Source organism: Pantoea sp. ICBG 985 (assembly GCF_002928365.1).
In the GTDB taxonomy this organism is placed as follows: Bacteria; Pseudomonadota; Gammaproteobacteria; order Enterobacterales; family Enterobacteriaceae; genus Pantoea; species Pantoea dispersa.
In genome coordinates, this window is sequence record NZ_POWM01000003.1 from 393,399 (window position 1) to 451,069 (window position 57,671).

Annotated in this window: 53 protein-coding genes (2 of these 53 cut by a window edge); 35 read left to right on the top strand and 18 right to left on the bottom strand. The window is 55.1% G+C overall.

The window, feature by feature from the left end; translation table 11 throughout:
• The 4 genes from C1Y42_RS11315 to C1Y42_RS11330 form a co-directional block, all read left to right on the top strand.
• Positions 1–248: the 3' portion of a 2,5-dihydroxypyridine 5,6-dioxygenase gene (locus C1Y42_RS11315; RefSeq protein WP_021508808.1), read on the top strand. Its footprint begins 805 nt before the window's first position; 248 of the gene's 1,053 nt are visible here — the last part of the coding sequence; the start codon falls outside the window, past its left edge; the stop codon is at positions 246–248.
• 78 nt (positions 249–326) lie between these two features.
• Positions 327–788 (top strand): MarR family winged helix-turn-helix transcriptional regulator, encoded by a 462-nt coding sequence (locus C1Y42_RS11320; protein ID WP_021508807.1) that lies wholly within the window; start codon positions 327–329, stop codon positions 786–788.
• A gap of 43 nt (positions 789–831) precedes the next feature.
• Complete coding sequence (locus C1Y42_RS11325) at positions 832–1,359, top strand: (2Fe-2S)-binding protein (RefSeq protein WP_370445697.1); 528 nt, start codon at positions 832–834, stop codon at positions 1,357–1,359.
• On the top strand, positions 1,356–4,922 hold the full coding sequence (locus tag C1Y42_RS11330; protein ID WP_104093468.1) for a molybdopterin cofactor-binding domain-containing protein: 3,567 nt from the start codon (positions 1,356–1,358) through the stop codon (positions 4,920–4,922). The genes C1Y42_RS11325 and C1Y42_RS11330 overlap by 4 nt, the downstream gene beginning before the upstream one ends.
• 21 nt (positions 4,923–4,943) lie before the next feature.
• Here C1Y42_RS11330 and C1Y42_RS11335 read toward each other — a convergent pair whose 3' ends face one another.
• A complete protein-coding gene (locus C1Y42_RS11335) occupies positions 4,944–5,528 on the bottom strand; it encodes an NTP transferase domain-containing protein (RefSeq protein ID WP_058770416.1) in 585 nt (194 codons plus the stop codon).
• Positions 5,529–5,581: 53 nt separating this feature from the next.
• A complete protein-coding gene (locus C1Y42_RS11340; protein ID WP_104093469.1) occupies positions 5,582–6,958 on the bottom strand; it encodes an aldehyde dehydrogenase family protein in 1,377 nt (458 codons plus the stop codon).
• A 480-nt stretch (positions 6,959–7,438) separates the two neighbouring features.
• Between C1Y42_RS11340 and C1Y42_RS11345 the strand changes: the two genes are divergently transcribed.
• The 3 genes from C1Y42_RS11345 to C1Y42_RS11355 all read left to right on the top strand — a co-directional run bounded on the left by C1Y42_RS11345 (position 7,439) and on the right by C1Y42_RS11355 (position 12,375).
• Positions 7,439–8,368: a RepB family plasmid replication initiator protein gene (locus C1Y42_RS11345; RefSeq protein ID WP_021508802.1), complete on the top strand. Its 930-nt coding sequence runs from the start codon at positions 7,439–7,441 to the stop codon at positions 8,366–8,368.
• Between the two features lie 1,828 nt (positions 8,369–10,196).
• Positions 10,197–11,396, top strand: coding sequence for an AAA family ATPase (locus C1Y42_RS11350; RefSeq protein WP_058776156.1), 1,200 nt, complete (start codon positions 10,197–10,199; stop codon positions 11,394–11,396).
• 7 nt (positions 11,397–11,403) lie between these two features.
• Positions 11,404–12,375, top strand: a complete 972-nt coding sequence (locus tag C1Y42_RS11355) for a ParB family protein (RefSeq protein WP_058780984.1) — start codon at positions 11,404–11,406, stop codon at positions 12,373–12,375.
• A gap of 505 nt (positions 12,376–12,880) precedes the next feature.
• Here the strand turns inward: C1Y42_RS11355 and C1Y42_RS11360 are convergent.
• The gene (locus tag C1Y42_RS11360; protein ID WP_104093470.1) at positions 12,881–14,812 is read right to left on the bottom strand and encodes a sigma-54-dependent Fis family transcriptional regulator; all 1,932 of its coding nucleotides are present in this window, start codon (positions 14,810–14,812) and stop codon (positions 12,881–12,883) included.
• 272 nt (positions 14,813–15,084) lie between these two features.
• Between C1Y42_RS11360 and ssuD the strand changes: the two genes are divergently transcribed.
• The 8 genes from ssuD to C1Y42_RS11400 all read left to right on the top strand — a co-directional run bounded on the left by ssuD (position 15,085) and on the right by C1Y42_RS11400 (position 24,559).
• Positions 15,085–16,260 (top strand): FMNH2-dependent alkanesulfonate monooxygenase, encoded by a 1,176-nt coding sequence (gene ssuD, locus C1Y42_RS11365; protein ID WP_104093471.1) that lies wholly within the window; start codon positions 15,085–15,087, stop codon positions 16,258–16,260.
• A 14-nt stretch (positions 16,261–16,274) separates the two neighbouring features.
• On the top strand, positions 16,275–17,681 hold the full coding sequence (locus tag C1Y42_RS11370) for an FAD/NAD(P)-binding protein (RefSeq protein ID WP_104093472.1): 1,407 nt from the start codon (positions 16,275–16,277) through the stop codon (positions 17,679–17,681).
• A 74-nt stretch (positions 17,682–17,755) separates the two neighbouring features.
• Positions 17,756–19,150: an LLM class flavin-dependent oxidoreductase gene (locus tag C1Y42_RS11375; protein ID WP_104093473.1), complete on the top strand. Its 1,395-nt coding sequence runs from the start codon at positions 17,756–17,758 to the stop codon at positions 19,148–19,150.
• Positions 19,147–20,166 (top strand): methionine ABC transporter ATP-binding protein, encoded by a 1,020-nt coding sequence (locus tag C1Y42_RS11380; protein ID WP_104093474.1) that lies wholly within the window; start codon positions 19,147–19,149, stop codon positions 20,164–20,166. Before C1Y42_RS11375 ends, C1Y42_RS11380 begins: the two co-directional genes overlap by 4 nt.
• Positions 20,163–20,861 (top strand): methionine ABC transporter permease, encoded by a 699-nt coding sequence (locus tag C1Y42_RS11385; protein WP_104093475.1) that lies wholly within the window; start codon positions 20,163–20,165, stop codon positions 20,859–20,861. Before C1Y42_RS11380 ends, C1Y42_RS11385 begins: the two co-directional genes overlap by 4 nt.
• The gene (locus tag C1Y42_RS11390; RefSeq protein ID WP_104093476.1) at positions 20,858–21,733 is read left to right on the top strand and encodes a MetQ/NlpA family ABC transporter substrate-binding protein; all 876 of its coding nucleotides are present in this window, start codon (positions 20,858–20,860) and stop codon (positions 21,731–21,733) included. Before C1Y42_RS11385 ends, C1Y42_RS11390 begins: the two co-directional genes overlap by 4 nt.
• 174 nt (positions 21,734–21,907) lie before the next feature.
• A complete protein-coding gene (locus tag C1Y42_RS11395) occupies positions 21,908–23,341 on the top strand; it encodes an MFS transporter (protein ID WP_104093477.1) in 1,434 nt (477 codons plus the stop codon).
• Between the two features lie 3 nt (positions 23,342–23,344).
• Entirely contained in the window at positions 23,345–24,559 is a 1,215-nt protein-coding gene (locus C1Y42_RS11400) for an acyl-CoA dehydrogenase family protein (protein WP_104093478.1), read from the top strand.
• Between the two features lie 102 nt (positions 24,560–24,661).
• Here the strand turns inward: C1Y42_RS11400 and C1Y42_RS11405 are convergent, their stop codons facing one another.
• Positions 24,662–25,171: an ATP-binding protein gene (locus C1Y42_RS11405; protein ID WP_104093479.1), complete on the bottom strand. Its 510-nt coding sequence runs from the start codon at positions 25,169–25,171 to the stop codon at positions 24,662–24,664.
• 375 nt (positions 25,172–25,546) lie between these two features.
• Between C1Y42_RS11405 and C1Y42_RS11410 the strand changes: the two genes are divergently transcribed.
• The 4 genes from C1Y42_RS11410 to C1Y42_RS11420 all read left to right on the top strand — a co-directional run bounded on the left by C1Y42_RS11410 (position 25,547) and on the right by C1Y42_RS11420 (position 28,525).
• Complete coding sequence (locus C1Y42_RS11410; protein ID WP_104093480.1) at positions 25,547–26,080, top strand: hypothetical protein; 534 nt, start codon at positions 25,547–25,549, stop codon at positions 26,078–26,080.
• Between the two features lie 82 nt (positions 26,081–26,162).
• Positions 26,163–26,450: a hypothetical protein gene (locus tag C1Y42_RS23430; protein WP_146068795.1), complete on the top strand. Its 288-nt coding sequence runs from the start codon at positions 26,163–26,165 to the stop codon at positions 26,448–26,450.
• A 200-nt stretch (positions 26,451–26,650) separates the two neighbouring features.
• Positions 26,651–27,784, top strand: coding sequence for a glutathione-independent formaldehyde dehydrogenase (locus C1Y42_RS11415; protein WP_104093481.1), 1,134 nt, complete (start codon positions 26,651–26,653; stop codon positions 27,782–27,784).
• 474 nt (positions 27,785–28,258) lie between these two features.
• Positions 28,259–28,525: a hypothetical protein gene (locus C1Y42_RS11420; protein ID WP_072208583.1), complete on the top strand. Its 267-nt coding sequence runs from the start codon at positions 28,259–28,261 to the stop codon at positions 28,523–28,525.
• Positions 28,526–28,746: 221 nt separating this feature from the next.
• On the opposite strand, the gene C1Y42_RS11425 is transcribed toward C1Y42_RS11420, so the two are convergent.
• The 5 genes from C1Y42_RS11425 to C1Y42_RS11445 all read right to left on the bottom strand — a co-directional run bounded on the left by C1Y42_RS11425 (position 28,747) and on the right by C1Y42_RS11445 (position 31,897).
• Positions 28,747–29,241: an anti-virulence regulator CigR family protein gene (locus tag C1Y42_RS11425; protein ID WP_104093634.1), complete on the bottom strand. Its 495-nt coding sequence runs from the start codon at positions 29,239–29,241 to the stop codon at positions 28,747–28,749.
• Between the two features lie 285 nt (positions 29,242–29,526).
• Positions 29,527–29,838, bottom strand: a complete 312-nt coding sequence (locus C1Y42_RS11430) for a hypothetical protein (RefSeq protein ID WP_088517478.1) — start codon at positions 29,836–29,838, stop codon at positions 29,527–29,529.
• Between the two features lie 193 nt (positions 29,839–30,031).
• Positions 30,032–30,727 carry a DJ-1/PfpI family protein gene (locus tag C1Y42_RS11435; RefSeq protein ID WP_104093482.1) on the bottom strand — a complete coding sequence of 232 codons (696 nt, stop codon included), beginning with the start codon at positions 30,725–30,727 and terminating at the stop codon, positions 30,032–30,034.
• A gap of 229 nt (positions 30,728–30,956) precedes the next feature.
• Positions 30,957–31,310, bottom strand: coding sequence for an NUDIX hydrolase (locus C1Y42_RS11440; protein ID WP_104093483.1), 354 nt, complete (start codon positions 31,308–31,310; stop codon positions 30,957–30,959).
• Positions 31,304–31,897, bottom strand: a complete 594-nt coding sequence (locus C1Y42_RS11445) for an NUDIX domain-containing protein (RefSeq protein WP_021508782.1) — start codon at positions 31,895–31,897, stop codon at positions 31,304–31,306. Before C1Y42_RS11445 ends, C1Y42_RS11440 begins: the two co-directional genes overlap by 7 nt.
• An 80-nt stretch (positions 31,898–31,977) precedes the next feature.
• On the opposite strand from C1Y42_RS11445, the gene C1Y42_RS11450 reads away from it, so the two are divergent.
• Positions 31,978–32,727, top strand: a complete 750-nt coding sequence (locus C1Y42_RS11450) for a DeoR/GlpR family DNA-binding transcription regulator (RefSeq protein WP_104093484.1) — start codon at positions 31,978–31,980, stop codon at positions 32,725–32,727.
• Between the two features lie 153 nt (positions 32,728–32,880).
• Here C1Y42_RS11450 and C1Y42_RS11455 read toward each other — a convergent pair whose 3' ends face one another.
• From C1Y42_RS11455 to C1Y42_RS11485, 6 genes are all read right to left on the bottom strand, one after another.
• Positions 32,881–33,117: a hypothetical protein gene (locus C1Y42_RS11455; RefSeq protein ID WP_072208584.1), complete on the bottom strand. Its 237-nt coding sequence runs from the start codon at positions 33,115–33,117 to the stop codon at positions 32,881–32,883.
• Positions 33,118–33,528: 411 nt separating this feature from the next.
• Positions 33,529–34,071, bottom strand: a complete 543-nt coding sequence (locus C1Y42_RS11465) for a GNAT family N-acetyltransferase (RefSeq protein WP_104093486.1) — start codon at positions 34,069–34,071, stop codon at positions 33,529–33,531.
• A gap of 194 nt (positions 34,072–34,265) precedes the next feature.
• Positions 34,266–34,886, bottom strand: a complete 621-nt coding sequence (locus tag C1Y42_RS11470; RefSeq protein WP_104093487.1) for a LysE family translocator — start codon at positions 34,884–34,886, stop codon at positions 34,266–34,268.
• 188 nt (positions 34,887–35,074) lie between these two features.
• Positions 35,075–35,512 (bottom strand): VOC family protein, encoded by a 438-nt coding sequence (locus C1Y42_RS11475; protein ID WP_104093488.1) that lies wholly within the window; start codon positions 35,510–35,512, stop codon positions 35,075–35,077.
• A 510-nt stretch (positions 35,513–36,022) separates the two neighbouring features.
• Positions 36,023–36,433: an ASCH domain-containing protein gene (locus C1Y42_RS11480; protein ID WP_164861081.1), complete on the bottom strand. Its 411-nt coding sequence runs from the start codon at positions 36,431–36,433 to the stop codon at positions 36,023–36,025.
• Positions 36,434–36,586: 153 nt separating this feature from the next.
• Positions 36,587–37,489 (bottom strand): DMT family transporter, encoded by a 903-nt coding sequence (locus C1Y42_RS11485; protein ID WP_104093489.1) that lies wholly within the window; start codon positions 37,487–37,489, stop codon positions 36,587–36,589.
• 94 nt (positions 37,490–37,583) lie between these two features.
• On the opposite strand from C1Y42_RS11485, the gene C1Y42_RS11490 reads away from it, so the two are divergent.
• From C1Y42_RS11490 to C1Y42_RS11515, 6 genes are all read left to right on the top strand, one after another.
• Positions 37,584–38,918: a PLP-dependent aminotransferase family protein gene (locus C1Y42_RS11490; protein ID WP_104093490.1), complete on the top strand. Its 1,335-nt coding sequence runs from the start codon at positions 37,584–37,586 to the stop codon at positions 38,916–38,918.
• A gap of 473 nt (positions 38,919–39,391) precedes the next feature.
• On the top strand, positions 39,392–40,378 hold the full coding sequence (locus tag C1Y42_RS11495) for an autoinducer 2 ABC transporter substrate-binding protein (protein WP_104093491.1): 987 nt from the start codon (positions 39,392–39,394) through the stop codon (positions 40,376–40,378).
• 253 nt (positions 40,379–40,631) lie between these two features.
• Positions 40,632–42,152 carry a sugar ABC transporter ATP-binding protein gene (locus tag C1Y42_RS11500; protein WP_104093492.1) on the top strand — a complete coding sequence of 507 codons (1,521 nt, stop codon included), beginning with the start codon at positions 40,632–40,634 and terminating at the stop codon, positions 42,150–42,152.
• The gene (locus C1Y42_RS11505; RefSeq protein ID WP_021508774.1) at positions 42,145–43,134 is read left to right on the top strand and encodes an ABC transporter permease; all 990 of its coding nucleotides are present in this window, start codon (positions 42,145–42,147) and stop codon (positions 43,132–43,134) included. Before C1Y42_RS11500 ends, C1Y42_RS11505 begins: the two co-directional genes overlap by 8 nt.
• Before the next feature lies 1 nt (position 43,135).
• Positions 43,136–44,089 (top strand): ABC transporter permease, encoded by a 954-nt coding sequence (locus tag C1Y42_RS11510; protein WP_058758909.1) that lies wholly within the window; start codon positions 43,136–43,138, stop codon positions 44,087–44,089.
• A 28-nt stretch (positions 44,090–44,117) separates the two neighbouring features.
• Entirely contained in the window at positions 44,118–45,758 is a 1,641-nt protein-coding gene (locus C1Y42_RS11515) for an FGGY-family carbohydrate kinase (RefSeq protein ID WP_104093493.1), read from the top strand.
• Positions 45,759–45,813: 55 nt separating this feature from the next.
• Here C1Y42_RS11515 and C1Y42_RS11520 read toward each other — a convergent pair whose 3' ends face one another.
• Positions 45,814–46,221, bottom strand: coding sequence for a Rid family hydrolase (locus C1Y42_RS11520; protein ID WP_104093494.1), 408 nt, complete (start codon positions 46,219–46,221; stop codon positions 45,814–45,816).
• Between the two features lie 251 nt (positions 46,222–46,472).
• Between C1Y42_RS11520 and C1Y42_RS11525 the strand changes: the two genes are divergently transcribed.
• The 9 genes from C1Y42_RS11525 (at position 46,473) to C1Y42_RS11565 (ending at position 55,344) form a co-directional block, all read left to right on the top strand.
• Complete coding sequence (locus C1Y42_RS11525) at positions 46,473–47,411, top strand: GlxA family transcriptional regulator (RefSeq protein ID WP_104093495.1); 939 nt, start codon at positions 46,473–46,475, stop codon at positions 47,409–47,411.
• A 151-nt stretch (positions 47,412–47,562) separates the two neighbouring features.
• Complete coding sequence (locus C1Y42_RS11530; protein WP_104093496.1) at positions 47,563–48,378, top strand: SDR family oxidoreductase; 816 nt, start codon at positions 47,563–47,565, stop codon at positions 48,376–48,378.
• 56 nt (positions 48,379–48,434) lie between these two features.
• A complete protein-coding gene (locus C1Y42_RS11535; protein ID WP_104093497.1) occupies positions 48,435–49,196 on the top strand; it encodes an SDR family oxidoreductase in 762 nt (253 codons plus the stop codon).
• 45 nt (positions 49,197–49,241) lie between these two features.
• The gene (locus C1Y42_RS11540; protein ID WP_104093498.1) at positions 49,242–50,444 is read left to right on the top strand and encodes an MFS transporter; all 1,203 of its coding nucleotides are present in this window, start codon (positions 49,242–49,244) and stop codon (positions 50,442–50,444) included.
• Between the two features lie 289 nt (positions 50,445–50,733).
• Complete coding sequence (locus C1Y42_RS11545; protein WP_104093499.1) at positions 50,734–51,732, top strand: ABC transporter substrate-binding protein; 999 nt, start codon at positions 50,734–50,736, stop codon at positions 51,730–51,732.
• Positions 51,732–52,769, top strand: a complete 1,038-nt coding sequence (locus tag C1Y42_RS11550) for an iron ABC transporter permease (protein WP_104093500.1) — start codon at positions 51,732–51,734, stop codon at positions 52,767–52,769. The genes C1Y42_RS11545 and C1Y42_RS11550 overlap by 1 nt, the downstream gene beginning before the upstream one ends.
• Entirely contained in the window at positions 52,769–53,530 is a 762-nt protein-coding gene (locus C1Y42_RS11555; RefSeq protein ID WP_059010049.1) for an ABC transporter ATP-binding protein, read from the top strand. Before C1Y42_RS11550 ends, C1Y42_RS11555 begins: the two co-directional genes overlap by 1 nt.
• Before the next feature lie 11 nt (positions 53,531–53,541).
• Positions 53,542–54,792, top strand: a complete 1,251-nt coding sequence (locus C1Y42_RS11560; RefSeq protein WP_104093501.1) for an MFS transporter — start codon at positions 53,542–53,544, stop codon at positions 54,790–54,792.
• 165 nt (positions 54,793–54,957) lie between these two features.
• Positions 54,958–55,344, top strand: coding sequence for a VOC family protein (locus C1Y42_RS11565; RefSeq protein ID WP_104093502.1), 387 nt, complete (start codon positions 54,958–54,960; stop codon positions 55,342–55,344).
• Positions 55,345–55,458: 114 nt separating this feature from the next.
• On the opposite strand, the gene C1Y42_RS11570 is transcribed toward C1Y42_RS11565, so the two are convergent.
• Both C1Y42_RS11570 and C1Y42_RS11575 read right to left on the bottom strand, forming a co-directional pair.
• Entirely contained in the window at positions 55,459–57,558 is a 2,100-nt protein-coding gene (locus tag C1Y42_RS11570) for a peptidase domain-containing ABC transporter (RefSeq protein ID WP_104093503.1), read from the bottom strand.
• Positions 57,551–57,671: the final stretch of an HlyD family secretion protein gene (locus C1Y42_RS11575; RefSeq protein ID WP_104093636.1), read on the bottom strand. It continues 1,154 nt past the right edge of the window; only the last 121 of its 1,275 coding nucleotides appear in the window; its start codon lies beyond the right edge, outside the window; the stop codon is at positions 57,551–57,553. The genes C1Y42_RS11570 and C1Y42_RS11575 overlap by 8 nt, the downstream gene beginning before the upstream one ends.

Sequence of the window (57,671 nt, forward strand, 5' to 3'; positions counted from 1 at the left end):
GGCTGCAGCCGCGCGCACAGTGGACGGCGATGGGATTACACGACAAAAACGACGGCATGTGTATGGACGCGCGCGCCTTTTACGGCAACTTCCTGTTTTCGACCGGACCGAACACCGAAGTGGGCGGTAAGCGCAAAACGCCGTGCCATATGGACATTGCTCTGCGCCGCTGCGACATCAAAGTGGACGATTTGCTGGTGGTGGCGGAAGGTGAAGTGGTGGCACCGGAGGCCTCACGCGCGCGTTAATCGTGCGCAGGGAACGGCTGTCAGCGCAGTGACAATGCATTACACTGCCTGACAGTTTCCGGGAAAAAGGATAAAGGCATGTCGCACCAGCAGGATCCGCGCGCAGACCAGCGCTATGACTATACCGAGCAGGTTGGCCATCTGTTGCGCAAGGTGTATCAACGCCATGCGGCGATTTTTCAGCAACACGTCGGTGATTCACAGATCACCGCCGTGCAATTTATTACCCTCTGTGCGCTGCGCGATCGCGGTCCGAGCGCACAGAACGATTTAGTGCGCTATACCGCCGTCGATCAGGCCACCATTCGCGGTGTGGTTGAGCGTCTTAAGGCGCGCGATCTGGTCAGTCTGGGTCCCGATCCCACCGACAAACGCAAAGTGATTGTCATGCTGACCGATGCAGGCCACCGCCTGATTGACAGCACGACTGACAACGCGATGCGCATCACCGAAATGACTTACGGGCAGCTGAATCCGGCCGAACGGGTCGCGCTGATTTATCTGCTGAAAAAAATGCTGGACGATACGAGCCAGCCCTAACCCGGGGCGCTTAGCCGCCTCGCTAAGGCGGTTAATAATGAAAATGCTGGCACATCAGACTGCCACACCGGTTTCACCTGCATCCACGTGCCATTACGCCCTTGAGGTGAACGGTGCGACTCACCCCATCAGCAGCTATCGCGATACCTCGCTGCTGCTGGTGCTGCGTAATCAACTCCAGCTTAACGGACCCAAATATGGCTGCGGCCTGGGCGAATGCGGCGCCTGCACCGTGCTGATCGATGGCGTTGCCGCGCGCGCCTGCGTGATCCCGGCGTATGGCGTGCGTCAGCGCGCTATCACCACGCTGGAAGGGCTGGGCAACCGCGAAGCACTGCACCCGGTGCAGCAGGCGTTTATCGAGGCGCAGGCCGCACAATGCGGTTACTGCCTTAACGGCATGATCATGACCACCGCCGCGCTGCTGCGCGCTCAGCCCTGCCCTGATGACCGGCAGATACGTGCGGCGCTGAGCGGTAACCTGTGCCGCTGTGGCACCCATCAGGAGATCCTGTGCGCGGTGAAGCGCGCCATCACCTTATGCCTGCAGCAGGCGGAGGCGGCATCATGAGTACGGCTAACGTCCCCACGCAGCAGCAGTTGCTGGCAGCCAGCGACATCCTGTTAATTGTCGATGAGATTCAGCCGCCGCCCGGGCTGGTACCCAAAGGCCAGACGCCGACGCTGAAAGCCAAAGAGCGGGCACTGTTTCTGGCTATTGACGGTTCCGGCAGCGTCTGGGCCTTCAATGGCCATGTCGATCTCGGCACCGGGGTGAAAACCGCGCTGACGCAAATCGTCGCCGAAGAGCTCAATCTGCGCATGGATCAGGTGCAAATGGTACTGGGCGATACGCTGCGCGTGCCCAACCAGGGTGCCACCATCGCCAGCGCCACATTGCAAATTTCTGCCGTACCACTGCGTAAAGCGGCTGCAACGGCGCGCCAGTGGCTGTTACAGCAGGCCGCCGCGCGCTGGCAGCTGCCGGTGGAGAGCATCACGCTGGACGGCGGTTTCCTGCAGCACCCCAGCGGGGTGCAATTGTCATTTGCCGAACTGGTGCAGCAGCAGCGCAGCATCGTGCCGATTGATCATCAGGTAACACTCAAGCCCGCCAGTGAATATCGCTTAGTTGGTACCAGCTCAGCGCGGGTGGATATTCCCGCCAAAGCCACCGGCGAACTGACGTGGGTGCATGACCTGCGCGTGCCCGGTATGCTGCACGGCCGGGTCATCCGTCCACCGTATGCGGGCTATGACACTGGTAGCTTTGTCGGCACCTCATTGCTCAGCATTGACGAAAGCTCGATCGCGCATCTCGAAGGCATCGTGAAAGTGGTGCAGATCGCGGATTTTGTCGGCGTGGTGGCCGAGCGCGAGGAGCAGGCTATCGCCGCGATGGACGCATTACAGGTGCGCTGGAAGCCGTGGGAACACAGCCTGCCGGACCTGCGCGATATCGAACAGGCTATTCGTGATAATCCCCGCACCTCGCGCGTGGTGCATGACAGCGGTGAAGTGGATGCCGCGCTGGCGAATGTCGCGCAGCGTTTTACCCGCAGCTATGTCTGGCCTTATCAGCTGCATGCGTCGATTGGCCCTTCCTGCGCGGTGGCCGACTATCAGCCTGATTCGCTGCAGGTGTGGAGCGGCACGCAGAACCCGCACCTGCTGCGCGCCGATCTGGCATGGCTGCTGGAGAGGCCGGAAGAGACCATTGAAGTGAACCGCATGGAAGCCGCCGGTTGCTACGGTCGCAACTGCGCCGATGACGTGGCCGCCGATGCGGCGCTGCTGTCACGCGCAGTAGGCCAGCCGGTGCGGGTACAGCTGACGCGCGCCCAGGAACACGTGTGGGAGCCGAAAGGCACTGCGCAGCTGATGGAGGTGGACGGCGGGCTGGACGCGCAGGGTAATCCGCAGGTGTATGATTTCACTACGTCTTATCCGTCCAACGGCGCACCCACCCTGGCACTGCTGCTAACCGGCCGTGTCGATCCGGTGGCGCTGGCGTATGAAATGGGCGATCGCACCTCCATTCCACCTTACGATTTTCCCCATCTGCGCGTCACCATTGAGGACATGGCGCCGATTGTACGCGCCTCGTGGATGCGCGGCGTTTCAGCCCTGCCCAACACCTTTGCCCATGAATCCTATATGGATGAGCTGGCCCACGCGGCAGGCGTCGATCCGGTGGAGTACCGGCTGCGCTACATTCAGGACGATCGCGCCGCCGAACTGATGCGCGCCACCGCTGCACGTGCAGACTGGACGCCGCGCACCGCCATTCAGCAGACCGCCAGCGAACCCGGGATTTTGCGCGGACGCGGTTTTGCCTACGCACGCTATATTCACAGCAAATTTCCCGGCTTCGGCGCCGCCTGGGCTGCCTGGGTCGCGGATGTCGCGATTGATAAGCAGAGCGGCGAGATCGCCGTTACGCGCATCACCGTGGGCCATGATGCCGGCATGATGATCAACCCGGAAGGGGTAAAGCATCAGATTCACGGCAATGTCATTCAGTCCACCAGCCGGGTGCTCAAAGAACAGGTGACGATTGAAAGCAACCTGATCGCCAGCCAGGAATGGGGCAGCTACCCGATCCTGACGTTTCCGGAAGTGCCGGATATCGACGTGATGATGGTGCCGCGCCCGCACGAACCGCCGCTCGGCGCGGGGGAATCCGCGTCGGTGCCCAGCGCCGCGGCCATCGCTAACGCGGTTTTTGATGCCACCGGTATCCGTTTTCGTGAATTGCCCATTACCGCTGACAAACTGCGTCAGGCGCTGAACGGCCCCGATCCGCAGCCGGAGCCACAGCTGGCCGCACCGGCCCAAACCGCCCGCCGCCGCCGCCGAAAATGGGCGCTGGGTGGCGTAACAGGATTGCTCGGCCTCGCCGCTGGCGTGGCGATTAACGCGCTGCCGTGGCGCGCACCGATTGCGCCCGTGACACCCCCGGCCGCCGGAAGCTGGTCGGCAGAGATGCTGGAACGCGGTCGTCAGGTGGCCGCCGCCGGTGACTGCGCGGTATGCCATACCACGGAAGGGCGCGCGACCAATGCCGGCGGCCTGAAGATGGAGACGCCGTTTGGCACGCTGTACACCACCAACATCACGCCGGATAAACAGACCGGCATCGGCAGCTGGTCATTTAACGCCTTCGATCGCGCCATGCGCGAGGGCATCAGCCGCGACGGCCATCATCTCTATCCGGCGTTTCCCTACACCAGCTTTCGCCAGCTGAGCGAAGGCGATATGCAGGCGCTGTACGCCTGGCTGATGTCGCAGCCGGCGGTACAGCAGGCACCGCCAGAGAACCAGATGCGCTTTCCCTATAACCTGCGCTTCCTGATGGCGGGCTGGAACGCGCTCTACCTCGGGCGCGGCGAATACCAGCCTGACCCCCGCAAAAGCGCCGAATGGAATCGCGGTGCCTATCTGGTGAACGGAGCCGGACACTGCGGTGCCTGCCACTCGCCGCGTAATTTGCTGGGCGCGGAAAAACGCGGGGACAATTTCCTCGCCGGTGGCTGGGTCGACGGCTGGGAAGCGCCCGCGCTTAATCAGCTGAGTAAAGCCCCGCAGCCGTGGACGGCGCAGTCGCTGTATAACTACCTGCGCAGTGGTTACGATGCGCAGCACGGCGTTGCCGCCGGACCAATGGCTCCGGTGGTAAGCCATCTCGCCACCCTGCCGGAAGCCGATGTGCGTGCCATGGCCAGCTATCTGGCAGACATTAATGGTCAGGCAGCGCGCCCTGTCGCTGTGCCGGCGGCAAAACCGGCATGGAACACTGCTGCGGGGGAACGGCTGTTTAAAGGCGCCTGTCAGGCCTGCCACAGCGCCAGCGAGGGCGGACCGCAGTTGTTTGGCGTCAGCCCATCGATGGCCAACAGCAGCAGCATAACCAGCGCGACGCCGGATAATCTGTTACAGGTGGTATTGCACGGTATCGACAAACCGGCAACCGATGCGCTCGGTTATATGCCTGGCTTTGCCGCCAGCTTGTCGGATAAGCAGGTTGCAGATATTGCCGCCTGGCTGCGCCAGCGCTACGCACCTGACCAACCGGCGTGGCAGAATCTGAGCGAAAAAGTGGCGCAGGTGCGCGCTAATCCCGGCAGCCACTGACCGATTCAGGCGCGCTGCAGGTCAGCGGCTTGCCCCGGATCGTGGCAGATCCGCGTCGCGGATCGTGCCCTGATGGGCCGGCAGAGTGATGAGAATGGCCGGGTCGAGCAGCGCGCGGGCACCGCTGTCGCCCTGCAGTTGAGCGAGCGCCGCGCCATAGTGCGCGGCAAATCCCACCGGGTGGCCCGGCTGGTTTTGCCAGCTGAGCCGTACCTGCGGCGCACCGTTGCGCAGCGCCTGCGCCACGCATTGATGATCCTCCGCCCTCACCCACGCCATATCACCGGGTACGATCAGCCAGCCATGCCAGTGGGCGGTGGCCCGCACGCCAGCGGCAATGCTTTCACCGCTGCCGGCGCTGGCAATAGTGCAGGTCGCGACGCCGCACTGCTGTGCCAGCTGTTGAATAGCGCGATCTTCCGGCCGGATAATAAGGAGAAGCGGCAAACCGCTGCGCTGCGCCTGCTGCAGCGTCAGCTTCAGCAGCGGCTGAGGCACGCCATTATCGTCAGGATACGGTGCCAGCAGTTTGTGCCCGGTACCGCCGGCCTGACGAAAGCGGCTGCCGAGACCTGCAGCAAGGATGAGAATGCCTGGCGTCTGCATACAAGGATTGCTTCCGGAAGTTGGGGCGCACAGTATGGCGCGCCCCGGCCGGGTTAGCGACGGTTTTTCCACACCGTCTGGATGTTACAGAACTCGTGGACGCCGAAGCTGGAGAGTTCGCGGCCATAACCACTCTTTTTCACGCCACCAATAGCGACGCGCGGATCTGAGGCGCCGTTGCCGTTGATAAACACCGCGCCGGTTTCCAGCTGCTCTGCCAGTTCCTGCGCCAGCGCTTCATTGCCGCTCCACACGGTGGCGCTCAGGCCAAACTCGCTGTCATTCGCCAGCTGCAGTGCATGTTGCGCATCGCGCGCGACGGTGATCGCCGCCACCGGCCCGAAGATCTCCTGACGAAAAGCGGTCATCGCGGGCGTGACGTCGGCAAGAATGGTTGGCGCATAATAGTTGCCGATGCCCTCGATCTTGTGGCCGCCCAGCACCAGACGTGCACCCTGCTGCAGGGTTTCCTGCACCTGATGATCCAGTTCATCACGCAGATCGTAGCGTGCCATCGGACCGATATAAGTCTCTTCCTGCAGCGGATCGCCCACTTTCAGTGACTGCACGGCTGCGCTGAAACGCGCCTCAAACGCTTCTGCGATGCTCTCTTCAATGATGAAGCGTTTGGCTGCCATACACACCTGCCCGCTGTTCTGGTAGCGTCCTGTGACCGCTGAGGCCACTGCCGCATCCAGATCGGCATCCGCCAGAACGATAAAAGGATCGGCGCCGCCTAACTCCAGCACGGTTTTTTTCAGTACCGCACCGGCCTGTGCGGCGATAGCCCCACCAGCACGAACGCTTCCGGTCACGGCGATGGCCGCGACGCGCTGATCTTTAATGGCGGCAGAGACACCGTCGTTATCCACGTTGATCACGTTGAATGCACCACGCGGCAAATCGGTTGCGGCAAACAGTTCCTGCATCAGCCAGGCGCAGCCCATGACGCTCGGAGCGTGTTTCAGCAGGTAGGTGTTGCCCGCCAGCAGCATGCTGACCGCGCCGCGCAGGACCTGCCAGTAAGGAAAATTCCACGGCATCACCGCCAGGATCACACCGAGTGGACGAAACGATTGCCAGGCCTGCTGGTTTTCCACCAGCGTGGGCTGATCGGCCAGCATCGCCGGTCCGTGTTCAGCATACCAGTCACACAGGCTGGCGCATTTCAGGACTTCGGCACGCGCCTGCGCAATGGGTTTACCCATTTCCAGCGTAGCGAGCGTAGCCAGTTGCTCCTGACGCTGGCGCAGCTGCTCACCCAGCTGACGCAGTACCTTCACGCGCTGTGCCATCTCTGTGTTACGCCACTGCGCAAAGGCGCTGGCGCTTTGCTGTAAAGCCGTTTCCAGCTCGGCTGCACTCTGCAGGGGATAAGTGGCAATGATTTCGCCGCTGGTGGGATTACGTGAAATAACGTGATCAGTCATAAGATGCCTTCGTCAGATAATCGGGTTGATCAGAGTGGGATCTACCTTACGCCAGCCATCAGGTGATGAAAAATGAATAGATGAGAGCAAGTTGTTCACCTGAAATGAATTGAGAGGCAGCGCAGGTCGGAAGATTTTCACTTTCCACCTTCACAGCGTGATTTAAAGACGTAAGCGAATATTCTACAGGTTACGCTTATCAGCATCAGCCGCCTCAACGGGTTATCCACTTATACAGTGATTAGATCTTAAAGAAAGATCATAAAGAGATCTAAAAGAGATCCTAAGAGATCCCCGATCGCGGCAGGCCGCACCCGACAAGGGCTGAGAAGGTGATCGCGTTCACTATAATCAGTAAAGTATCCACTATAGTCAGTACTTTATTCACTATAGACAGTAGAATGTTCACTATAAACAGTGTTAATGTTCACTGTAATCAGATACCGATCCTTTTCATCCACAGAATGAAGATCTCAGGCTATGGCAGATAAAGAGAGTGAAAACAAGGCGTTACTTGAACCTTTTCTGTCGGTGACAAAAAACAGCGGTGAAGTTATTCAGCTTCATCCCAATAAAAATAACACCGTACAACCGGTCGCGTTGATGCGCCTGGGTCTGTTTGTTCCTACCCTGAAGTCGACGGCTCGCGGCAAATCCGGCGCCATGGCTTCAACTGATGCCACCAAAGAACTCAAGAACCTGTCGCTGGTGAAAGCGGAAGGCTATGAAAAGATTACCATCACCGGCGCACGGCTGGATATGGATAATGATTTCAAAACCTGGGCCGGCATCATTCAGTCTTTCTCGCGTTATCCATCGAAGGGCGACACCGTCACGCTGCCGTTTATCGACTTCGTCAAGATGTGTGGTATTCCCTCAGCCAACTCGTCCGCGGCACTGCGTAAGCGTCTTGACGCCTCGCTGCGACGCATCGCAACCAATACCCTGTCGTTTGAGGGGAATGGTAAAGCCTATCACACGCACCTGGTGCAGTCGGCTTACTACGATCGTGAGAAAGATCTGGTGCGCATTCAGGCCGATCCTAAGCTGTTTGAGCTGTATAACTTCGACCACAAGGTGCTGCTGCAACTGCGAGCTATCTCGCGCCTCAAGCGTAAGGAGTCGGCGCAGGCGCTGTATACTTACCTGGAAAGTCTGCCCACTAATCCGGCGCCCATCTCCCTGGCGCGCTTACGCATGCGTCTTAATCTCGGCTCAAAAACCACCACGCAAAACCATGTGGTGCGGCGCGCCATGGAGCAGCTGAAAGAGATTGGTTATCTGGATTACTCCGAAGTGAAACGGGGCCGTTCGGTATTTTTCATCATCCACAGCCGCACACCCAAACTCGATGGTATCAGCAATCTGGAAAGTATCGATTCACTGGAAGACCTCGATTTCGAAGACTGACTTCACCCATTCACTGTAATCAGTCAGCTCTCTTCGCGCAGTGTCACTGAGCCTAAAAGTGACACTGCCGCTTTACCCTCATTTACTGTAATCAGCACATCCTGATCTGTTCACTGTAATCGGTAGCATTCACTGTAATCAGTGGTCGCTGCCGGTATTGCCTGTTCCGTAAAAATCGTCAAACCTTCCTTTCTATGCATAACAGCGCTTTTATTGATAGTGGGTACTTACCAGGTGGGTTGACAGACATCTTGTCTGTGCCTTCAGATACCGTCTGGCTGATTACAGTGAATGTCTGGTCTGCCGGGCGATTCTGCTGACCACAGTGAACACGTAAGCATACGACCTCACTGTTTACAGTGAACGCTTTATCCTATCTGACTGAAAATTAAACGTAATAATCGATATGCTACAATACATTCACTATATTCAGTAATTATGCTGTAAAAGTAACCAGTAAAAGTGACAGGGTTGGTCACTATCACTGATTACAGTGAATCGTGGGAGGGATTACCGATTATAGTGAACGTCATTTCATGACGAAACGGCTCTCTGCGTTACTGATTGCAGTGAACGTTCTCAACACTCCCCTACCCTCACCGCAGGCACTGGCCTGCATGGAAGGGAAAGCCAGCTACTGACTACAGTGAACGTTATCGGGCTGAGGCTAAGCGGGCATTTACTGATTACAGTGAACGTGTTTGTCAGGTCTTGCTGCCTCAAAGCGCAGCGCGCGTCAGGTCGGCTACTGATTACAGTGAATGTTTTTAGCTGAGTGCCCTCCCCTGTGCCGCACAACCTTCTCTCAACCTGGCGCGATAAAGATGATCGGGTTTACTGATTACAGTGAATGTTCAGTCAGGCAGGTCAGCAATTCAGGCTTAAACACGTTTTTCCTTCTACTGACTACAGTAAATGCGCCGCAGCGGTCAGGTTATCAATTTCTGATAACGGTCACATTACTGATTACAGTGAACATTGACGAAAAGGTATTCATAGTTTACTGACTAAAGTGAATGTCGCCGGCATCGACGTCGCAGTTTACTGATTACAGTGAATCTTGTGCCTGCATCAATCGATGCGCTGGCAGATTGCCGCCAGTAAGGCGGCCCTTAACATGGCACTGCACGGCGCAGCCCAATTTTCCTGCAGGCGATGCTCGCCAGCCCGCAATCGCACACCGAGTAATTCTCATCGTGTGCAGCTTCTCCCCTTCTCACTGGCTGGCAGCACCCTCTCACACCGTGCATTGCAGGCAGGCAGTCAGTGAGGGATAAATTTTGTGAGCTTATCTTACTACAGTGAATCCTGCTCATTTGGTGAGCGGATGATCGCAGAATCACTGACTACAGTGAACATTTACTCTTGCGCACTGGCTCACCCTGGCGCCGGTAGCGCTGTCCCTGCGCTAAAGAGTTACTGATTACAGTGAATCTTATGGCAGGGTTACTGATTGCAGTGAATGTTATGCTGAATACAGTGAACGCGATTCATTCCTTTACACCCCCCGCTGATTACAGTGAACGTGCGGGCTGCTCTGTCAGGTAACGGCGCGCCGTATTTCACCGTGATCGCCCGATTCTGCCACACATGTCGGTAACTGATTACAGTGAACAGTGGCAGAGTGCCGCCCTTACGCCGAGCACATTTTCATCAATTGATGGGTAAACAATCAACGCGCGCTACTGACTGCAGTGAACGTCTGGTTTAACCCCCTCTTGCAAAAGGTCTTTTTACAACGCGAGCCGATGATGAACAGATGAGATAGATTTGCCTCATGTGCAGGATTTCGGTATAAAGTCATAAATCCTACATGTGTGGAGCAAGTATGGCTAACGATGAGAAGCAGGTTCTGAAAGTCGCTCAACGCTCAGAAAGAATGCTGATGAGCCTGACGGAGCAGATTCAGGCGCAAAAAGAAGAGTTACACGAGAATACTTTTTACCAGGTTTATGCCAAAGCGGCGTTAGCCAAGTTGCCCAAGCTGACGCGCGCCAGTGTCGATTACGCAGTTAACGAGATGGAAGAAAACGGCTATCCGTTTGATAAGCGCGCGGCCGGCAGTTCCACCAAGTACGCGATGTCGATCCAAAATATTATCGACATCTACCATCATCGCGGCGTCCCGAAATACCGCGATCGCCATCCTGAAGCGTTTACGCTGTTTGTCGGTAACCTGAAAGGCGGCGTGTCTAAAACCGTTTCTACCGTATCGCTGGCGCACGCGCTGCGCGCGCATCCGCACCTGCTGTTCGAAGATTTACGCATCCTGGTTATCGATCTCGATCCGCAGTCTTCGGCCACCATGTTCCTGAATCATGAACGTTCGGTCGGTTTGGTTGAAGCCACCGCAGCTCAGGCGATGCTGCAAAACGTCAGCCGCGAAGAGCTGAAAAGCGAATTTATTGTGCCGTCGATTATTCCTGGCGTTGACGTACTGCCCGCCTCAATCGATGACGCTTTCATTGCTTCACGCTGGGAAGAGCTGTGTGCAGAGCATCTGCCGCAGCAAAACGTGCATGCGGTGCTGTATGAAAACGTAGTGGCTAAGCTGAAAAAAGATTACGACTTCATCTTTATTGACAGCGGCCCCCATCTTGATGCCTTCCTGAAAAACGCCATTGCCGCCTCCGATTTGCTGATGACGCCGGTGCCGCCGGCACAGGTTGATTTCCACTCCACGCTAAAGTATCTGACGCGCCTGCCCGAGCTCATCGACATTATCGAAGAGTCGGGCGCCACCTGCCGGTTGCAGGGCAATATTGGCTTTATGTCCAAGCTGTCGAATAAAGCGGACCACAAGATGTGCCACAGCCTGGCGAAAGAGATATTTGGCGGCGATATGCTGGATGCGGCGCTGCCGCGACTGGATGGCTTTGAACGCTGCGGTGAATCGTTCGACACGGTTATCTCCGCTAACCCATCTACCTATGTCGGCAGCAGCGAAGCCCTGAAAAACGCGCGTTCGGCGGCAGAAGACTTTGCCAAAGCCGTCTTTGATCGTATTGAATTTATCCGCCTGAACTGAGGTTATTATGAGCGCAAAAAGAATCACTATTGGCCGCACCTTCAGCCAGAGCCCGTTACAAAATGAACCCAGCGAGGATGGCCACTCCCAGACGTTTATCCTTTCCACCGGTAAACGCGCCCTGTTCACCCTGGAACACATCACGGCTAAAGAGATAGAAGAACGTACGTACGTGGTGATGGAAACCAACGGCCGTGACCAGTCCGGTCTCACGCCAGAGTCACTGCGCGATATCATACGTACCATTAAACTGCAGCAGTTCTTCCCGGCCATCGGCGTGAAGCGTGGCGATCGGATTGAAATCCTCGATGGTTCGCGTCGTCGGGCGGCCGCGCTGCACTGTAAAACCGGGCTGGATGTGCTGGTTACCGACGTTGCCATCTCTGCCGAAGAAGCCCGTCGTCTGGCGCAGGATATCCAGACCGCGCGTGAGCATAATCTGCGTGAAGTCGGCATGCGTTTGCTGTCACTGAAAGACAGCGGCCTGTCGCAAAAAGAGATTGCGCAGAGTGAAGGGCTGTCACAGGCAAAAGTGACCCGCGCGCTGCAGGCTGCCAGTGTGCCGCTGGAGCTGGTCACCCTGTTCCCGAACCATTCAGAGTTGACCTATCCTGACTACAAAACGCTGTTGCAGGCCTACGAAAAACTGCAGGAAACCGGTCAGACGGTAGACGCTCTGATTGAAACCATCGGTATGGATGTGGACAGCGTCTGTGCGCGTGAAGGCCTGGCGGAAGATGAAGTCAAGAATGGCATCCTGCGGCTGGTCCGTAACGGCAGCCAGACACTGGTGCAGGCGCCGGCTAAAGATAAAGTGGTGGCGACACCGCTGTGGACCTTCGCGGATAAAGACCGTTACGCCCGCAAAAAAACGCGCGGACGCATGTTTAGCTACGAGTTTAACCGTCAGTCCAGAGAGTTACAGGAAGAGCTGGATCGCGTTATCACCGAGACGCTGAATAAGTATCTCAATCAGTAATAGCGCTTCACCTCTGATGATAAGCAATCTGTAGCAGCACAATCCCGTACATCCTGTACCGTGCCGCTACAGATTGTTACCTCACCCACCTGATTTCCCCCCAAAATTTCATCCTTCGCCAGCGTGATTTCAGCGCTAAGTGCATGAAATCACATCAACCTTAGCCGGAATTTCAGGCTGAAATCGCCAGCTCAGCAATGCAATACGATGAAACCGCGCCATCGCCGGTTGAAGCTTTGATGATGGCAAGCTTTGCTGGATGCGAAAGCAACAGTGAAACGAGCAGGGAGAATCCTTAACGAGATTTGCCGGAATCAGGCGACATTCGCCATGGCGATTTCACCTCTAACTACTTGAAAACAGGGTTTTTATCAGCAGGATTTCAGGGTGAAATCGCCCGAATTTCACAGTAAATCTTCATGCTGCCGTGAGAAAAACCGGGATTTAGCCAGACGATATTCAATGTGTTATCCACAGAAAACGTGGATAACTTTTACTGTAGCCGCTATGCCATAAGCGCCGTCTGGCTGGGCGACTGCCACACTGCATCACGCACGCGCACCGGTTTATGAATCAAACCGAGCGCATAAAAGCGGTCAGCGATAGTTTGCTGTTCTTTGATGACGTGGAAAACCATGGCCCGCGTCTGGTGGCTGCGACGGGATAAGGCACGTTCCACGGCTGCGAACTCCAGCCCCAGTTCCTGCGCCAGCATAGTGGCAGCTTCATGGCGATGATTATCGATAAAGGTCCCGGTTTGCTGCAGGCTCGTTACCAGCTGCTGCACGATATCGTCATGCTGCTGCACATAATCATGGCGCGCCAGATAAAACTGGTGATTGCGCACCCGGCCTTCACCCTTCTCCAGCACGCGCAAATCGGCGTTGCTTTCTGCGGCACTCAGCAGCGGATCCCACATCATCCAGGCATCGACGGCCAGGTAATCGCTGGCTGTGAGCGGATATTTCGGCGGCGTGTACACCACTTTAATTTCATCCAGACCGATGCCGGCTTCCTCAAGCAGCTGCAACAGCAGCCAGTGAACATTCGATCCTTTATTGACCGAGATACGCTTACCCCGCAAATCTGCCAGGCTGTGGATAGTACTGTCGCGTGGCACCACAATCCCGACGCTGCCCGGTGCGGGTGGCTCCCAGGCGATATAAGTCACGGCGTTACCGCTGGCCTGAGCGAAGATAGGTGGCACTTCACCGGTGGTACCAAAATCAATCTCATTATTCTGCAGCGCATACAACAGTTGCGGACCGGCAGGAAACTCGCTCCACACCACGCTGATACCCTGCTGGTTGAAGCACTGTTCCAGCGTCTGGCGCGCTTTCAACACGCCAAGATTGCCAAATTTCTGAAAGCCGATGCGCAACTCGCGTTCAGGGCGCGCGGCCCCGCTGGCGTGCGCGAAGGCTATGACGGCAGACTTACGCCGCCCTTTTATGACGCCCATCTGTGCCAGATGCGTGCGCAGCGTGTGCCGGCTAATGCCCAGCAGCGTGGCGGCCTGCGTCTGATTGTTGTCCGCTATTTCCAGTGCATTACTGATCAGACTCTGAATCACCCGATCAAACAGCTGTTGGGGTTCGCGCGTAATCTGCTGGCGCAGGAAACTATCCAGCGTCGAATCGTCCGTTTCGCTGTATGCGCGTTCACTGTAACCTGCCAGCCGCAGTTGCGTCGGTGTCAATGTCTCATCGCGACTGAGCAGCACCGCATTGTGCAGCGTATTCTCCAGCTCACGAATATTGCCGGGCCAGCTGTAATCGCGCAGCGCTTCCAGCGCGTCAGGCGACAGGCGACGCGCCGGACGGCCAAGGCGGCGTGCGTACAGGGAGAGGAAATGCTGTGCCAGCAGCGGGATGTCCTCGCGACGCTGGCGCAGCGGTGGCAGGGGAACAACGGCGATGTTCAGGCGATAAAACAGATCTTCACGAAAACGCCGTTCGCGAATTGCCTGCGCCAGATCGACATGGGTTGCGGCGATAACGCGGACGTCTATTTTAATGGCCTTGCGTGAACCGACGCGTGTGATCTCACGCTCCTGAAGGACGCGCAGCAGTTTAACCTGCAGCGGCAGGCTCAGTTCGCCGATCTCATCCAGCAGCAGCGTGCCGCCCTGCGCCGCTTCAAACCAGCCAGGGTGCGCCTGAGTCGCGCCGGTGAAGGCACCTTTCTCATGTCCAAACAATTCAGCTTCTGCCAGGCTTTCCGTCAGGGCGCCGCAGTTGACGGCCAGAAACGGGGCATGCCGGCGTGGACTGTGGTGATGCAGATAACGGGCGACCACTTCTTTGCCGGTGCCGGTTTCGCCCACAATCAGTACCGTGGCGTCGGTGGGTGCGAATTTATCCAGCAGCGACTGGAAAGCCAGCGATGCCGGGTCGACCAGGCGAGGTGAATCTGGTTGATTGTAAGGTGTCAGCATGAGGGTGGCTCCTGTAAAGGTCTGCCATCACGCTAAACCCGGCAAGTGGCAATGAACAGCAGGAAAAAAGCATAAGCAGTTGCATATGCAGCAAATGCTGTTGGCGTTGCGTTGCAATTGCTACAGACATTACGCGCTCTGATGACCTAACTGACTGAAAATGCACAATCTCTGTTTCGTTAAAACCTGGCATGCTTTTCGCTTACGCCTATATAACCAAATAGAAAGTTAAGAATGAACGTTTTCTCATAAAGTTATATAGGATAAGCATAATGGCCGATTCTGCGCACGAGAGCATAAATGTCTTCTGGTTCCTGCCGACGCACGGCGATGGCCGTTACCTGGGTACCACAGAAGGCGGACGCCCGGTTGATTTAGCCTATTTACAGCAGGTCGCGCTGGCCGCCGACAATCTGGGCTTCTACGGCGTCCTCATTCCGACAGGGAAAAGCTGTGAGGATTCCTGGCTGGTGGCTTCCGCGCTGGCACCCATGACGCGCCGGCTGCGCTATCTGGTCGCCGTACGGCCAGGGTTGCAGCCACCCACACTGGCAGCGCGCATGGCCACCACGCTGGATCGTCTGTCGGAAGGCCGTCTACTGATTAACGTGGTCACCGGCGGCGATCCGGTAGAGAACAAAGGCGACGGCATCTTCCTCAACCACAGTGAACGTTATGAAGTGACTCGCGAGTTTCTGGATGTGTATAGCCGTCTGATGCGCGGCGAAAAAGTGGATTATCAGGGCGAGCATATTCAGGTTGAAGGCGCTGAGGTGCTGTTTCCACCGGTGCAGGAAAACGGTCCACCGCTCTACTTTGGCGGCTCATCAGAGGCAGCGATCGACGTGGCGGCGCAGCAGATTGACACCTATCTCACCTGGGGCGAGCCACCGGCGCAGGTAGCAGAAAAACTGGCGGTCGTACGTGAGCGCGCTAAGTCACGCGGCCGGAAACTCGAATACGGTATCCGCCTGCATGTGATTGTGCGTGAAACCGAAGAAGAAGCCCGAGCGGCGGCGGATAAACTGATTGCCCATCTGGATGACGACACCATCGCTCAGGCGCAGAAGATTTTTGCCCGCATGGATTCCGCCGGTCAGGCGCGCATGAGTGCGCTGCACAACGGTTCGCGCGATAATCTCTACATTGCGCCGAATCTGTGGGCAGGCGTCGGACTGGTGCGCGGCGGTGCCGGCACTGCACTGGTGGGCAGCCCGCAGCAGGTCGCTGAACGCATTCGGGAATACCAGGCGCTCGGCGTGACTAACTTCATTCTTTCGGGTTATCCGCATCTGGAAGAGGCCCATCGCGTGGCTGAATTGCTGCTGCCGTTGTTACCGCTGGCCCACGGTCAGCAGCAGCGCGTCCGTACCATTAACACTGGCCCGTTTGGTGAAACCATCGGCGGCGATAAGCGCCCATCGGCGAAACAGACGAGCGCCAGCTGATGCAGGAGAAGGCGATGGCAACAGCGCACATCATTATTGTCGGCGGGGGCTTCAGCGGCACAGCGTTGGCGATTCACCTCGCCCGCACGTCGCTCGCGCCGCTACTGATTACAGTGGTCGAACCGCGCGCCAGCCTCGGCGCCGGTGTTGCCTATTCCACGCCGGAACCGGCACACCGCATCAACGTGCCGGCTGCGCGTATGCAGCTCAGCGGAGAAGAGCAGGGCGCCTTTGAACGCTGGTATCGTCAGCAACCGGAATGTTCACTGGATTCAGCAGCACACTGCGCCGATGGCGCGGTGTATCCGCAGCGCGCGCTGTTTGGCCGCTATCTGGCGCGGCAGTTTGCTGCCGCCGCTGAGGCGCATCCGCATGTCACTCTGCGTCATGTTCAGGCGCGTGCGCTGGCGTGGGAAGGGCAACAATTGCTGTTGAGTAACGGTGAAACCCTGACTGGCGACATCCTGGCGCTGGCGATCAGCCATCCACCGCCGTCGCTGCCACGCATGCTACAGCCGTTTGCCGACCATCCGGCGCTGATTGCCAACCCGTGGCAGCTAGGCGTGCTGGATAACGTTGAGCCTGACGCATCGGTGGCGATTGTCGGCACCGGCCTGAGCATGGCTGATGTGGTGGCTTCGCTGGCGACGCGTCAGCATCAGGGGCCGCTGCTGGCGTTCTCACGGCGCGGACAACTGTCACGCGCCAATCTCAGCGGCGAATGGCCGGAGTGGACACTGGGCGCGCAATCTCAGCCCAGCGCGCGTCGCTGGCTGCGGCATATTCGTGATGAAGTCGCTCGCGCCGCCGCGCAGCAGCTGCCGTGGCAGCGTGTGCTTGATGAGGTGCGTGTGCAGGGACAAGCTATCTGGCAGTCACTTCCGCTACCTGAACAGCGACGCTTTGCGCGTCATCTGCGTTCATGGTGGGATGTGCATCGCTATCGCATTGCCCCACAGGTCGCCGCCGTTATCGCCCAGCGACAGCAGCAAGGTAGTCTGCAGGTATTGGCCGCTCGCCTCGTGGCGATTCACGCTCACCCGCAGCAGCTGGAAATCACCCTGCGTCAGCGCGATGGCACCCGGCAAAACCATGTGCTGGATAAACTGATTGTCACGACCGGACCGGGACATGAAGCGCTGACGACCAGCCAGCCGCTGCTGCAATCGCTCAGTGAGCAGGGCCTGATCCGCGCCGATGCGCTCGGCTTCGGCATTGATGTGGATCACCACTCGCGCACCCTCAACCGGCACGGCCAGCCCAACGCACGCCTGTTTGTCGTGGGCCCGGCGGCACGCGCCCGCTTTGGCGAGCTGATGGGGTTGCCGCAGGTGGCCGATCACGCGGCCGCCGTAGCGGATGAAATTCTTAAGGTATTGCCTGTCGCTCACGCTGAGCGATGTCCCCCTTCCGCCTCCTGAACACTCAACATCCTGAAAATTAACTGACGAACGCCGGGTCGCTGCACGATCACGGCCTCGCTATGGAGATTGCTATGCCATCGCAACGCGAAATACGCCTGAATGCTTTTGATATGAACTGTGTCGGTCACCAGTCGCCCGGACTCTGGGCCCATCCCCGTGACCGCTCCTGGCAGTATAAGGATCTGGAATACTGGGTTGATTTGGCGCGCCTGCTGGAGCGCGGCAAGTTTGACGGCCTGTTCATTGCCGATGTGCTCGGCATTTACGATGTGCTGAACGGCAACGGTGACGCGGCGATACGCCAGGCCACTCAGGTGCCGGTGAACGATCCGCTGGCGTTGATTACGCCGATGGCGCTGGTCACAGAGCATCTCGGTTTTGGCTTAACCGCCTCACTGTCGTTTGAGCATCCTTATCCGTTCGCGCGCCGTTTGTCGACGCTGGACCATCTGACCAAAGGCCGCATTGGCTGGAACATCGTCACCTCCTATCTGGAGAGCGGCGCGCGCAACATTGGTCATAAAGCGCAAACCGATCATGACAGCCGGTATGACTATGCCGATGAGTACCTGCAGGTGGTCTATAAACTGCTGGAAGGCAGCTGGGAGCAGGATGCGGTGCTGCGCGATCGTCAGCGTCGTATTTTCAGCGATCCCGGCAAAATCCATCCGATTAACCATCAGGGTACCTTCTTTAACGTACCGGGCATCCATCTGTGTGAACCCTCGCCGCAGCGCACGCCGGTGCTGTATCAGGCCGGTGCATCGAGCCGCGGCAAACAGTTTGCCGCTGAGCACGCAGAATGTGTATTTGTCGCCGCGCCGTCCAAAGTGCTGTTAAAGAAAACCGTGGCCGACATCCGGCGTCGTGCAGCCGAAGCCGGTCGCGATCCGCGCAGTATTTTGATCTTCAACCTGCAGACGGTGATTGTCGGTGAAACCGATCGGGCGGCGCAGGCGAAGTGGCAGGAGTATAAAAACTGGGTCAGCTACGAAGGCGCGCTGGCGCTGGTTTCTGGCTGGACCGGCATCGACTTTGGACAATATCAGCCGGACCAGGTGCTGAAATACCTGCACACCAACGCCATTCAGTCAGCTGTTGAAACTTTCTCTACTGCCGATCCCGATCGTCAATGGACGGTGAAAGCGCTGGCCGACTGGGTGGGCATCGGCGGTTTTGGCCCGCTGCTGGTGGGCAGTGCGGCAACGGTGGCGGATGAGCTGCAGAGCTGGGTAGAAGAGACCGACGTGGATGGTTTCAACCTGGCGTATGCGCTGACCCATGAAACCTTTGAGGATGTGGTCGAGCTGCTGATTCCGGAGCTGCAAAAACGCGGCGTTTACAAACAGGATTACGCCGCGGGCACGCTACGCGAAAAGCTGTTTGCCGCCGGGGCGCAGCTCAGCGCGCCGCATCCGGGTGCTGGCTATCGTGTACGCAGCGCGCAGCAGCAGGAGGTCATATGATCGAAATCGAGCGCCTGAGTAAGCACTACCGTGCGCCGGACGGTCGCGTCACCGACGTGCTGAAAAACATCACGCTGCAGGTGCCGGAAGCCAGCATCACCGCGGTGGTCGGACCGAGCGGTGCCGGAAAATCTACGCTGGCGAAATGCATCAGCCTGCTGGAGCAGCCGAGCGGCGGCAGCATCCGGGTTAACGGCAGCGATTTATCCCGGCTGGATGGCGAAGCGCTGCGCCACGCGCGTCGCGCCATCGGCACGGTATTTCAGTCTTCCGCGCTGCTGCAGCGTAAAAGTGCCTGGGAAAATATCGCGCTGCCGCTGCGCTATCTCGGTGTGGTCGAGCGCGATATCCGCGCCCGCGTCGGCGAGCTGCTCGAGAGTGTCGCGCTGAGCCACAAAGCCAGCGCCTTTCCCGCCCAGCTCTCCGGTGGGCAGCGGCAGCGCATCGGTATTGCCCGCGCGCTGGCGTTGCGTCCGTCTGTACTGCTGGCCGACGAAGCCACCTCCGGTCTCGATCCGGAAGCGACGGTCACCATCCTTGAGCTGCTGAAAAAACTGCGTGACGACTACCGGCTGGCAATCGTGCTAATCACCCATGAAATGGATGCCGTACGTCAGGCGGCGGATGCGGTTGCCGAGATTCGCGATGGAGAGATAGTGCAGTATGGCACCGTCAGTGCGTTGCTGGCACAGCCGGACAGCGCACTCGGCCAGCGGCTGCTGCCGCTAACGGCACAAGTCAGTGATGCTGGACTGGTGCTGCAGCTTAGCTACCGTACCGATGTCGCGGTGGCCAGCGACTGGATTTCGCGCATCAGCCAGCAGTTCGCTTTAAAGGTGGATCTGCTGGGTGCGCATGTCGAGCGGGTCAATGGCATCCAGGCTGGTCGGTTGCAGGTGGGAATTCATTTTCAGCAGGAGCAGGTACCGCTGGCACGGTTGCTGACGCAGCTGGAGCAGTATGGCCTGGCGGCCAGCGTTGCTGTCAGCGTGCCGCCGTTACGGGAGGCGGTATGAGCGTATCCGTGATAAGCCAGGACACACCCTGGCCTGAAATTCCGGCACTGATGCTGCCGGCGCTGGGTGAAACCGCGCTGATGGTCGGCATCGTGATGCTGTTTGTGGTGAGCCTCGGTGGCGTGGTCGGCGTGGTGCTGTTTAACACCTCGCCGCGCGGACTGTTTCCGCAGCGCGGTGTGCATCGGGTGCTGAGCTGGATCGTCAATATGGGGCGCTCGTTACCGTTTCTGGTGCTGATGGCGGCCATCATTCCGTTTACCTTCTGGCTCACCGGCACCACCATCGGCATTCCGGCGGCGGTGGTACCGATGATCGCCGCCGGGATTCCTTTCTTTGGCCGCCTGGTCGACAACGCATTACGCGAGCTGCCCGGAGAAGTTACCGCCGTAGGGCTGGTGTGCGGCGGGTCGCGCTGGCAGATCATCCGCTCCGCCCAGCTGAGTGAAGCGCTGCCGGCGATTGTCGCAGCCATCACGCTCAACCTGATCTCCATGATTGAGTACTCGGCCATCGCCGGCACCATTGGCGCTGGCGGCATTGGCTACCTGGCGGTGGTGTATGGCTATCAGCGGTTCGATAACCACATCATGATCGCCACCATCGTGGTGTTAATTGCACTGATTCAGACCATTCAATTTTTCGGCGACCGGCTGGTTGCGGCCTTGCGCCATCCTCAGGGGACATCGTTATGACAACACAAGAGTTTGAATTACGTAAAACACGCCGCTGGCCGTGGCTGCTGCTGATTATAGTGGTCATTTTGCTGGCCGCCGCTGGCTGGTTCTGGCGCAGCCAGCAGCCGCAGGCGGTAGTGTTTGGTACCACGCTGAAAGTGCATTATGAGCCGGCAATGGCCGGTGAACAGAAGCTGATCGACTATGTGGGTGAGCATATCGCGCCGGACTACGGCCTGAAGCTGGAGGCGGTCGGTGTGCAGGATCCGGTGCAGGCGGACCGTGCGGTAGCAGAAGGGCAGTATGCTGCGACGGTCTATCAGCATCAGTGGTGGCTGAAGCAGGTGGTCGATGCTAACGGCTTCCAGCTCACTTCCAGCCTGCCTCTGTTCCAGTGGGCTTTTGGTATTTACTCCGATCGCTACCACTCGGTGGCGGATTTACCGCAGGGCGCAACCATTGTGGTGCCCGACGATGGGGCGAATCAGGGCCAGGCGCTCTGGCTGCTGGCGCGTCAGGGATTGATCACCCTCGATCCAACGGTAGAACCGCGCACCGCCAAACTGAAAAACATTGTCGGTAATCCGCACGGTTTCGTGTTCAAAGAGCTGGATCTGCTGACCATGCCGCGGGCGCTTAATTCGGTCGATGCGGCAATTGGTTATGTGTCGCAGTTTGACGCCGGTAAAGTCCCGCGTGACAAAGGTATTCTGTTCCCGCCCGCGCCGCGCACCTTTGCCTCGCAGCTGGTGATCGGTACGCCTTACCTGGAGCAGGAGAACATCGTCAAACTCAGGCAGGTTTTTGCCGATCCGCGCGTACAGCAGTGGCTAAAAACCACCGATGACCCGCTGGTCAAAGGCGTGCTGGTGCCGGTTTCAGCTGAATAACTTTACTGCCGAATACGCTACCCGGACCCGCATTGCGCGTCCGGGTTTTAGTGTTGATTTATTTGTTATCTTATTGATTATATTGTAATTAATAGCAAATATTGTTGCTTTGGTTTCCTGCATAAAGCGCTTATAACCACCTCACCTGCACAACAAAAACAGACGTGAGGCGTTATGAGTACTCTTCCTTTAGAAAACACCTTGCCGGCTTCGCAACCGGTACGTTCGGTCAGTGATGTGGCAAGGCTGATCAACACCCGCAGTAGCAAAAACAACTATGCGCGCATGATTGTGTTTCTCGCGTTGGGTGGCGTGTTCCTCGACGCCTACGACCTGACCACACTGTCGTACGGCATCGATGACGTGGTGCGCGAGTTCCAGCTATCGCCGTTCACCACCGGGCTGGTCACCTCATCCATCATGGTTGGCACCATTGTCGGCAACCTGATTGGTGGCTGGCTGACGGATAAGTACGGCCGCTATTCGGTGTTCATGGCCGACATGCTGTTTTTTGTCGTATCGGCGATTGCGGCGGGCTTAGCACCCAACGTCTGGGTGCTGATTGGCGCGCGTTTCCTGATGGGCGTTGGCGTGGGCATCGATCTGCCGGTGGCGATGTCTTATCTGGCGGAATTCTCTAAATTCGCTGGCAAAGGTAACAAAGCCGCACGGCTCGCGGCCTGGTGCCCGATGTGGTATGCGGCTTCCACTGTGTGTTTCCTGCTGATTTTTGGCCTCTATTTTCTGCTGCCTGAAGATCATCTCGACTGGCTGTGGCGCGCCTCGCTGCTGTTTGGCGCGGTACCTGCGCTGTTGATCATCGCGGTGCGCAGTAAGTTCATGAATGAATCACCGTTGTGGGCCGCGAATCAGGGCGATCTGACCTCGGCGGTGCGTATCCTGCGTGATTCGTACGGTATTCATGCTCACGAAGCAGAACCGGAAACGCCACCCGCGGCGGCGGCGCCGAAGGTGAGTTTTCGCGTACTGTTCCAGAAGCCGTGGCGTGAACGCACCCTCGTTGCCGGCGTAATGAATATCTGTATTTCGTTTGAGTACACCGCCATCGCCTTCTTCCTGCCGTCGATACTGGCGCAATTTCTCGGTGCCGGTGTGTTCGAGACCATCTCAGCTTCGCTGGGGCTGAACGCGCTGTTTGCCTTTACCGGCGGGCTGCTGGGGATGCGCCTGGCGTGGAAATATCCGTCACGCCACGTGGCGATCGCTGGCTTTGCGCTGCAGTTTTTGGCGCTGGTGGCGCTGGCGTTGATTGGCCACCCGCAGGCGCTGGTGGGCATCGTGTTTGCGGTGCTGATGCTCGGACTGTGGCTGTTTGCCGAAGGATTCGGGCCGGGCGCACAGCTGATGGTCTATCCGGCGCTCTCGTATCCCACCTCGATTCGCGCGACCGGCGTCGGCTTTAGCCGTGCGCTGTCGGGCATCGGCAGTGCGCTGGCGCTGTTCATTCTGCCGATTCTGCAGGCGGCGCTCGGCACCAACATGTTCTGGGTGGTATCGCTGGCCGCCATCATTCCGATCTTTTTCCTGCTGGCGGTGCGTCACGAACCGACCCGCCACGACATCGACGACCTTTCCCCTCAGGAGTAAAACATGAGCATTCTCTCTACCGGTACTGACTATGACACGCTGGCGGCGCACTTCCGACCGCTGTTTGCCCGCATCGCGGCGGGCGCGGCGGAACGCGAGCGTACGCGTACCTTGCCTTATGAACCACTGCAGTGGCTGAAGGAGGCCGGCTTTGGCACGGTGCGTATTCCACAGCAAAAAGGTGGCTGGGGCGCCTCGCTGCCGCAGCTGTTTCAGCTGTTGATTGAACTGGCGGAAGCGGATTCCAACCTGCCGCAGGCGCTGCGCGCGCACTTTGCTTTTGTCGAGGACCGGCTCAACCAGCCGGACAATGCGGAGCGCGACGCGTGGTTTCGCCGCTTTGTTGATGGCGAGCTGGTGGGCAGCGGCTGGACGGAGATTGGCAACGTCAGGCTGGGCGACGTGATCACCCGCGTTACGCCTGCCGCCAATGGCTGGACGCTGAATGGCGAGAAGTTTTACAGTACCGGTGCGCTGTTCGCCGACTGGATAGATGTTTACGCGCGCCGCGATGACAATCAGGGTGACGTGATCGCGCTGGTCAATACGCATCAGCCGGGCGTCACGCGTGAAGATGACTGGGACGGATTTGGCCAGCGCCTGACTGGCAGCGGCACGACGCGCTTCGAGCACGCGCATGTGGAGACGCAGCACGTATATGATTTTGCCACGCGCTTCCGTTATCAGACCGCGTATTACCAGCACGTGTTGCTGGCAACGCTGGCGGGCATTGCGCGCGCGGTGGCGCGGGACGGCGCGGCAGCCGTTGCCGCACGCAACCGCGTTTACAGTCACGGCAACGGAGCGGCCTCGCGGCAGGATGCGCAGGTGCTGCAGGTGGTGGGCGAGATCACCAGTCTGGCATTTGCCGTCGAAGCCACGGTGATTCGCGCTACTCATTCACTGCAATCAGCGTATGAAGCGCACTTGAGTGCCGATGAAGCGGCCATCGCCGCCCTCAATAACCTGGCGGAAGCCGAGGCCGGACAGGCGCAGGTGATCGCCAGCGAGCTGGTGCCGCGTGCTGCCACCGAACTGTTTAATGCGCTTGGCGCGTCGGACACGCGCGTCAGCAAAGCGCTGGATCGTCACTGGCGCAATGCGCGCACCGTCTCGTCGCATAACCCGGTGATCTACAAAGCGCGCGACATCGGTGACTGGAAAGTCAACGGCACGCCGCCAACCGGCATCTGGCAAATCGGCAGGGGAGAGGGGTAACCAGCCTTGATGAACAAACGGCGCCGTTATCGGGCGCCGTTTAATGGCGCAGAATCCGGCTGCGTCATGGAATTAGCACCTCATAAGCCGCAACCCGGCGGCTTAAGAGCGGTATTCAATAATATTGAAACCTTCATCAGCCGCTGGTGCTGAGAAATAACGGCTTATGATTTCAAACTGATCATCTGAAGCGGCAAAATCGTGGGTGCCTGCTGCGTTACGGGCACGTAATCGGCTCTTACACACCTCATCAGGGACGTTAAGGAAATGCATCTGGTTAGCAGCCCCTGATGCTTTGATGATACTCATCATCCATTCACGACTGGCGGGTGTATTAGCCGGAAAATCCAGGACTACCGACATCCCCGCGTTAAGTAATGACACCAGATGCGGTTTCATGGCATTTCTGAGCTTAGAGGAATACTGCACGTAATCCGCGACCGAGTGCATTTCATCGGCATAGAGCGCTGCAAGCCAGCGATCCTCACTGATAATGAGAGTATGTGGTGCAGCGCCTAATTTTGCGGATAACGTAGATTTACCCGACGCAATTTTTCCACATAACAGGTGAAGCGTGGGTTTATCAGGTGATGCGACATCGGTGGTGTTCATGGCAGACCTCACTGGTTGATTACCGGTAAGGCCCGCCTTACCGGCGGGAAAATGGCAAACGTTATCCCACCTGAACGTGCAAGGTGATAATAATGATTGCGGAAGACAGAGCTGAGCAAGTTTTCATCGTTTTAAACTAACAGGTTAAGTCTCAATAATCACCTGATGCTTTGCTTTAGCTGTGATGGCAGTGTGTTGTTGATAGCAGAGTGCGCAGGGGGGAGGGCCGTTTGGTGCCGGGAGCGGACATTGTTCAGATGTCAGGCAGGTATATCAGGGACAGATTATCCCCGGATGGCTGGCTTAATATCTGTTAAAGATTTCACACCCACAGGCCGATAAAAACAGGAGCGACAGAAACGTAAGGAGATGCGCATGTATGGAAAACTGGTTATTACAGGAATAATAGTAACGTTGTTAAGTGGATGTTCGGCTGGGTTTAGGCCTTCTCTGGAAGACTATAAAGGTTCAGATGCAGCCAGGGTTCGTGCTGCATCTGAGGGCAATACAGCCCTGCAATTTTACGAAAAACAGCCGAGTGGCTGTTATAAAAAAGTTTTAGAGCGCCGGATTACAGCTGGTCTGGCTATTCTCGGTATTCCTGTGTCAGGAAATAAAAAAATCGGAATGCCAGAATCAAGTAACAATAAGGGGGCTTTCATAAATGAATTTACGATCAAGCCGGGGCAACTGATAAGTATAATTCATTACTGGACTCAGCCGGGCTACTACCAAAATACAGAACGATCTGTCTCCACCAGATTCATTCCTCAGCCAAATCATGATTACGATATCGTCGTCACTGGCTCAGAATTTGGCGGGGATAGCGTATCGGTGAGAGATCTGGATCCAGGCGCTAAGATAGTTGGCTGGGAAGGCAATTACTGCCCCTCCGGTATATTTGATTAATTGCATGACGCTGGTCACCGTGTGTACGCTTAAGCCCACCCTGGAGTGGGCTTTTTTTATGTGGTAATAAAAGCGCCTGCTTATGCTGGAAGTGCGTCGGGGTTCAGGAAAAATCAATGACGATAAGCGCACGGCAAATACTGCATTCAGGATGAAATGCAAAAATAATGATGAAAGCCGCGGCACTCAGCAAGGTGCGCTTTTCCTTCAGGATAAACGCCAGTCCGGACAGCGCCGCACCTGGTCGCTGGATAAAAAGCAGGGAATAGCAGGGCGGATGTTGAGGGCAATAGCGGTTACGGGATTCAGCACAAGGCTAAGTCAGCGTAGCGGTGTGGTGCGCCAGGGGCCTGGAAGAAGGGGGAGATAAAGGGCGTTTAGCGAAACGGTGCTTACAATTCATAGAGTTACATAATATTAATGCTCCCGGGCGACTTCATGCGCTGTTCTACACTTACACATTCAATCAAGCCGTTTGATTGAAAAAGCAGCATCACTGAGAGGGAGGCGACCGCAAAGCGTCACGCAGCCGCAGCCTTCATAACTGATCATGCACGTGAGGAGAACATCATGAAAGCAGTTGTCTATAACGGACCTTTTGACGTTTCAGTCAAAGAGGTTCCGGATCCCAAAATCGTTCGCCCTACCGATGTGCTTGTCCGTATTACCACCACCAATATCTGCGGTTCGGATCTGCATATGTACGAAGGACGAACCAGCTTCGAACAGGGTCGCATCTTTGGCCATGAAAATCTGGGGCAGGTCATTGAAATCGGCAGCGCGGTTGAGCGGGTCAAAGTTGGCGATTATGTCTGCCTGCCCTTTAATGTCGGCTGCGGATTCTGTGAAAATTGCGAGAAAGGGTTAACCGGCTACTGCCTGACGGCAAATCCGGGTACGGCCGGTGCCGCCTATGGCTTTGCTGAAATGGGCGAATGGGATGGCGGACAGGCGGAGTTACTGCGTGTTCCCTATGCTGACTTTAACTGTCTGGTGCTGCCGCCGGATGCGGTAGAAAAAGAGGAGGACTACGTTTTACTTTCCGACATCTTCCCCACCGGCTGGCATGCCACTGAACTGGCAGGATTGCGCCCCGGAGAGAGTGTGGCAATTTACGGCGCAGGCCCGGTCGGCTTGATGGCGGCTCACTCGGCCATGATCAAAGGCGCATCGCAGGTGTTTGTGGTTGATACCCATCCGGACAGACTGGCGCTGGCCGAACAACTGGGTGCAGTAGCGATCAATGGGGTGGGCGATGAGGCAGTAAACAAAATTCTCGAGTTAACCGACGGGCGCGGCACGGATTGCGGTTGCGAGTGTGTGGGATATCAATGCTGCAATAAACATGGCCACGAGGATAACTCAGCCACGCTTAACAGCCTTGTCGCGTCAACTAAGGCCACGGGCGGCATCGGTGCGGTCGGCGTTTTTGTTCCGCAGGATCCCGGAGGCGCGACCGACCTGGCCAAAGAGGGTAAAGTGCCATTCGATTTTGGGAATTTCTGGTTTAAAGGTCAGTCAATCAAGACCGGTCAGTGTAATGTCAAAGCGTACAACCGCCAGCTCGCAAGGCTTATCCATCAGGGCAGAGCCAATCCGGCGCAGATCATCTCGCATCGTCTCGCTCTGGCAGATGCTGCCGAAGGCTATAAGCATTTTGATGATCGTGACAATGGCTGGACGAAAGTTATTCTGAAACCCTGAAAGCCAGGTAACTCAGAAGAGCTAAGACACATTCAGGCGGTGGGAAGAGGGAGAACGAAAACTGCCTGTCTGTGGCTGGCTATCTCTTGCATGACCACATTAATGACATATCAGCGTAAATCCGGCAGAGATTTGCCCACTGCTCATCCAGTTTGATGCACATGCGCAGCATCTCTTTCGCAAGGCACGAAGCCGCACAAAGATCACCTGACACAACAGGGCGATATCAAGCTTCGAGGCATTTTGGCCATCGTCTGACAACATTCCTCCTCAGCTAAAGTTATTTATCAGGCATGAAAGAGATAACGGATTATTCAACTTTGTAATAACCAAATTTTTTTAATTATCATTTTTATAATTCGCAAATATCCGCGATGAGCGAGAAGGGAACACAACATTTAAGTAATAATCGTGCGAGGGAGCCAAACGCCTGGTATTATAGCCATATAAATGATCATGACGGAGAAAAGGCTAATGAAAATTACACTTAAAAAAGAAAATGGAACATCCGAAACACAGGATGTTGCGTCTTTGATTATCACATTAAGTAATGGTGAAACTGTTGAAATTAGTGACGAAAGCCAGCAGCGTCCGTCACATCTTTCGGAAGGAATTACGGTGTGGGGAGGAAGCATGCCGAAAGAAGGCGCCTCCATTGACGACCTCAGGGCTTCAACGCGATCATTAGGTATTTATCCCCTGGCCGCTAATTTGATTCACCTTTTCCCACTCAGTAAATAGCCGCTAAATACAGCAGTATGTGAGTTTCGTCTGGGGGCATTTGAGTCGGATAATCGTAAACATCGGCTTTTGCCATAGAACGAATTGACGAACAGACCGATGTCCGCTTTGAGCGAAAAGCGGACATCATCCGTTTGGTTTGCAAGCAATTCGGGAAACAGGTTGTTTGCGTATACATGACTTTGCCGGCGATCTCTTTTAGCCGGGCTTGCAGTCTGTGGTTAGTTGAACACACCGTTAATCACGGCGGTCACAACTGCTGTGCTCAACGCAATAAGCACTAAATCATCTCCAACCGCGCGCCACTCGTAGCCGGGGTAGTAAGGCAGCGCATTTATCATGGATGCTGGCAAATTTTTCTTAGCAATACCCGGTGGCAATGCTTTCCCACGCGCCACTTTCTTAGCGATTCCCGGTGGCAGAGATTGATAGCCTACCAAACCATAGTTGACGGCGAGCGCTCGTGCCTGAGAGAAGCTGATATCAGATTGAACATGATCGGGGTGCCGGGCGTTCTTGCGATGTCCATGTTCGTTTTTCGACGATGCGTAACCCTGCTCTTTATTTCCGTGCGCGCCATTATTACCGTGATTGCCATTGCCATTGCCATTGCCATTGCCATTGCCATTGCCAGGGTTTGCATAAGCCGGTGCAACAAAAACGGCGAAACCAATCAACAGAGCAAAGGTTGTTTTGAGCGTGCGTTGCGTGAGCATGACAAATGTCCTTAATAGTATGTATTGCCTTATTGAAATATAGAACGAGGCGGCAATCTTAACCATCACCTCATTCCTGAAATATCAGTAATGTAATAAGCCGGACATGTCTGGGACTCACTCTGAACGCGGGCATTCCACTGCTCAGCCTCTGAACCCAGGGGTGCGCCTGCCGGTTCGTGACTATTGAGAGAAATGTCCGCTCGTCGCGCAAAGCGGACATTGACGCTTCGAATCAACTTAGAGACGAATCAGGACAACCGTTAAGTCGCCCTGAAAAGGGGGCTAAAGCGGTAAAACGGTTTCCACGGTGTGCTGAAAAACGTATGGATCTGAAAGTAACTCAAATTGTTCGTCATCCGGATACGTCACTGCCACGTGATAGTTTTCTCCCGCGAAAGTCTTTACTGACTGCAGATCCTTCCAGTAAGTTGCCAGAAAGAAATGCTCCCAGTCACCCTGTGTTTCTCTGCGCACATAAGCGCCTATATTCCCGGCAATGCTTCGTGAATGTTCCACACCTGTCTTCTCAAGGTGTTTCGCAAAATCTTCAGCGTGTTTAAGCGGAACACAACCGTGCCAGGTTCTTACAATCATTCGCCTTTCCTCTTAATGTGGCAAGGAGGTAACCCTATCATCGCAATCCACTTAACGGTGTAATTTCTGAAGGACGAGTTGTTTAATACAAAATAAATTTATGACGACCGAAGCCTATTTACTCTTACCTGTATGTCCGTTTTTCGCTCATCGAGGCATTCGTCGGTGGGGAAGTCCGCTCCGTGCCGGCCCGTTATTTCTGTAGTCTGGCTGCGGCTTTCAGCGTCGCCTGCCGCCGCTTTTCAATAAATGGCGCAACCTGTTGCTGAGCTTTTTTCAGCTGTTCTTCAGATGCGGAGCGGGGCGAGCCACAGTCAAAGGGCGGGGCAGGGTCATATTCCATATGCAGCTGAATGTTTTGCGCGATATCCGGTCCGAACATCTCTGATACGACGCTGAGGGCAAAATCGATACCTGAAGTCACACCGGCGCCCGTTATACGGTTGCGGTCGCGTACAACACGCTCATTTACTGGCTCTGCGCCCAATAGCGCCAGCTGATCCAGCGAAGCCCAGTGCGTCGTCGCTTTATATCCCTCAAGAAGCCCGGCCGCGCCCAGCACAAGCGATCCGGTGCATACTGACGTTACCAGCTTCGCCTGTTTACTTTTAGCCCGGATAAACGACAGGACTTCTTCATCCTCCATCAGGTTTATCTGCCCCGGCCCGCCGGGAATACATATTATATCCAGCGCGGGACACGCGTCGAACGTGGTGGTTGGCTGAATCGCCATCCCCCGGTCTGACACCACAAGGTCCAGATTTTTCCAGATGAGATGCACTTTCGTGTCTGGTGCCCGCGCAAAGACTTCAAACGGACCGGTCAGGTCAAGCTGCGTAAGCGCAGGGAACAGCAGCAGACCGATGGATGTAGATGCAGAATCACGCATAAATAATGCCTTCATTGTGTGCCAGCAGCCGACATCGCTGCGGTAAGTTATGAATCACTGCAACAGACGATGCAGAGAAACCGCCATCAGCAATAGTGGCATATTTCCCCAGCATCAATGAGTTTGTTTTATTCGCGAAAAATACTCGTGTTTGAATGACGGCGACAAGCCAAATGTCCATAAGCCTGAATGGCCGCGCTGGCATCGTCGCCATCCAGTGAAAGCATAATCACCCGATCGGAATCTCATCTATGTCAGTATAAATTTTTAACCCGCGTTCTCTGCCAATCCGTATATCGTTATCGGCGCCGTGCGACGCGCCCGGCATACGTAAGATCGCGTCGCAATGTTGAATAAGCCGATGTGCAACCGGATAAAGATAAGCCTCACTGATTTCATCACCGATTGCCTTTGAACCTGCGGCGGCGGCAAGAGGTAATGCCAGCCATTCTCCAATCACCGGCGTATGCCCTCTGTGATAAACCTGCAGAGCGGCTTCATCTAATTTTTGTATATTGGCGTGAATTAAGGCCGGGTCTCCTTCGGTGCCGCTGCGCACAGGGCCGGCAATCAGGATCAGCATGGTATTGGCTCCTCAAAATGGACATTCATGGCAACGTATTGCAGTAACATGATGGTTTTCGCATCCATAATCTCCCCGCTGCGAATTGCGCTCAGGGCCTGAGTCAAAGGCCATTCCAGTACTTCAATATCCTCGCCCTCATCGGCAAGGCCACCGCCTTTGCTCTGGCGATCGTCATCAGCATATTCGGCGATAAAGAAATAGAGTTTCTCGGTAACCGAACCCGGACTCATAAAGGCTTCCATGACTTTTTCAATATGCTGCACCCGGTAACCGGTTTCTTCTTCTGCCTCCGCGACAATGCGGGTTTCCGGCGAAGCGTTATCGAGCAGCCCGGCAGCCGCTTCAATCAAAAAACCTTGGTGACCATTAATGAAAACCGGCAAGCGAAACTGGCGGGTCAGCACCACGCTGCGCTTTTGGCGATTATAGAGAAGCACGACGGCACCATTACCGCGGTCATACGCTTCACGTTGCTGCTTCTGCCACGAGCCGTCACGGCGCTGCAATTCAAAGGTGTATTTTTTCAGGGTGTACCAGTTGTCGGACAACAGCTGCTCACGGATATTGCGTATTTTCTGCTGCATAGCTTGCCTCCTGAAGATGACAAAACAGACGCTATCATGCATAATCGTGCAAATTCAAGAAAAAACGTGAGCGGGTAATTATGCTATCAAGCCAGCGAAAACAACAGATTCTGAAGATTCTGGCGGCTGAAAATCAGGTGATGTCAGGTGAGCTCAGTCAGCGTTTCGGCATATCCGAGGACTCAATACGCCGCGATTTGCGCGAGCTGGCCGCTGAAGGACTGTTACAGCGCGTGCACGGCGGCGCGCTGCCGGTGTCAGCCGCGCTGGCATCCTTCGAAAAACGCAAAAACGTGCAAATGAGTTCCAAGCAGTGTGTGGCGCAAAAGGCGGTGAAGCTGATTCAACCCGGTCAGGTAGTGATTATTGACGGCGGAACCACCACCGCAGAACTGGTGCAGTTGCTGCCAGCAGACCTGGCTTTCACGGCGATCACCCACAGCCCCGGTATTGCGGTTGCGCTGGTGGATTTTCCGCGGGTAGAAGTGATAACCCTGGGCGGGCTGCTCTATCGCCACTCGGTGGTCGCGGTGGGATCGGCTGTCCATGAGGCGGCTGCGCGTATTAATGCTGATCTGTTTTTCATGGGCGTTACCGGCGTGCATAAAACCGCCGGCCTCACGACCGGCAACTATGAAGAGGCCGGCATAAAGCGCGCGCTGGCGGGGAGAGCCGCCGAGACCGTTGTCATGGTGTCAAAAGAGAAACTCAATTCCGCCTCCGCCTTCGCGATTGGGGATCTGGATCTGGCCAGTGCGCTGATTGTCGATGGCGAACCTGATAAAGAGCTGCGCATGGCTTTAAAGCAGAAGCATGTCTCGCTGTTGTAGTGTTCTACGCTGCCTTTTTGACGCATCTGCGAAACAGATCGGTTCGTGATTGTGCATGACCTGCATGGCAAAGCTGTGAATGTCCGTGACCTGCCCCAAAAGATTGATACACCGCGTTGTCAGTAATATCCGCAGATCGCTCAAAGCTGAAACTCACCAGAGCCAACGCCGTTTTGGCTCTTGCCAGGCCCCCTGCCAAAGGTCAAAACGCTTGAGTTGTTCAAGTTTGTGTAGAACGACATCTTCACCTACGGATGAGAGAGTTCGCTCTGGAATTGAAATGCCGAAAAGGCCTTCAGCAATAGCGAATATTTCACAACCTGATGTCAGTGAGCCCAAAGATTTTTCTATCTTCTTAAGATCAGCTTTTACAATTAACTGAAGTCCCATCAGAATTTAAACTCCACAATTGCTACCTGCTCGAATGCTTCTTTAATCTGGGCCAGGACCAGGTCGGAGATCGATTGTCCTCTGATATCATAGACGACCCGACAAGTTTGAATGTGCGATGGAAGTTGCGATAGTCCATAGGATATTCTGGCAATATTATACGCAATACTGAGTTTTATTGATTCCGGAGATGCCAGGCTGTGGCTGGCTACAAGTATAAACTCTCCATGAACTTCATTAATAAAATCCGGGACGAACATTACACCTCCCTTTTATTACCTTCACCGATTTCTATCAATTGAATGTCTTTACGTCAGAATTTATCATAACAGTTATCCTTCTCAAAAATCGATGTACGTTCTTAGCTCATAGTGGACTTAACATTATGTAGTCAAAAGATGTAACCATGCATCAAGGCTGTCGTTTTAACCTTTTCCATTGCTCGAGAGTCAGAGTGAACATCAGGTTAGCCGGTGGGTCCTCAGGATTGTCTATCCTTTGGTTAAACAACAGACCTGCTTTTTCAAGAACGCGGCGAGAGGCGATATGATTTTCGCGTGTAACTCCGACAATTTCAGGAAGTTTTAGCTCGTCGAATGCATATATTAAAGCGCGACAGGCAAGCTCGGTTGCATAACCTTTCCCCCATGATTCTGGTTCAAACCGGTAGCCCAAATTATTCGTTTGTCGGCCATTGAACTGACTGACAAATACACCTCCAAAGCCAATGATCCTTTCTGGATCCGCCTTTTCAGAAACAGCCCAGTCGTCAAACCCATAACGCTCACGATCTGCGGTTCGCTGCAGGATAACATTACGACTATGCTCAATGTCCCGATGAGGACCCCTCGGGTTAAACGCGTGAGTTCTGATGTCACCGTAAATGCCAAACAGCGCATCCAGATCGGACATTACTACTGGTCTGTAAAGCAGCCTTTCTGACTCCCAGTACATTACTCTCTTCATTCCATGTAAGTGATTTGTTTAAACACATTAATATGTGAGACATAGGCTGAGAAGCATTTCTTTGAAACCTTTCAGCACTGATATCAAAAGCTGTCTACCCGGTTTCTCTGTAGGGACCGTATGATGCGGTTGCTGACGTCCGCTTTGTGCCAGAAGCGGACGTTTTCAGCCAGTCCTGCCAGCTATCTTGTGCTCATAGCAAGTTTAGCCGCGAAGCATAAAAATAAGCCCCCTGTTGCTCTGTCCATCATCTGGACAACGCGATTTTTCTTCAAAATAGCTGACGCAAAATGCGTGCTTAAAATGAGTGTGACTGACCATATAGTCCCAATCGCCACGTGGATGCTGACCAGGATAAAAGTCCATATCAAAGGAGAGTGACCGGCAGGTATGAACTGCGGCAAAAAGGAGACATAGAAAATGCCCATTTTAGGGTTTAGCACATTTCCCAACATTCCTCTGATAAACCAGTTCCCCTGAAAACCATTGTCATCATCGCCATCACTGAAAGATGATCGGGGACGTATCAGCAGTTGTAAACCCAGCCAGCTCAGGTAGACCGCGCCACAAACTTTAAGCACCGTATAAGCCATTTCTGAAACCACCAGAAGTGCACCAAGGCCTAATGCGACCAACGCCCCCCATAAAAAACAGCCAGCATCAATGCCAAGCGCAGCGTGAAAAGCCTTTTTGCCGCCCTCTGCACAAGCAGTGCGCAAAATAAGTGCCGTATCAAGGCCGGGGGTCAGGGTAAGTAACAATGCTGCGAGAGAGAATGCGAAGAGAGAATCGTTAACAGTCATTTTCTTTGTCCGAAAGAGCAGATGTTAATCATTTAGTTCCCTGTAATCAATCTAACAAATATCAGTTTTAAGTGTCCGCTTTTCGCTCATAGCGGACCATGCTCCGCGTCTGTCCGCTTTGTGCCAGAAGCGGACTTTGCAAACATCACTGTTTCAATAAGCAGATAACGGGCTATGCCATGTGGACTTCATTGACTGTGCTCCATCAACTCTAGCGTCTGACCATCAGGGCTTTGTAAATATATTACTCTGGTTCCCTTCATGGGGCCTGACAACACTGTCTGAGGTTTACCCGGCGTCTTCCAGCCATAGTCCGATGCTTTGCTCAACAGTGTATCAAGATCTTCAACTGTAAAAGCAAGGTGAGCGTAGCCTGGGATATAAGGTGCTGAAGGTTCTGCTGGCTGCTCTATATTACTATATTGTAGTAATTCAATTTTGATACCAGCCAGTTCAAGCAAAGCCATCCGTACATCAGCTCCCCTTGCACCTGTGACTTCATCGATTATGGGTCCAGACATTTTTCCTTCGCGTATTAATTCACCTCCAAGGATATGAGTCCAGAAGAACACGGAGTCTTCAATGTTTTTAACTGAAAAACCAACGTGATTAACACTTAAGATCATTCGATTACCTGCTGAGTTTCGAAAATTGACCATCCAACTATATGAAAAGAAAGCTTTATTGCTACACAATAAATGCGATGGGATTTGTACAGGAACAAGCACTATGCAATTCAGTTTAACTATGCATTTATGATGGATACACAGCATCAGATGGATAGAAACCAGCTCCCGTTGATAAATAAGCAACCATGCTATAAGCCTTAATGCCGTTCAGTTAAGTCCCAAATTCACTTACCGCACATTTCGTAGCGGCGCGATTAATCGCGCCTACTAATAGCAGCACCGTGCCCATCAATGCTTCGCGCAATAAATTGCGCCGCTACAAAAATGTGCCTGCTGTTTACTCTCAATTGATAAGCATTATGCTATGAGCCTGCATTTTTTGTCGATAAACAGCTGATGACCGCTTCGCGCTCATAGCAGACATGGACTTGTGCTCAGTCCTCTGTAGGCTAAAAGCGGATATTATTATTGATGGCCGCCGATAAAATGCTAACTATTTGCCTGATCTTACAGCACTTCCACCACTTCAAATTCTTCAGCAATCAACTCCATATCTTCTGAAAAATGACCTTCACGGCTAAAAAAGCGCTGGTGTTCTTTCTGCCAGAATTCAAGACTTAAATCGCCTTCACCTTCTTTGCGGGCAAACTCTTCTGTTACATCACAAAAACGCACCAGCCGCAGTGAAATCAATCTGATCACACAGACCGGGGTATTCTGACCATCAAGAATAATGTTATAGCTCCCAATCTTCGGAGCAGACTCCTCCTGCTGGTAAGCGGTAAACGATCCGCAGGAAGCTGTTTTGATGCCTTTTTTTACCAGTTCTGCCAGCTTGCTGGCCAGTTCCGCGCTGTCACCCATTTGCCAGGCATCTGCGCCAGGATACTTCACTTTTATTTCCTCAACCGCAAACATGAAAATTCCCTCAATCGTCGGTGAATGAAAAGTTAAATCGTTTATAGCATGAACTGTTCCGGTATTGAGAATCAGGCTGATCGTCGCATATCGTGGTCCACTTTTTGCTCAACGCGGACACTTACGTAAATCCAGACGACAGGAGGCTAAGACCTAAAGTGCAAACCTGCGCGAGCCAACGACACACAGGATCACGCCGAGCGTTATGAGAATCATCATCGGACTTACCGTTTCAGACAGTAACGTTGCTGAAAGTCCGAGACCAAAGAATGGCTGCAGCAACTGTAATTGTCCCACAGCGGCGATTCCGCCTGCAGCCAGTCCCCTGTACCAGAAAATGAAACCAATCAGCATACTGAACAGCGATACATATCCCAGTGAAAGCCACGCCTGAAGGCTTATTTCGCCTATGTTCTCAGGCAAGGTCTCCAGGGTGGCAACAAGCATCAGCGGCAGGGACATAATCAGTGCCCAGCAGATAACCTGCCATTCACCCAATTCACGCGAAAGCTTTGCACCTTCGGCATAGCCGAGGCCACACACAACCACGGAAGCCAGCATCAGAAGATCGCCGGTTACTGATACAGAACTCTTCTGGAGTAGGGCAAATCCCATCACCAGCAGACTGCCGGCAACAGAAAAAATCCAGAAAGCCAGCCTGGGCCTGTCGCCTCCCCGGATAACGCCGAAAATAGCCGTCGCCATGGGCAGCAGACCGAGGAAGACAATAGAGTGAGCCGAGGTAACGTGCTGCAGCGCCATGGCTGTCAGAAGAGGAAAACCAACCACTACACCTGCAGCAACGACAACCAGAGAAATCAGCTGATGTCGCTGAGGACGAGCCTGACTTAAAAAGAGAATCACCATAATGGCCAGCACACCGGCAATTGCAGCGCGTGAAAAAGTCAGAAAAAAGGGATCCATTTCCCGCACTGCTATGCGTGTTGCGGGCAAAGAGCCACTGAAGATGATCACGCCTGCCAGCCCATTCAGCCAACCTGACTTCAGGCCAGTATGTGTATTTATTACCCTGGTAGCTGTCACAAATGACCTCATTAAGTTCGATAAATGATTTAACAGATAACGTTGACAGCGCCCATGCTAAGTAACAGCATCTATGACAATCAAATAATTGTCATAGATACAATCCATGAAAGCTCGATACAAAGTCATCGTGGATGAATTCGCTTCCGCGATACGAACAGGCGCGCTCCTGCCGGGCGCCCGCCTGCCTACCCACAGAGCGCTGTCGGCTGAAAAGCACGTGTCACTGGCAACGGCTACCCGCGTTTACGCTGAGCTGGAAGCCATGGGGCTGGTGAGCGGAGAAACCGGAAGAGGAACATTTGTCAGGGAAATTTCGCTGCCCGCCGGGCTGGGTTTGGATCAGTACGCAGTGGCGTCTGACGTGCTCGATCTGAACTTCAACTATCCTACGCTACCGGACCAGGCGGAACGGTTACGCCAGGCAATGCGACAGCTGGCCACATCTGGCGATCTGGCTTCACTGTTGCGTTACCAGCCGCACGCTGGCAGGCAAAGCGACAGGGAGACAATCGCGTTATGGCTCAATGCCTCCGGCATGACCGCGTCTGCTGATGAGGTTTTGATTGTAAATGGCGCGCAGCACGGTCTTAGCGTTGCTGTTATGGGGCTGCTGAAACCCGGGGATGTGGTGGCTGTAGATGCTCTGACCTATCCTGGCTTCAAAGCCCTGGCCAGCCTCTATCATCTGGAACTGGTGGCGATACCCACTGATGCCAGTGGACCGGACCTGACGGCATTCAGGCAAATCTGCCAACGCCGGCGCCTGCGCGCGGTATATACCATGCCAACACTGCATAACCCGCTTGGCTGGGTTATGAATGATGCCCAGCGCAGGGAGCTGGCCCGGATTGCCAGAACGTTCGATCTGCTTATCATCGAAGACGCGGCCTATGCATTTCTTGTCCGTCGTCCACCGCCGCCGCTTGCCACTTATGCGCCCGAAAGAACCGTTTATGTTACCGGTTTTGCTAAAAGCGTTGCCACTGGCCTGCGCGTCGGTGCTGTGGTGTGTCCCGCTGAAATGCGAATCGCCCTGGAGCGAGCCATCAGGGCAACGACCTGGAATACTCCCTCCCTCATGGTTTCGATTGTCTGCGACTGGATTAAAGATGGCACACTTAAACGCTTTGAGGCGCTGAAAAGACGGGACGCGCGTCAGCGGCAGGCGCTGGTGCGCAAAATACTTGTGAACAGTGAATGGGTAAGCCATGCCAACGCTTACTTTATCTGGCTATCACTGCCTCAGGAAGTGAGAGCTGACAGGCTTGTTCACCGATTGATGCAGCAACATATCTCTGTTGCCACAGCAGAACCCTTTAGCACCTCAAACTGTGTGCCGCATGCTATTCGTCTGGCTCTTGGCTCAGTCACGATGAATCAGCTGAGCGAGGCCCTGGCGAAAATTAAAGAGGCTATTGAGTATGAGATTGATCTTTGAGCGCTGTCCGCTCCTCGCTCATAACAAACCGTAGCTGCGTGCATGCCCACCTGCCTCTGGTGTGGATGTGGCTTACATCATGCCCGAGCATCTGCACAGGCAGTGCAAAACCTCTTCGCCTGCTCCAGTGACGCTGTTCACAATCCGTGCAATTTAAAAGACATCGCGGTGACTTTGCAGTCATAAAACCCGTTGCGGAGTGTTTTAAATGTAACATTATTGTTAATTAATAGATCTTTTAATGTTGTAAAATGGCAGCAGAAGCCATCATAAAGCTCAGAATCGTGCCACAACTTTCTCTCAATTAACTATTATTTAACATATATGATTATAAGATTTAACATTTATGGGCTTTGCTCACATTTCCTTCACATCTGCGCGAAAACCTATGTACGTGTAAGTTAATCTCTGAGCGTGAATTAAATAGCAACCGCCTGTTCCCTATACCAGAACCTCATCAGAAAGGTACCAAAATGAAATTTAACCTCGCATTAGTCAGTGCATGTGTGGTTTCAGCGTGCATGTTATTCACAACACCCTCATTCGCTGCCAAACCTTACGATATCGCCGTGGTGGCCAAAGTCACCGGTATTCCGTGGTTCACCCGCATGGAAGTCGGCGTAAAAGAAGCCGCGCAGAAGCTGGATGTCAACGCCTATCAGGTTGGCGCCTCGACGCCCGATCCGGCGCAGCAGGTCAAGGTGATTGAAGATCTGATTGCCAAAAAAGTTGACGCCATCATTGTGGTGCCAAACGATGCCAAAGTACTGGAGCCGGTACTGAAAAAAGCGCGCGAGCAGGGCATCGTGGTATTAACCCATGAATCGCCGGACCAGCAAATTGGTCAGTGGGATGTCGAAACCATCGACAGCCAGAAATATGCGGAAGCCAATATGGACGAGCTGGCAAAAGATATGGGTGGCAAAGGCGGTTATGCCATTTATGTCGGCTCTTTGACCGTGCCATTACATAATGCGTGGGCCAATGCGGCAATCAAATATCAGAAAGAAAAATACCCGGACATGCATGAAGTCACGTCACGCCTGCCGGTGGCTGAAAATATTGATAAATCATACTCCACCACGCTGGATTTGATGAAAACCTATCCTGATCTGAAAGGGATTATCGGTTTCGGTTCCCTTGGTCCGATTGGTGCCGGTCAGGCGGTTCAGAAGAAGCGCGCGAAAAACAAGATCGCGGTTGTCGGTATCGCTATGCCGGCTCAGGCTGCGCCATATCTGATGCGCGGTGACATCAAAAAAGTCCTGCTGTGGGATCCAAAAGATGCCGGTTACGCCCTGGTTTCGGTTGCCGATCAGCTGCTGCAGGGTAAAGAAGTCACTAAAGACCTGAGCATTGAAGGTCTGGGCAAAGCCGACGTCGATATGGATAAGAAAGTGATTCGTTTTAATAAAATTCTCGAAGTAACGCCAGAGAATGCGAAATCACTTGGCTTCTGATCAGAACGTTTAACACCTTAATTTAACGGAGATAGATTATCTCCAGCGCCACACCAGGCAAATAGAAACAGATACGGCGTTGTATGTTGTGCTGTATCTGAACTTCTACTAAGAAATTGAAAACATATACCCTGAATAATTCGCGTCAGGCGCGGCGAAAGTCAGTGAAATTCGATGAGATATAAATGATTCGGATAAGCGAGCATCGCCAACACCCGGCTGGAAATAGGATGGGCAGGCTTAAGGATCTATGATGAATACGCTCAGCACGTCCCCCGCCAATGCTGAGGCCTTTATCAGCCTCGAAAAAATAAGTAAAAAGTTCCCCGGCGTATTAGCACTGGATAATGTCAGCCTGACGCTGAATAAAGGTGAAGTGCATTGTCTGGCCGGGCAGAATGGCTGCGGCAAAAGTACCATAATTAAAGTCATTTCCGGGGTTTATCAACCGGAAAAAGGCGCGGCCATCACGCTGGACGGAAAACTCTTTCATACCCTGACGCCACAGCTGTCTTCTTATTACGGCATTCAGGTTATTTATCAGGATTTGTCGTTATTTCCCAATCTGTCAGTCGCCGAAAATATCGTTATTCACCGCTATTTACCGGGCGGTGATTTCTGGGTACATCGCGAGTCAATGCGCAAAAAAGCGCTGGCGGCGATGCAACGGGTCGGCGTTGCTCTGGATCCGGATCGTAAAGTTGAAAAGCTGTCGATCGCTGACCGCCAGTTAGTGGCAATATGCCGTGCCATCGCTGCTGATGCCAGTCTGGTGATTATGGATGAACCGACAGCGTCACTGACCCGCAGCGAGGTTAATGGTCTGCTGCGGGTGGTGAATGAACTCAAAGCCGCCGGTATCTGCGTGGTGTTCGTCAGTCACCGTCTCGATGAAGTGATGGAAGTGGCCGATCGCATCAGCGTGATGCGCGACGGCAAACTGGTCGGCACCTATCCGGCCAGTGAACTCGACAGCCATGAACTGGCGTTCCTGATGACCGGGCAGCGCTTCACCTACAGCCATCTGCCGCACCGGGCGCCCGCCGATGTGACGCCACTGCTGGAAATCAGCCGGCTGAGCCGCAAAGGGCAGTATCACAATATATCGCTGTCGCTGCGCCAGGGAGAAATCACGTCGATTATCGGCCTGCTCGGTTCGGGCCGCACGGAACTCTGTCTGAGCCTGTTTGGCATGAGCCAGCCGGACAGCGGAGAAATCCGCATTAACGGCAAGGTGGTGAAATTCCACTCTAACCGCGACGCCATTCGTCACGGCATCGCCTATGTGTCGGAAGACCGGCTGACGCAGGGGCTCATCATGGATCAATCCATTTATGACAACACGCTGGTATCGATTTTCGACCAGCTGCATACCGGCACCGGATTAATGGATCACCGCAAAGCCGCGGCGGTGGTTAAAGACCTGATCCGTGACCTGAACATTAAAGTCCCGGACAGCAGTTTACCGGTTAAAACGCTCTCCGGCGGCAATGCGCAACGTATCGCCATCGCCAAATGGGTGGCGACGCGGCCCCATATCCTGATCCTCGATTCACCAACGGTAGGGGTGGATATTGCCAATAAAGAAGGCATTTACCGCATTGCCCGCGATCTGGCGGAATCCGGCATGGCGGTGCTGATGATTTGCGATGAAATCCCGGAAGCGTATTACAACAGCCATCGCGTGCTGGTGATGCGCAAAGGCGAACTGGTAGCGGAGTTCGCGCCGCACCAGAGCAGCGAAGCGCAGATTGCGGAGGTGATTAATGGGTAACAAATCGCTATCGAAACTGTTTACCCAGCACGAATTCTGGCTGGGATTACTGGTGCTGCTGCTGGTGGTGGGTCTGAGCGCCAGCAGCAGTGAATTTATGACGCTGGGTAACCTGACAGACGTCGCCACCAGCTATGCCATTCTGGGCATTCTGGCCTGTGGACTGTTTGTGGTGCTGATTGCCGGCGGCATCGACATCTCCTTTCCCGCTGTCACCTCCATCGGTCAGTACGTGATGGCGAGCTATATCATTCATCACGGCGGCAGCTTTCCGCTGGCGTTTGCCATGTCGATGGGAATCGGTTTGCTGCTCGGCCTGGTAAACGGTTTTCTGGTGTACTGGCTGCGCGTGCCGGCCATCATTATCACCATCGCGACGCTCAACCTGTTTTACGGTTTGCTGGTGTATCTGACTAACGGTACCTGGTTGTACGGTTTCCCCGACTGGTTTATGAACGGGATCAGCTGGTTCTCCTTCACCGCCGCCGACGGTTACGACTATGGCCTGACCCTGCCGCTGCTTTGCCTGCTGGGGGTGATCATCGTTACCGGCGTCCTGATGAATCGCACCCGCGTGGGCCGCCAGATTTACGCCATGGGCAGCAACCGTGACGCCGCATCGCGTCTTGGTCTGAACATCCTGCGACTGCATTTTTACGTTTACGGTTTTATGGGATTGCTGGCGGGTATTGCTGCCGTGGTACAGGCGCAAATTACCCAGTCGGTGGCACCTAATTCCCTGCTCGGTTATGAACTGACGGTGCTGGCGGCGGTGGTACTAGGCGGCACCAGCATGACCGGCGGGCGCGGCTCGCTAACCGGCACCATTCTGGGCGTGATGCTGCTGGCCTTCCTGCAAAATGGCATGACCCTGCTGAGCATTTCATCTTACTGGCATCAGGTGTTCAGCGGCGCGATCATTCTGGTCAGCATTAGCAGCACCGCGTGGAACGAAAAACGCAAACTGGCGAAGGGGATGTGACATGACCACCTTAAACCGATTCTTCCCCGGCGACCGCATCATCCGTTTGCAGTTGCTGATCATTGTGGCCGTTGCCGTGCTGTTCTCCTTTACGCTGGGTGGCAGTTTTTACAGCGTCGGCAATTTCCAGTCGATCTCCTCGCAGTTACCGATTCTGGGCATGCTGGCGCTGGGGATGGGCATTACCATGCTGACCGGCGGGATCAACCTTTCGATCATTGCCGGTGCCAACGCGTGTTCGCTGGTGATGGCGGCGATTCTGGTGGCGCATCCGAACCAGCCGGAATATGTCGCACTGGCGCTGCTTGCGGGTCTGGGTGTGGCGCTGGTGATTGGGGTGCTCAATGGCGCGCTGATTGCCTTTATCGGGGTTTCACCGATTCTGGCAACCCTCGGCACCATGACACTGATCGCCGGACTGAATATTCTGCTGACCAACGGCGCGGTCATTTCCGGCTTCCCGCCGGTAATTCAGTACCTCAGCAACGGCAGCCTGCTGGGTATCCCGGTCGCCCTGGTGTTATTCCTGCTGGTGGCGCTGCTGCTGTGGGTGTTTCTGGAACACACTACGCTCGGCCGCAGCCTGTATCTGATGGGTTCCAGCGAGCAGGCGACGCGGTTCAGTGGGGTCAACACGCATAAAGTTACTATCGCGGTGTACGTGCTTTCAGCTCTGCTGGGGTGGGGCGCGGCACTGCTGATGATGTCCAAATTTAACTCGGCACAGGCTGGCTACGGCGACTCCTATTTGCTGGTGACCATTCTGGCCTCGGTGCTTGGCGGCATTAACCCTGACGGCGGTTTTGGCCGGGTGATTGGGCTGGTGCTGGCGCTCATCGTGCTGCAAATGCTGGAAAGCGGCCTGAACCTGATGGGCGTCAGTAGTTACCTGACCATGGCGCTGTGGGGTTGTGTCCTGATCCTGTTTATCGCTCTGCAAAACAGAAAATCATAAGCGAAAGCTTTTCAAGAAAGGAAAGAACATGGCGAGTTATTTTATTGGCGTCGACGTAGGAACCGGCAGCGCCCGCGCGGGCGTCTTCGACATGACTGGCCGTATGCTCGGCCAGGCCAGCCGGGAGATCACGCTCTACCGCCCGAAAGCTGATTTTGTTGAGCAATCCTCTGATGAGATCTGGCAGTCCGTGTGTAACGCGATTAAAGACGTGGTCAGTCAGGCGGATATCAACCCGATTCAGGTGAAAGGCATCGGTTTTGACGCCACCTGTTCGCTGGTGGTGCTGGATAAAGAAGGCAAACCGCTGACCGTGAGTCCGACCGGGCGCAGCGAGCAGAACATTATTGTCTGGATGGATCATCGCGCTATCACGCAGGCAGAACGCATCAATGCCACCGGCCATCGCGTGCTGGAGTTTGTTGGCGGGATTATCTCGCCGGAAATGCAGACCCCCAAACTGCTGTGGCTGAAACAGCACATGCCGACCACCTGGAGTAACGTCGGGCATCTGTTCGACCTGCCGGATTTCCTCACCTGGCGCGCCACCCAGGATACCACGCGATCGCTGTGCTCAACCGTCTGCAAATGGACCTATATCGGCCATGAAGACCGCTGGGATCCGAGCTATTTCCGCCAGATTGGCCTGGAGGATTTACTGGAAAACAACGCGGCAAAGATCGGCAGCGAAGTGAAAACCATGGGTGAGCCGCTGGGGCATGGCCTGACGCAGCGCGCCGCCGCAGAGATGGGGTTAATGGCGGGCACGGCGGTCAGCGTTTCGATTATTGATGCGCACGCCGGCAGCCTCGGTATTCTTGGTGCCAGCGGCGCATCTGGCGAATCAGCGGATTTTGACAACCGCATTGCGCTGATTGGCGGCACGTCCACGGCCCATATGGCGATGTCGCGCAGCGCGCGCTATATCGGTGGCATCTGGGGGCCGTACTATTCGGCGATTTTGCCGGATTACTGGCTGAACGAAGGCGGACAATCCACCACCGGCGCGCTGATTGACCATGTTATTCAGTCGCATCCGTGTTATCAGGATCTGCTTAAGCAGGGTAAAGACAGCGGCAAAACCATCTATGAAGTGCTCAACGGCACTCTGCGCAAGATGGCGGGTGAACCCGAGAATATTGCCTTCCTGACCAAAGACATTCATATGCTGCCTTATTTCCATGGCAACCGCTCACCGCGTGCCAATCCGACCCTGACCGGCACGCTGACTGGCCTGAAACTGTCACGCACGCCGGAAGACATGGCGCTGCATTATCTCGCCACCATTCAGGCGCTGGCGCTTGGCACTCGCCACATTATTGAGACCATGAACCAGAGTGGTTACTGCATTGATACCATTATGGCCAGCGGGGGCGGCACCAAAAATCCCATATTTGTGCAGGAGCATTCCAACGCGACGGGTTGCGCGATGCTGTTGCCGGAAGAGAGTGAAGCCATGTTGCTCGGCAGCGCGATGATGGGCACCGTGGCGGCGGGTGCGTACGACTCTTTGCCCGAAGCAATGGCCGCCATGAGCCGCATCGGTAAGACCATCACGCCGCAGACCAACAAAATTAAAGAGTATTACGACCGTAAATACCGCGTATTCCATGAGATGTACCATGACAGCATGAAATACCGGCAGCTGATGCAGGGAAAAACTGAATAAATGCGGAAGAAGCAGGGCTGTAATCACAGCCCTGTGACGTAAGCGGCGGTTGCGGTTATTTTTGCCCATCCGCCTGAAGCACCCTTTTCGCCACAATCCGCATTTCCACCAGGGCGTTTTCCGGAATGAAATCTGATACGCCGATGGCAGACCATGCCGGGTAGGGGGCTTTGATATACACATCTTTGACCTTAGAAAATATCCCGATATGTTTTTTAAGATCGATATGAAAGGTGGTCATCTCCAGTATATGTTCATAGCCCAGTCCGGCAGCGTTTAAATACACACCCAGCTTATAAAACGCATCATGGAATTGTTCTTCAGGATGGGTACTTATCGGTTTGTCTTTCCGCGCTGCCGTCACACCGGAAAGATACAGGGTGCCATCGGCTTCGATAACGGGAGAGAAGTGCCAGTCATGGTAATAGTGCTGAAATTCTTCAGGAACGATCGATTTTTTCATGGTTTTTTCTCTGGTTGATGACCTGGGCAATGGCCGCCTGTTTAAAACCCTATGCCTGGCGAACTGCCCGATCGGGTACTCTTAACATAAAACGGCGCAGAAGATCCGCAGCAGGTCGGTGTCATCGCCTTTTTTATTTTTCCGCAGGTGATACCGCTGAGCGAAATCGGGTTATTGTCATCGCTTACCCCGCTTAAGATCAGGCCGGACACAGTGTGGCAGACGGTGCCGGACGACTGAAGGAGACGACGATGCACCGGGTAGGTTTACTGATTTCCGATTATTTCCAGGTTCTGGGATTATCCACGCTGAGTATTTTTGAGTTTGCCAATCAGGTAAACGGCGAACCGTTTTACCACTGCACGGTTTATTCAGAGCGCGGTGGCACGGTGCAGTCCTCTTCCGGCTTCGGCGTGGACAGCCAGCCGATCCATGCAGAGATGGAAATGGATACCTGGCTGGTCGCAGGCGTAATGACGCCGCTGGAGCTGCCGGCCACAGCGGGCATCGTTGATTTTCTGCAGGTGCACGCACCCCGGGCCCGACGGGTGGCCGGGATCTGTACCGGCGCATTCGTGCTGGGGCAGGCCGGTCTGTTATCGGAGCGCCGCGCCACTACGCACTGGGTACATGCCCAGAGTCTGCAACTGCTGCACCCGACGACGCGTATAGAAGAAGACCGCATCTTCATTATTGACGATCACATCTGGACCTCGGCAGGACTTACCGCCGGGCTGGATATGGCGCTGGGAATGGTGGAGAAAGATCTCGGTGCCGAAGTGGCGCGCAGCGTGGCGCACCTGCTGGTCATGCATCACCGCCGCTCCGGCGGACAGACGCAGCACTCTGAGATGCTGATGCTCTCTCCGCGCAGCGACCGGCTGCAGTCGGCGCTGGAATATGCGCGCAACAATCTCAGCAAAGCGCTGACCATCGAAGACCTTGCGGATGCGGTTCACCTCAGCGCGCGGCAGCTCAGCCGCCTGTTCCGTTCTGAGACGGGCAAGTCGCCGGCCAAAGCCATTGAGGGATTACGACTGGAAAACGCCCGCTTGCTGATCGAGCAGAGCAGGCTGCCAATGGAGGTGATAGCTCGGGAATCCGGCTTCCGCGATCGCCGCCATATGCGGGAAGTTTTCATTCGCGGTTATGGCATCCCGCCGCAGTCGCTGCGCACCGGTAAAGCCTGACGCGCGCTGTCCCGCCTGAACGCCTTCTGATCATGATGGCCGGAATCCCGGTCATCATGTTGTCCGAAATCACGACCTTTCTCGTCAGCCGCGCCGGTGCGTGACTGCGTACTATGAATTCACCAACCCGATAACTGACAAGGTGAATATCATGACGCAGCAGACACACACCAACCGCGGCACTGCCGTTGTCACCGGTGCCTCTACCGGTATGGGCGCACTGTACGCCGGCCGCCTGGCACGCATGGGCTATGACCTGATCATCGTGGCCCGCAATCACAACCGCCTGAACCAGCTGGCTGAACACATCACCACCGACAGCGGCCGCAGCGTGGAAGTCATCACCGCGGACCTGGCCGATGCCGCACAGCTGAACGCGCTGGAAGAGAAGCTGCGTCAGGACGCGAGCATTACGCTGCTGGTGAATAACGCCGGCATCGGCACCCATACCCCATTGCTGGACAGCGACGTGGCGCAGATGAACGCCATGATTAACCTCAACGTCATCGCGCTGACCCGCCTGACCTATGCGCTGGTGCCAGGCATGGTGGCGCGCGGACGCGGCGCCATCATCAACATCGCCTCGATCGTCAGCATTGCGCCTGAGCTGCTGAACGGTGTTTACGGCGGCAGCAAGGCTTACGTGCTGGCGTTCAGTCAGTCGCTGCACCATGAACTGGCCGGTAAGGGGATTCAGGTGCAGGCCGTACTGCCTGGCGCTACCGCGACGCCGTTCTGGGATAACGGCGGTCTGCCGGTTGACCAGCTTGACCCGAACATCGTCATGAGCGCGCAGGAGATGGTTGATGCGGCGCTCACCGGCTTCGCCCGCGGCGAGCTCATTACCATTCCGTCCCTGCAGGACGAAGCGCTCTGGAGCCGCTATGAGCAGGCGCGGCAGGCCATGATGCCGCACCTCGGCAGCGACGCGCCGGCTGAACGCTATCGGCCCGTCTCTGTGCACTGAACGCCCCCTTATTCAGAATCGCAATCCCAATAACTTTCCCATTAAGGAATCAGATCATGAAACTGACCGATAACACCATCTTCATCACAGGCGGCACTTCTGGCATCGGCCGCGCAATGGCAGAAAAATTTCATCAGCTGGGCAACCAGGTGATTATCTCCGGACGCCGCGAGGCGCTGCTGCAGGAAGTCACCGCCGCCAGTCCGGGCATGGGCTATGTGGTGCTGGACGTCACGCGCGCCGACAGCATTCAGGCCGCCGCACAGAGCGTGCTGGAACGCTATCCGGCCCTGAACGTGGTCATCAATAATGCTGGCATCATGCCGTTTGATAATGCGGCGGGCGAACTGGATGACGCGCAGGCGGTGACGCTACTGAACACCAACATTCTGGGACCGGTGCGCGTCAGTGCAGCTTTCATCGAACACCTGAAGCAGCAGCCGGACGCGGTGCTGATTAACAACAGCTCGGTGCTGGCCTTCCTGCCGCTGGCGACCAACGCGCTTTACTCGGCCACCAAGGCCGCGATTCACTCCTATACCCTGTCGCAGCGTTTCCTGCTGCGTGATACCGGCGTGCAGGTCATCGAAATTTCACCGCCGTGGGTGGATACCGATCTGATTTACAAAAGTGGCGACCCGCGCGCCATGCCGCTGGACGCCTTCATCAGCGAGACATTTGAAAAGCTGGGCACCGACACCATCGAAGCCATTGTCGACCGCGTGCTGCCGGTGCGCGATAACCCGGGCGCGAACGAGCATACGCTGGTGAATCAGTTCAACCAGTCTGTGGCGGATAACCCGATTCCTGTTCAGTAAACATTTCAGGGGCAGCGCCCCTGAAGTTTATGCCGGAGAGAAATAATGAACGCTGTCATCACCTCTTCCCAGCGCCGCGCGCTGCGTGCGCTGAGCATTGCCTACTTCGTACAGGCTACCGGCGCGCTGTCTGTCGCTGGCAGTCTGCCGGCCATCTCAGCAGCCTGGCTGCTGACTGATGCGCAGAGCGCGCGCTTACTGAGTGTTTTCGGACTCACCTTCGCGCTGGCGGCTCCGCTGGTACAGGTGCTGTTTGGCCACCTGCGCCGTCGCCAGCTGGTGCTCACCGGCATTGCACTGTTTAGCCTGGGCGCCTTCGCGTTTGTGCTGTCGCCGGGCTACAGCGCACTGCTCGCCTCACGCATCCTGATGGGGGCCGGCGCCGGGTTCATCGGTCCGGTGCTGGTTGCGCTGGGCTCCGAACTGGTCCATGAACAGCAGCGCGGCCGGGCCATCGGCATGGTACTGCTCGGAGTATCGATGGCAAGCCTTGCCGGTATTCCGCTCGCCGCCTGGGTAGCCAGCCTGTGGGGCGCGAAAGCCCTGTTTGTGCTGGTCGGATTGCTAAGTCTGCTGAGCGGGCTGAATATTTTGCTGACGGTGCCGGATGACAGTGCCGGGACGCGCATCCGGCTGCGTGAGATGGCCGGCGTGCTGGCCGATGGCAAATACCTGACGGCTTTCCTGGTGGTGTTTTTTATTACTTCCGGCGTTTACAGCTTTTACGCTTTTATCGCGCCGCTCATTCGCGACACCTACACTGGCGGCACGCATGCGGTCTCCGCAGCGCTGGCCGTGCTGGGCGTTGCCGGCGTGCTGGGCAATCTCTGGGTCACCCGCGCGGCGACACGCTTTACCGCTGAGAAGCTGCTGCTGAGCGGCATGACGCTGCTCATCGTCGATACGGCGCTTATCGCCGTGCTGCCGAAAGCGCTGGGCGTGCTGCTGGCGGCACTGGTGGTCTGGGCGTTTGCCACCGATCTGCTCTGGCCCAGCCAGCAGCGCCGGATCGTCGAGCTGGCATCAGTCCGCCATCGCGGCATTGCGCTGGCGCTGACCAGTGCCTTCATGTTTGGCGGTATCGGCTTTGGCTCGGCGGGCGCATCATGGATATATCCACTGGCCGGCTTTTACGGGCTGATCGGCATGTCGGTGGCCTTTATTCTGCTGGCGATGGTCAGTCTGCAGCTGTCAGAAAAGCGCAGGCAACCGGTAAACATCGCTGAGTGCGGTCAGCGTCAGGCCTGAATCGGCGGACGCCTCTTACCGGGTGCCGCGAAGCGAATGCTGGCCTGGCATGCTCTGCGTATTAAATACGTGACGCCAGCAGGGAAGGGGACCGGCTGGCTGCGGACAGGCTTTTACAGAACGTCCGGTATGCGATCCTGGCAGGTCCATGACGATGATAACTCTGGGAAACAATCTCCCGTTGACACCTTAAAATGCCCATTGTATAAAAGCCCGCTTCGTTAATGAGTTTCATTTGCATTAAAGCGGCGCGGGCTTCTCAAAACAATATCAATGGGGATAGGGGTAAATGAAAAAGGTCATCTGCACGTTATGTTTGGTGTTTGCATCGGTTAGCTCTGCGCTGGCCACCACCTATCCTCTCACGATTGAAAACTGCGGCTATAAAGAGACCTTCACCAGGCCGCCTGAGCGCGTGGTGGCGCTGGGGCAAAATACCGCAGAAATTTTGCTGCTGCTCGGCCTGCAGGACAAGGTCATCGCCAGTGCGTTCTGGCCGACTAAAGTGTTGCCACAGCTGGCCGAACAGAATGCAAAAATCAAAACGCTAACGGTAGAAATCCCCACCCTCGAATCCGTGCTGGCGCAAAATCCGGACTTCGTTCCTGCCCAGACGCCGCTGCTGCTGGGACCCGAGAGCAAGGTGGCAAAACGCGAAGATTTGATCACCCTTGGCGTGAACAGTTATGTGTCGCCAGGAATGTGCGCTACCAAAAAAGCCGCAGGTGATATGTATGGCAGTCGCCAGCAGCTGTGGGATATGACGTACCTGTATCAGGAGATTCAGGACTTCGCCAAAATTTTCAACGTGGAAGATCGCGGCCAGGCGGTGATTGCCGATTTCAAAAAGCGTGAAGCGGCACTGCGTCAGGAGTTTGGTAGCAGCAAAAAGAATCTCTCGTTCGTGTTTTGGTTCTCAAGCTCGTCACCGTCTGCGGATGCCTATGTGGGCGGTAAAAACAGTCCATCCGGATTCATCGCCAGCGTGCTGGGCGGGCATAACGCCATCACGTCAGAGACCGAATGGCCGACGGTCAGCTGGGAGAGCATCATTGCTGCCAATCCGGATGTGATCGTGGTCTCCAGTCTCGATCGCAATCGCTGGGCGCTGGATAAAGCCGAAGAGAAAATCAAATTCCTGAAAAGCGATCCTGCCGTCAGCCAGCTGGATGCGGTGAAAAAAGGCCACATTGTGGTGATGGACGGCCAGGCTATGAACCCGACCATCCGCACTGTCTACGGAGCCGAACAGGTGGGTGAGCAGCTGAGAAAACTGGAACTGAACTGATGATCATCGCTGTTGTTCAGGCGCGACAGGGGCTGTTCCTGACCGCCTCGCTGGTGGCTGCCGTGGCGTTATTATTGCTGGTGATCGCGACGGGCGTCAGCGTGGGTGAGCTGTCGATCCCGCTGGAAAGCGTCTTTTATGCCATCAGCAATAAAATCGGGCTTACGCATGTTCCCCTGACCCGCATCTACGAGAGTGTGATTTGGGATTTTCGCCTGAGTCGCGCGCTGGTGGCGGCATGCTGTGGCGCCGGATTAGCGATTTGCGGTGCCGTTTTACAAAGCCTGCTGAAGAATGCGCTGGCCGAGCCTTACGTGCTCGGTGTGTCTGCCGGAGCCTCCACCGGGGCGGTTTCAGTGGTGGTCATGGGCATCGGCAGCGGAGCCGTCTCGCTGTCGGCGGGAGCCTTTGCCGGCGCCTTCACTGCCTTTGCCTTTGTCGCTTTTCTGACGAAAGGGGCACGTGGCGGTAATGAACGCACCATCCTGGCTGGCGTTGCGGCTTCCCAGCTGTTTAATGCCATCACCGCTTACACCATCAGCACTTCTGCCAGTGCGCAGCAGGCGCGCGATGTGATGTTCTGGTTGCTGGGCAGCTTCAGTGGCGTGCGCTGGCCGGAACTCCAGCTGGTGCTGGTGGTAGTGACCATCGGACTGGCCATTTGCCTCTACTATTCCCGGGCGCTGGATGCGTTCACTTTTGGTGACGATGCGGCTGCCTCGCTGGGTATTGCGGTGCCTCAGGTGCGCCTTGCGCTCTTTATCACCACCGCGCTTATCACCGCCACCATCGTCAGCATGGCCGGTTCGATTGGATTTATTGGCCTGGTGGTGCCGCATGTCATGCGTTTCTTCTTTGGTCCGCTGCATCGCACGTTGCTGATTGCCAGCGCACTGGCCGGTGCCATTCTGATGGTGCAGGCAGATATTGCTTCACGCCTGCTGATTGCCCCGCAAAGCCTGCCGGTAGGCGTGGTGACCGCGCTGGTTGGCGTGCCGTTCTTTGCGGTGATTATCTGGCGTTCGGGGAATAAATAATGAGTATCTCCGCTGACAACATTAGCTGGAAGGTCGGAAAAAAGGTCATCGTCGATAACGTGTCGCTGCACATTTCCCGTGGTGAAACGGTAGGGCTGATTGGTCCAAACGGCTGTGGTAAATCTTCCCTCCTGCGCATCCTTGCCGGCCTGCGGCGCCCGGATACCGGCTGTGTGACGCTGGACGGGCAAAATATCGTCCGCATCGCCCGCAAACAGCTTGGCCGCCGGGTGGCATTCGTCGAGCAGCACGGCATGACTGACGCCAACATGCGTGTGCGCGATGTGGTGAAACTGGGGCGCATTCCGCATCATTCGCCATTCTCTAACTGGAGTGCGCACGATGACGAGACTGTGACGGCCGCTCTGCAGCGCGTGGACATGCTGGAGAAAAGTGAGCAGGGATGGCTGAGTCTCTCCGGTGGCGAACGTCAGCGTGTGCACATTGCCCGCGCACTGGCGCAAACGCCGAGCGAAATTCTGCTGGACGAACCGACCAACCATCTGGATATCCATCACCAGATGCAATTAATGCAGCTGATCAGCGAGTTACCGGTTACCAGCATTGTCGCCATTCACGATCTCAACCACGCATCGATGTTCTGTGATTCGCTGATCGTGATGCAGAACGGTCAAATCATCGCAACCGGCACGCCGCAGGATATCCTGACCGAGGCGCTGCTTTGGCAGGTATTCCGGGTGAAAACCAAAATTGAGATCTCCCGCTTTCATGGCAAGAAGCACATTCATTTCATTCTTTAGGGCCAGGTAGCATGCTTTCTTTCTCGCTGCGTCCTGTCTCTACCCTGCGCCCGGGCGTTTTGCTGGGCAGCCAGTTTGTTTTCAACATTGGCTTTTACGCGGTTGTTCCCTTTCTGGCGATATTCTTACGCGATGATATGTTGCTCTCCGGCGGCGTTATCGGGCTGATTCTGGGATTACGCACGTTCTCCCAACAGGGAATGTTTCTGCTGGGCGGTGCGCTCTCTGACCGTTACGGCGCAAAGATCATTATCCTGTGTGGCTGTCTGGTCCGGATTGCGGGTTATCTTTTGCTGGCGCTGGGGCAATCGCTGTGGCCGATCATTCTGGGTGCATGTCTGACGGGCATCGGCGGTGCGCTGTTTTCCCCGTCGATCGAAGCGCTGCTGGCCAAAGCGGGAACGCAAAGCGAGGCCAAAGGCATGCGCGGCCGCGCGGAGTGGTTTGCACTGTTTGCGGTGTGCGGCGAACTCGGTGCCGTACTGGGCCCGGTGGCTGGCGCACTGCTGACCGGATTCGGTTTTCGCCAGGTGGCGCTGGCAGGGGCCGCGGTCTTTGTCATCGCGCTGATTGTGCTGTACTTTTTTCTCCCTGCTACAGGTAACAGCAAACAGGCGCTGAAAATAGTCTCCTGGTGGATGACCTTCCGCCAGCCGCGTTTTGTCGCTTTCATCGTGGCTTACAGCTCGTGGCTTTTGAGCTACAACCAGCTGTATCTGGCGTTGCCAGTGGAGATTCGGCGAGCAGGCGGCAGCGAGAAAGATCTCGGCCCGCTCTTTATGCTGGCCTCGGTGTTGATTATCGCTTTTCAGCTGCCGCTGGCGCGCTTTGCACGACGCGTGGGGACGGTAAAAGTTTTACCGGTGGGTTTTTTGTTGCTCTCCGCCGCGTTTGCCAGCGTGGCCCTGTTCGCGTCAACCACGCCGCCTGACGGCTGGCTGCGGTTAATCCCTGCGGTGTGTCTGGTGACTTTTCTGACATTCGGCCAGATGCTGCTGGTGCCGTCGGCCAAGGATTTGATTCCCCGGTTTGCCGACCCCGCGACGCTGGGTGCACATTACGGCGCCCTGGCCACCGCCGGCGGCTTCGCGGTGCTGGCCGGCAATTTAATGTTTGGACCGCTGCTGGACAACGCGCTTGTCCCTTCAACGCAGGCTATTTATCCCTGGCTGCTGCTGGCACTGTTTCCCCTGTGCAGCGCCGTTGCCATGAGCGTGATTTGTCGCCCGCTGCGCAGTGCGCCGGTCGGGAAACCTGAATAACCGTTGCTGCCATTCGGGTTATACCGCCGCGGTGCTGTAGCATGACGTGCACAACGCGGGCAGGGAATGTTGCGCAGGCTCTCATCGACAAATGACCAGCCCGATCATGTGTAAACTCTACCTGGTTAACAACACCCAGAAAAACGTTTTCAGGAGTCAAGCCAGATGTTTACGCACATGCGCATTGCCAGACCCGTCTCCCAGCTTGAACGATCGGTTCTGATGTTTAGTCAGGGACTGGGTCTGCAAAAAATTGCCGAATTCCACGATCACGACGGTTTCAATGGCGTGATGCTGGGGCGAAAAGACCTCGACTGGCACCTCGAATTCACCTGCTGCCCGGGACATCCCGTTATACCCTCGCCAACCGAAGACGATCTCCTCGTCCTCTATTATCCGGATGAAAATGCATGGAAGCTGGCATGCGAAACCATGATCGAAGCGGGTTTTAAACGGACGAACTCTTTCAATCCTTACTGGGATGTGAATGGGAAAACCTTCGTTGATCCCGACGGGTACCGGGTGGTGATGCAAAACAGGGCGTGGGGCTAGAGGGGACTAATTAGTGCGACGTTGCTGTTTGTATCTGTTTGCTTTTAATCTAAGCAGACATGATAAATGACGAAAAGCACCATGAATCCTTTTGTTGACGATATCCAACTGCGATCAATCCAGAGTAATAACTCTGTCAGCTGAGGCGATCGTACTTTCCCTGTGTGCGACAATGATTCTGGTAATGTTAAGCTCTCTGATTGCCCGGTTCACCATCGCTTCACTCTCATTATCCAACGCACTTGTCGCCTCATCCAGAAACAAAATTGATGGTTTTTTATAAAGTGCTCGCGCAATGAACAGGCGTTGCTTTTGTCCGCCAGAAAGCCCTTCACCCAGCTCGCCTATAAGAGTTTCATAACCCATCGGCATACGCATAATCACCTCATGAATGTAGCTGGCGCGGGCGCATTCTTTCATCCAGACTTCATCAGCCTCGTCTGCAAAACTACAGATATTTTCCCTGATTGAACCACTGAACAGCTTGTCATGCTGCATGACGCAGGCGATCATTTTATGGTAGTTATTGATTCCAATCTGCTGAATATCAACACCCTCTATCTCTACTCTTCCGCTGTCGGGGGAAAATAGCCCGCATAATATTTTAAGTAACGTAGATTTTCCTGCCCCGGAAGGGCCCGTGATTGCCACGCTCTGCCCCGGCAGGATTGAGATATTCATTTTACGAAATATGTAAGGTGACTGAGTGTCGTAACGATAGCTAATTTCATGGGTCTCCAGTCCTAAAGGCTTTAACCCTGTTTCGTAATAGCGGTCAGGTTTATGATTTTCCCGCGGATTTAGTGCAATATCGGCAATGCGTTCATTATGCAGGCTCATCATGCGCAGCTGTAATACAAACTCCGTCAGTGAACTGATGCGATCAGAGAATTGTCCCCGAAAAGCACCGAATGCAACAAACATTCCGATAGTCATTTGGTTATCGATAACCTGACTCGTACCCAGCCAAAGCACAGTAATTTGATCGCAGGCAATAATCAATGTGTTGATACCGCCAAACAGCATGTCCATTTTAGTAATGCGAATGCTGGTATTAATTGAGTCAATTTCAAGGTTTAACCAGTGGGCGGCGCGACGCCGTCCCATTCCCTGTATTTTTACAGCGGCAATGCCGTATAACGTTTCCATAAAGTAAGAACTGGCACGAGCTTCTCTGACAAGTGATTCTTCTGACAGCTGTCGGTAGCGTCCATAAGTTAGCAGGCGCAGCAATACATAAAGGACGGTAAATGCCATCACAATCCAGGTCAGCCATCCACCATAAAGCACCATCATAATCACCACTCCAATGACCATGATACTGTCCATGATGGCACCGACTATACTGGTGGTGAAAGTGTTGCGCAGCGTATCCAGTGAGCTAAACCGTGACTGGATATCACCCATCTTACGTCGCTCAAAATAGCTGAGCGGCAGACATAACAGATGACTGAAGAGGCTGGATTGCCACTGCACGTTTATAAGCGTTGCCATAATTAGTGCTGACCAGGCGCGTACCATACCGACTACGGCCCTAAGCAGGATGAAAAAAATCAGTCCGACGCAGATTACCGTCAGTAAACTCTTGTCTCCTGCCGGTATGGCATGATCCATTACCAGCTGTGTACCGATCGGCATTACCAGATTGATGGTTTCAAACACCAGCGACAGACAAAATATTTTACCGAGCGCTCGCTTTAGACCGTGTACGCTGCTAATAAGGGATCTGAGGCTAATTTTGTTGAGGACGTTTTCGGCAGTAAAATTACTCCCAGGACAGGCTTCCAGCGCCACACCGGTAAAACTCTGCGAAAGTTCTTTAAGGCTAACCGTCCGCCGTCCGCGCGCCGGATCGTGTAGCACCATGCGATTGTTCCTGGCGCTGACCAGCACTACAAAATGATTAAATTCCCAGTGTAAAATGCACGGCATCTTCAGAGCCCCAATCTCGTCGATGTCGAGCGAAAGAGGGCGGGTTTTCATTCCCAACTGTTCAGCCATATCCGTCAGTCCGGATAGCGATGTACCGCGAGATGACAGATTAAACTGTTGCCTGAGCGCTATCAGGTCCACATTCTTGCCATAATGTCCGCAGATCATTGCCAGGCAGGCAAGGCCACATTCAGCAGACTCGGTCTGGTGGATCATCGGCAGTCGGTTGCGTAACTTTATTTCCAACTTCGCGACCAAAGTTTTAAAGGTCATTCTATTCATTGACTGGTCCTGAAGTACTGACCTTCATATCGTAGAAGGGGGCGATCATCCATTGATAGATTTTCCTTTTCTCCAGAAACATTGTGCTCTGCGCTTGAATGCCATTTTCCAGG

Coding starts and splice junctions, on each gene's coding strand:
- C1Y42_RS11415 (WP_104093481.1), top strand. CDS start 26,651: ATGAAAGCAGTTGTCTATAACGGACCTTTTGACGTTTCAGTCAAAGAG.
- C1Y42_RS11410 (WP_104093480.1), top strand. CDS start 25,547: ATGTATGGAAAACTGGTTATTACAGGAATAATAGTAACGTTGTTAAGT.
- C1Y42_RS11495 (WP_104093491.1), top strand. CDS start 39,392: ATGAAATTTAACCTCGCATTAGTCAGTGCATGTGTGGTTTCAGCGTGC.
- C1Y42_RS11325 (WP_370445697.1), top strand. CDS start 832: ATGCTGGCACATCAGACTGCCACACCGGTTTCACCTGCATCCACGTGC.
- C1Y42_RS11510 (WP_058758909.1), top strand. CDS start 43,136: ATGACCACCTTAAACCGATTCTTCCCCGGCGACCGCATCATCCGTTTG.
- C1Y42_RS11435 (WP_104093482.1), bottom strand. CDS start 30,727: ATGCGTGATTCTGCATCTACATCCATCGGTCTGCTGCTGTTCCCTGCG.
- C1Y42_RS11395 (WP_104093477.1), top strand. CDS start 21,908: ATGAGTACTCTTCCTTTAGAAAACACCTTGCCGGCTTCGCAACCGGTA.
- C1Y42_RS11440 (WP_104093483.1), bottom strand. CDS start 31,310: ATGCTGATCCTGATTGCCGGCCCTGTGCGCAGCGGCACCGAAGGAGAC.
- C1Y42_RS11520 (WP_104093494.1), bottom strand. CDS start 46,221: ATGAAAAAATCGATCGTTCCTGAAGAATTTCAGCACTATTACCATGAC.
- C1Y42_RS11445 (WP_021508782.1), bottom strand. CDS start 31,897: ATGCAGCAGAAAATACGCAATATCCGTGAGCAGCTGTTGTCCGACAAC.
- C1Y42_RS11360 (WP_104093470.1), bottom strand. CDS start 14,812: ATGCTGACACCTTACAATCAACCAGATTCACCTCGCCTGGTCGACCCG.
- C1Y42_RS11475 (WP_104093488.1), bottom strand. CDS start 35,512: ATGATCTTAAGTGTTAATCACGTTGGTTTTTCAGTTAAAAACATTGAA.
- C1Y42_RS11345 (WP_021508802.1), top strand. CDS start 7,439: ATGGCAGATAAAGAGAGTGAAAACAAGGCGTTACTTGAACCTTTTCTG.
- C1Y42_RS11375 (WP_104093473.1), top strand. CDS start 17,756: ATGCCATCGCAACGCGAAATACGCCTGAATGCTTTTGATATGAACTGT.
- C1Y42_RS11530 (WP_104093496.1), top strand. CDS start 47,563: ATGACGCAGCAGACACACACCAACCGCGGCACTGCCGTTGTCACCGGT.
- C1Y42_RS11350 (WP_058776156.1), top strand. CDS start 10,197: ATGGCTAACGATGAGAAGCAGGTTCTGAAAGTCGCTCAACGCTCAGAA.
- C1Y42_RS11545 (WP_104093499.1), top strand. CDS start 50,734: ATGAAAAAGGTCATCTGCACGTTATGTTTGGTGTTTGCATCGGTTAGC.
- C1Y42_RS11470 (WP_104093487.1), bottom strand. CDS start 34,886: ATGACTGTTAACGATTCTCTCTTCGCATTCTCTCTCGCAGCATTGTTA.
- C1Y42_RS11425 (WP_104093634.1), bottom strand. CDS start 29,241: ATGCTCACGCAACGCACGCTCAAAACAACCTTTGCTCTGTTGATTGGT.
- C1Y42_RS11340 (WP_104093469.1), bottom strand. CDS start 6,958: ATGACTGATCACGTTATTTCACGTAATCCCACCAGCGGCGAAATCATT.
- C1Y42_RS11390 (WP_104093476.1), top strand. CDS start 20,858: ATGACAACACAAGAGTTTGAATTACGTAAAACACGCCGCTGGCCGTGG.
- C1Y42_RS11550 (WP_104093500.1), top strand. CDS start 51,732: ATGATCATCGCTGTTGTTCAGGCGCGACAGGGGCTGTTCCTGACCGCC.
- C1Y42_RS11535 (WP_104093497.1), top strand. CDS start 48,435: ATGAAACTGACCGATAACACCATCTTCATCACAGGCGGCACTTCTGGC.
- C1Y42_RS11525 (WP_104093495.1), top strand. CDS start 46,473: ATGCACCGGGTAGGTTTACTGATTTCCGATTATTTCCAGGTTCTGGGA.
- C1Y42_RS11490 (WP_104093490.1), top strand. CDS start 37,584: ATGAAAGCTCGATACAAAGTCATCGTGGATGAATTCGCTTCCGCGATA.
- C1Y42_RS11400 (WP_104093478.1), top strand. CDS start 23,345: ATGAGCATTCTCTCTACCGGTACTGACTATGACACGCTGGCGGCGCAC.
- C1Y42_RS11560 (WP_104093501.1), top strand. CDS start 53,542: ATGCTTTCTTTCTCGCTGCGTCCTGTCTCTACCCTGCGCCCGGGCGTT.
- C1Y42_RS11555 (WP_059010049.1), top strand. CDS start 52,769: ATGAGTATCTCCGCTGACAACATTAGCTGGAAGGTCGGAAAAAAGGTC.
- C1Y42_RS11570 (WP_104093503.1), bottom strand. CDS start 57,558: ATGAATAGAATGACCTTTAAAACTTTGGTCGCGAAGTTGGAAATAAAG.
- C1Y42_RS11455 (WP_072208584.1), bottom strand. CDS start 33,117: ATGGGACTTCAGTTAATTGTAAAAGCTGATCTTAAGAAGATAGAAAAA.
- C1Y42_RS11335 (WP_058770416.1), bottom strand. CDS start 5,528: ATGCAGACGCCAGGCATTCTCATCCTTGCTGCAGGTCTCGGCAGCCGC.
- C1Y42_RS11320 (WP_021508807.1), top strand. CDS start 327: ATGTCGCACCAGCAGGATCCGCGCGCAGACCAGCGCTATGACTATACC.
- C1Y42_RS11565 (WP_104093502.1), top strand. CDS start 54,958: ATGTTTACGCACATGCGCATTGCCAGACCCGTCTCCCAGCTTGAACGA.
- C1Y42_RS11420 (WP_072208583.1), top strand. CDS start 28,259: ATGAAAATTACACTTAAAAAAGAAAATGGAACATCCGAAACACAGGAT.
- C1Y42_RS11515 (WP_104093493.1), top strand. CDS start 44,118: ATGGCGAGTTATTTTATTGGCGTCGACGTAGGAACCGGCAGCGCCCGC.
- C1Y42_RS11540 (WP_104093498.1), top strand. CDS start 49,242: ATGAACGCTGTCATCACCTCTTCCCAGCGCCGCGCGCTGCGTGCGCTG.
- C1Y42_RS11380 (WP_104093474.1), top strand. CDS start 19,147: ATGATCGAAATCGAGCGCCTGAGTAAGCACTACCGTGCGCCGGACGGT.
- C1Y42_RS23430 (WP_146068795.1), top strand. CDS start 26,163: ATGCTGGAAGTGCGTCGGGGTTCAGGAAAAATCAATGACGATAAGCGC.
- C1Y42_RS11330 (WP_104093468.1), top strand. CDS start 1,356: ATGAGTACGGCTAACGTCCCCACGCAGCAGCAGTTGCTGGCAGCCAGC.
- ssuD (WP_104093471.1), top strand. CDS start 15,085: ATGGCCGATTCTGCGCACGAGAGCATAAATGTCTTCTGGTTCCTGCCG.
- C1Y42_RS11500 (WP_104093492.1), top strand. CDS start 40,632: ATGAATACGCTCAGCACGTCCCCCGCCAATGCTGAGGCCTTTATCAGC.
- C1Y42_RS11465 (WP_104093486.1), bottom strand. CDS start 34,071: ATGTACTGGGAGTCAGAAAGGCTGCTTTACAGACCAGTAGTAATGTCC.
- C1Y42_RS11385 (WP_104093475.1), top strand. CDS start 20,163: ATGAGCGTATCCGTGATAAGCCAGGACACACCCTGGCCTGAAATTCCG.
- C1Y42_RS11480 (WP_164861081.1), bottom strand. CDS start 36,433: ATGTTTGCGGTTGAGGAAATAAAAGTGAAGTATCCTGGCGCAGATGCC.
- C1Y42_RS11485 (WP_104093489.1), bottom strand. CDS start 37,489: ATGAGGTCATTTGTGACAGCTACCAGGGTAATAAATACACATACTGGC.
- C1Y42_RS11355 (WP_058780984.1), top strand. CDS start 11,404: ATGAGCGCAAAAAGAATCACTATTGGCCGCACCTTCAGCCAGAGCCCG.
- C1Y42_RS11405 (WP_104093479.1), bottom strand. CDS start 25,171: ATGAACACCACCGATGTCGCATCACCTGATAAACCCACGCTTCACCTG.
- C1Y42_RS11370 (WP_104093472.1), top strand. CDS start 16,275: ATGGCAACAGCGCACATCATTATTGTCGGCGGGGGCTTCAGCGGCACA.
- C1Y42_RS11430 (WP_088517478.1), bottom strand. CDS start 29,838: ATGATTGTAAGAACCTGGCACGGTTGTGTTCCGCTTAAACACGCTGAA.
- C1Y42_RS11505 (WP_021508774.1), top strand. CDS start 42,145: ATGGGTAACAAATCGCTATCGAAACTGTTTACCCAGCACGAATTCTGG.
- C1Y42_RS11450 (WP_104093484.1), top strand. CDS start 31,978: ATGCTATCAAGCCAGCGAAAACAACAGATTCTGAAGATTCTGGCGGCT.